The 57,671-nt window shown below is 60.7% G+C and carries 52 protein-coding genes (1 of these 52 running past the window's edge); 31 read left to right on the forward strand and 21 right to left on the reverse strand.

Annotated features, from left to right (window positions below; all coding sequences use genetic code 11):
- The coding region (locus tag EOS_RS30360; RefSeq protein WP_047895904.1) for an aspartate-alanine antiporter-like transporter at positions 1-1,021 on the forward strand (1,021 nt) is incomplete at its 5' end.
- 120 nt (positions 1,022-1,141) lie between these two features.
- Complete coding sequence (locus EOS_RS30365; RefSeq protein WP_047895905.1) at positions 1,142-1,987, forward strand: aldo/keto reductase; 846 nt, start codon at positions 1,142-1,144, stop codon at positions 1,985-1,987.
- A 13-nt stretch (positions 1,988-2,000) separates the two neighbouring features.
- On the opposite strand, the gene EOS_RS30370 is transcribed toward EOS_RS30365, so the two are convergent.
- From EOS_RS30370 to EOS_RS30415, 10 genes are all read right to left on the reverse strand, one after another.
- Entirely contained in the window at positions 2,001-2,420 is a 420-nt protein-coding gene (locus EOS_RS30370) for a hypothetical protein (protein ID WP_047895906.1), read from the reverse strand.
- 81 nt (positions 2,421-2,501) lie between these two features.
- Positions 2,502-4,574, reverse strand: coding sequence for an ABC transporter ATP-binding protein (locus EOS_RS30375; protein ID WP_047895907.1), 2,073 nt, complete (start codon positions 4,572-4,574; stop codon positions 2,502-2,504).
- The gene (locus EOS_RS30380) at positions 4,571-5,434 is read right to left on the reverse strand and encodes an ABC transporter permease (protein WP_047895908.1); all 864 of its coding nucleotides are present in this window, start codon (positions 5,432-5,434) and stop codon (positions 4,571-4,573) included. The genes EOS_RS30375 and EOS_RS30380 overlap by 4 nt, the downstream gene beginning before the upstream one ends.
- Positions 5,431-6,471, reverse strand: coding sequence for an ABC transporter permease (locus EOS_RS30385; protein ID WP_047895909.1), 1,041 nt, complete (start codon positions 6,469-6,471; stop codon positions 5,431-5,433). Before EOS_RS30385 ends, EOS_RS30380 begins: the two co-directional genes overlap by 4 nt.
- 55 nt (positions 6,472-6,526) lie before the next feature.
- Positions 6,527-8,203, reverse strand: a complete 1,677-nt coding sequence (locus EOS_RS30390; protein WP_047895910.1) for an ABC transporter substrate-binding protein — start codon at positions 8,201-8,203, stop codon at positions 6,527-6,529.
- Positions 8,204-8,448: 245 nt separating this feature from the next.
- Positions 8,449-8,937 carry a cupin domain-containing protein gene (locus tag EOS_RS30395; RefSeq protein ID WP_047895950.1) on the reverse strand — a complete coding sequence of 163 codons (489 nt, stop codon included), beginning with the start codon at positions 8,935-8,937 and terminating at the stop codon, positions 8,449-8,451.
- 146 nt (positions 8,938-9,083) lie between these two features.
- A complete protein-coding gene (gene fusA, locus EOS_RS30400) occupies positions 9,084-11,189 on the reverse strand; it encodes an elongation factor G (protein ID WP_047895911.1) in 2,106 nt (701 codons plus the stop codon).
- A gap of 328 nt (positions 11,190-11,517) precedes the next feature.
- Entirely contained in the window at positions 11,518-11,994 is a 477-nt protein-coding gene (locus EOS_RS30405) for a DUF192 domain-containing protein (RefSeq protein WP_047895951.1), read from the reverse strand.
- Positions 11,995-12,288: 294 nt separating this feature from the next.
- Positions 12,289-12,483, reverse strand: coding sequence for a hypothetical protein (locus tag EOS_RS30410; protein WP_047895912.1), 195 nt, complete (start codon positions 12,481-12,483; stop codon positions 12,289-12,291).
- A gap of 330 nt (positions 12,484-12,813) precedes the next feature.
- A complete protein-coding gene (locus EOS_RS30415; protein WP_047895913.1) occupies positions 12,814-13,383 on the reverse strand; it encodes a pseudouridine synthase in 570 nt (189 codons plus the stop codon).
- A 412-nt stretch (positions 13,384-13,795) separates the two neighbouring features.
- Between EOS_RS30415 and icd the strand changes: the two genes are divergently transcribed.
- Together icd and EOS_RS30430 are read left to right on the forward strand one after the other, a co-directional pair.
- A complete protein-coding gene (gene icd, locus EOS_RS30420; RefSeq protein ID WP_047895914.1) occupies positions 13,796-15,049 on the forward strand; it encodes an NADP-dependent isocitrate dehydrogenase in 1,254 nt (417 codons plus the stop codon).
- Between the two features lie 315 nt (positions 15,050-15,364).
- On the forward strand, positions 15,365-15,607 hold the full coding sequence (locus EOS_RS30430) for an ImmA/IrrE family metallo-endopeptidase (protein ID WP_053064082.1): 243 nt from the start codon (positions 15,365-15,367) through the stop codon (positions 15,605-15,607).
- A gap of 113 nt (positions 15,608-15,720) precedes the next feature.
- On the opposite strand, the gene EOS_RS30435 is transcribed toward EOS_RS30430, so the two are convergent.
- Entirely contained in the window at positions 15,721-15,927 is a 207-nt protein-coding gene (locus EOS_RS30435; protein ID WP_035497884.1) for a cold-shock protein, read from the reverse strand.
- Positions 15,928-16,533: 606 nt separating this feature from the next.
- Between EOS_RS30435 and clpS the strand changes: the two genes are divergently transcribed.
- The 8 genes from clpS to EOS_RS30475 all read left to right on the forward strand — a co-directional run bounded on the left by clpS (position 16,534) and on the right by EOS_RS30475 (position 25,883).
- The gene (gene clpS / locus EOS_RS30440; protein ID WP_031359828.1) at positions 16,534-16,848 is read left to right on the forward strand and encodes an ATP-dependent Clp protease adapter ClpS; all 315 of its coding nucleotides are present in this window, start codon (positions 16,534-16,536) and stop codon (positions 16,846-16,848) included.
- Positions 16,845-19,145 carry an ATP-dependent Clp protease ATP-binding subunit ClpA gene (gene clpA, locus EOS_RS30445; protein ID WP_047895916.1) on the forward strand — a complete coding sequence of 767 codons (2,301 nt, stop codon included), beginning with the start codon at positions 16,845-16,847 and terminating at the stop codon, positions 19,143-19,145. The genes clpS and clpA overlap by 4 nt, the downstream gene beginning before the upstream one ends.
- 234 nt (positions 19,146-19,379) lie before the next feature.
- A complete protein-coding gene (locus tag EOS_RS30450) occupies positions 19,380-20,186 on the forward strand; it encodes a DeoR/GlpR family DNA-binding transcription regulator (RefSeq protein ID WP_053064085.1) in 807 nt (268 codons plus the stop codon).
- 27 nt (positions 20,187-20,213) lie between these two features.
- Positions 20,214-21,110 (forward strand): substrate-binding domain-containing protein, encoded by an 897-nt coding sequence (locus tag EOS_RS30455; RefSeq protein ID WP_047895917.1) that lies wholly within the window; start codon positions 20,214-20,216, stop codon positions 21,108-21,110.
- Positions 21,107-22,642, forward strand: a complete 1,536-nt coding sequence (locus EOS_RS30460; protein ID WP_047895918.1) for a sugar ABC transporter ATP-binding protein — start codon at positions 21,107-21,109, stop codon at positions 22,640-22,642. Before EOS_RS30455 ends, EOS_RS30460 begins: the two co-directional genes overlap by 4 nt.
- The gene (locus EOS_RS30465) at positions 22,639-23,631 is read left to right on the forward strand and encodes an ABC transporter permease (RefSeq protein WP_047895919.1); all 993 of its coding nucleotides are present in this window, start codon (positions 22,639-22,641) and stop codon (positions 23,629-23,631) included. The genes EOS_RS30460 and EOS_RS30465 overlap by 4 nt, the downstream gene beginning before the upstream one ends.
- Complete coding sequence (locus tag EOS_RS30470; RefSeq protein WP_047895920.1) at positions 23,624-24,595, forward strand: tagatose kinase; 972 nt, start codon at positions 23,624-23,626, stop codon at positions 24,593-24,595. Before EOS_RS30465 ends, EOS_RS30470 begins: the two co-directional genes overlap by 8 nt.
- A 4-nt stretch (positions 24,596-24,599) precedes the next feature.
- Positions 24,600-25,883 (forward strand): D-tagatose-bisphosphate aldolase, class II, non-catalytic subunit, encoded by a 1,284-nt coding sequence (locus EOS_RS30475; RefSeq protein ID WP_047895921.1) that lies wholly within the window; start codon positions 24,600-24,602, stop codon positions 25,881-25,883.
- A gap of 16 nt (positions 25,884-25,899) precedes the next feature.
- Here EOS_RS30475 and dut read toward each other — a convergent pair whose 3' ends face one another.
- The 6 genes from dut to EOS_RS30505 form a co-directional block, all read right to left on the reverse strand.
- Complete coding sequence (gene dut / locus EOS_RS30480; protein ID WP_047895922.1) at positions 25,900-26,346, reverse strand: dUTP diphosphatase; 447 nt, start codon at positions 26,344-26,346, stop codon at positions 25,900-25,902.
- Entirely contained in the window at positions 26,343-27,356 is a 1,014-nt protein-coding gene (locus EOS_RS30485) for an LLM class flavin-dependent oxidoreductase (protein WP_047895923.1), read from the reverse strand. Before EOS_RS30485 ends, dut begins: the two co-directional genes overlap by 4 nt.
- 28 nt (positions 27,357-27,384) lie before the next feature.
- Complete coding sequence (gene coaBC / locus EOS_RS30490) at positions 27,385-28,602, reverse strand: bifunctional phosphopantothenoylcysteine decarboxylase/phosphopantothenate--cysteine ligase CoaBC (RefSeq protein ID WP_087882018.1); 1,218 nt, start codon at positions 28,600-28,602, stop codon at positions 27,385-27,387.
- A gap of 45 nt (positions 28,603-28,647) precedes the next feature.
- Positions 28,648-29,148: a signal peptidase II gene (lspA, locus tag EOS_RS30495; protein ID WP_047895925.1), complete on the reverse strand. Its 501-nt coding sequence runs from the start codon at positions 29,146-29,148 to the stop codon at positions 28,648-28,650.
- Positions 29,148-31,982 carry an isoleucine--tRNA ligase gene (gene ileS, locus EOS_RS30500; protein ID WP_047895926.1) on the reverse strand — a complete coding sequence of 945 codons (2,835 nt, stop codon included), beginning with the start codon at positions 31,980-31,982 and terminating at the stop codon, positions 29,148-29,150. Before ileS ends, lspA begins: the two co-directional genes overlap by 1 nt.
- A gap of 152 nt (positions 31,983-32,134) precedes the next feature.
- The gene (locus EOS_RS30505; protein ID WP_047895927.1) at positions 32,135-33,124 is read right to left on the reverse strand and encodes a bifunctional riboflavin kinase/FAD synthetase; all 990 of its coding nucleotides are present in this window, start codon (positions 33,122-33,124) and stop codon (positions 32,135-32,137) included.
- Between the two features lie 182 nt (positions 33,125-33,306).
- On the opposite strand from EOS_RS30505, the gene purN reads away from it, so the two are divergent.
- The 15 genes from purN (at position 33,307) to hutG (ending at position 50,152) form a co-directional block, all read left to right on the forward strand.
- Positions 33,307-33,957, forward strand: a complete 651-nt coding sequence (gene purN / locus EOS_RS30510; protein WP_047895928.1) for a phosphoribosylglycinamide formyltransferase — start codon at positions 33,307-33,309, stop codon at positions 33,955-33,957.
- On the forward strand, positions 33,954-35,255 hold the full coding sequence (locus EOS_RS30515) for an RsmB/NOP family class I SAM-dependent RNA methyltransferase (protein ID WP_047895929.1): 1,302 nt from the start codon (positions 33,954-33,956) through the stop codon (positions 35,253-35,255). Before purN ends, EOS_RS30515 begins: the two co-directional genes overlap by 4 nt.
- Before the next feature lie 280 nt (positions 35,256-35,535).
- A complete protein-coding gene (locus EOS_RS30520; RefSeq protein WP_047895930.1) occupies positions 35,536-36,732 on the forward strand; it encodes a DesA family fatty acid desaturase in 1,197 nt (398 codons plus the stop codon).
- A 117-nt stretch (positions 36,733-36,849) separates the two neighbouring features.
- Positions 36,850-37,980, forward strand: a complete 1,131-nt coding sequence (gene nadA, locus EOS_RS30525; RefSeq protein ID WP_047895931.1) for a quinolinate synthase NadA — start codon at positions 36,850-36,852, stop codon at positions 37,978-37,980.
- Positions 37,980-38,864, forward strand: a complete 885-nt coding sequence (gene nadC, locus EOS_RS30530; protein ID WP_047895932.1) for a carboxylating nicotinate-nucleotide diphosphorylase — start codon at positions 37,980-37,982, stop codon at positions 38,862-38,864. The genes nadA and nadC overlap by 1 nt, the downstream gene beginning before the upstream one ends.
- A 430-nt stretch (positions 38,865-39,294) precedes the next feature.
- Entirely contained in the window at positions 39,295-40,161 is an 867-nt protein-coding gene (locus EOS_RS30535) for a transporter substrate-binding domain-containing protein (RefSeq protein WP_047895933.1), read from the forward strand.
- Positions 40,162-40,244: 83 nt separating this feature from the next.
- Positions 40,245-40,967 (forward strand): ABC transporter permease, encoded by a 723-nt coding sequence (locus EOS_RS30540; protein ID WP_047895934.1) that lies wholly within the window; start codon positions 40,245-40,247, stop codon positions 40,965-40,967.
- 22 nt (positions 40,968-40,989) lie between these two features.
- Complete coding sequence (locus EOS_RS30545) at positions 40,990-41,760, forward strand: ABC transporter permease (protein WP_047895935.1); 771 nt, start codon at positions 40,990-40,992, stop codon at positions 41,758-41,760.
- 19 nt (positions 41,761-41,779) lie between these two features.
- Positions 41,780-42,571, forward strand: a complete 792-nt coding sequence (locus EOS_RS30550) for an ABC transporter ATP-binding protein (protein WP_047895936.1) — start codon at positions 41,780-41,782, stop codon at positions 42,569-42,571.
- Positions 42,572-42,642: 71 nt separating this feature from the next.
- Positions 42,643-44,163 (forward strand): aromatic amino acid ammonia-lyase, encoded by a 1,521-nt coding sequence (locus EOS_RS30555; protein WP_082163568.1) that lies wholly within the window; start codon positions 42,643-42,645, stop codon positions 44,161-44,163.
- A 279-nt stretch (positions 44,164-44,442) separates the two neighbouring features.
- Positions 44,443-46,125: a urocanate hydratase gene (gene hutU / locus EOS_RS30560; RefSeq protein WP_047895937.1), complete on the forward strand. Its 1,683-nt coding sequence runs from the start codon at positions 44,443-44,445 to the stop codon at positions 46,123-46,125.
- 2 nt (positions 46,126-46,127) lie between these two features.
- On the forward strand, positions 46,128-46,718 hold the full coding sequence (locus EOS_RS30565; protein ID WP_053064083.1) for a HutD/Ves family protein: 591 nt from the start codon (positions 46,128-46,130) through the stop codon (positions 46,716-46,718).
- Complete coding sequence (gene hutI / locus EOS_RS30570; protein WP_047895938.1) at positions 46,715-47,941, forward strand: imidazolonepropionase; 1,227 nt, start codon at positions 46,715-46,717, stop codon at positions 47,939-47,941. Before EOS_RS30565 ends, hutI begins: the two co-directional genes overlap by 4 nt.
- A gap of 12 nt (positions 47,942-47,953) precedes the next feature.
- On the forward strand, positions 47,954-49,339 hold the full coding sequence (locus EOS_RS30575) for a formimidoylglutamate deiminase (protein ID WP_047895939.1): 1,386 nt from the start codon (positions 47,954-47,956) through the stop codon (positions 49,337-49,339).
- Positions 49,340-49,351: 12 nt separating this feature from the next.
- Positions 49,352-50,152 carry an N-formylglutamate deformylase gene (hutG, locus tag EOS_RS30580; RefSeq protein WP_047895940.1) on the forward strand — a complete coding sequence of 267 codons (801 nt, stop codon included), beginning with the start codon at positions 49,352-49,354 and terminating at the stop codon, positions 50,150-50,152.
- Between the two features lie 132 nt (positions 50,153-50,284).
- Here the strand turns inward: hutG and nadB are convergent, their stop codons facing one another.
- The 4 genes from nadB to radC all read right to left on the reverse strand — a co-directional run bounded on the left by nadB (position 50,285) and on the right by radC (position 53,621).
- Entirely contained in the window at positions 50,285-51,883 is a 1,599-nt protein-coding gene (gene nadB / locus EOS_RS30585; protein WP_047895941.1) for an L-aspartate oxidase, read from the reverse strand.
- Between the two features lie 232 nt (positions 51,884-52,115).
- Positions 52,116-52,283: a 50S ribosomal protein L33 gene (gene rpmG, locus EOS_RS30590; RefSeq protein WP_006478046.1), complete on the reverse strand. Its 168-nt coding sequence runs from the start codon at positions 52,281-52,283 to the stop codon at positions 52,116-52,118.
- Positions 52,284-52,294: 11 nt separating this feature from the next.
- Entirely contained in the window at positions 52,295-52,528 is a 234-nt protein-coding gene (gene rpmB, locus EOS_RS30595) for a 50S ribosomal protein L28 (RefSeq protein ID WP_031359861.1), read from the reverse strand.
- Between the two features lie 316 nt (positions 52,529-52,844).
- Entirely contained in the window at positions 52,845-53,621 is a 777-nt protein-coding gene (radC, locus tag EOS_RS30600) for a RadC family protein (protein WP_053064084.1), read from the reverse strand.
- Positions 53,622-53,936: 315 nt separating this feature from the next.
- Between radC and EOS_RS30610 the strand changes: the two genes are divergently transcribed.
- From EOS_RS30610 to EOS_RS30625, 4 genes are all read left to right on the forward strand, one after another.
- Positions 53,937-54,392: an FKBP-type peptidyl-prolyl cis-trans isomerase gene (locus tag EOS_RS30610; protein ID WP_047895943.1), complete on the forward strand. Its 456-nt coding sequence runs from the start codon at positions 53,937-53,939 to the stop codon at positions 54,390-54,392.
- 2 nt (positions 54,393-54,394) lie between these two features.
- Complete coding sequence (gene ispH / locus EOS_RS30615; protein ID WP_047895944.1) at positions 54,395-55,354, forward strand: 4-hydroxy-3-methylbut-2-enyl diphosphate reductase; 960 nt, start codon at positions 54,395-54,397, stop codon at positions 55,352-55,354.
- A 466-nt stretch (positions 55,355-55,820) separates the two neighbouring features.
- Complete coding sequence (locus EOS_RS30620; protein WP_047895945.1) at positions 55,821-57,092, forward strand: branched-chain amino acid ABC transporter substrate-binding protein; 1,272 nt, start codon at positions 55,821-55,823, stop codon at positions 57,090-57,092.
- Positions 57,093-57,278: 186 nt separating this feature from the next.
- Positions 57,279-57,671: the beginning of a branched-chain amino acid ABC transporter permease gene (locus EOS_RS30625; protein ID WP_047895946.1), read on the forward strand. Its footprint extends 558 nt past the window's final position; 393 of the gene's 951 nt are visible here — the first part of the coding sequence; it begins with the start codon at positions 57,279-57,281; the stop codon falls past the right edge of the window.

The following is a 57,671-nucleotide window of genomic DNA, read 5'->3' on the forward strand; positions in this document are numbered from 1 at the left end:
CGTCGGGGTGAGCGGTGCGGCGGGTAGGACCGTTGCCGAGATCGAGCTGGCTGAGACCGACATGATCACAATCGAGCGCATCCGGCGCGCGGGCAAAGCGGTGGAACCGCGGCCGGACGTGATGCTGCAAGCCGACGATATCGTGCTGGTCGTCGGCCGGCGCGAGATGATGGTGGCGGCCGCTCCGAATATTGGCGAAGAGGTGGCCGACACCGACGGCATCAGCGTCGTGATGCAGAACCGGCAGGGCGTGTTCACGCGCAAGGGCATGAATCACATGACAATCGCCGCGGTGCGCTCGACCGTGGATCGCGACTTGCGGCATGGCGTATTCGTGCGGGAGATTCGCCGGGCGGACCAGCCGTTGCCGATTCTTCCCGAGACCCAGCTCGAGCATGGCGATGTGATTACGTTCTACGGTTCGCCGCAGGATACGAAGCGCGCCGTGGACGCAGCGGGTTATGAGTTGCCCGTCACCAACAAGACCGATTTCATCTACATGGGTGTGGGAATCGTGATTGGTTTGTTGATTGGGTTGATCGTGGTGAATGTGGCCGGCGTGCCGCTGACCCTCGGATCGGGCGGAGGCTGTTTGCTGGCCGGGCTGGTATTTGGCTGGATGCGAGGCAAACATCCGATGTATGGGGTGATGCCACCGGCGGCGTCGCAATTGATGAAGGATTTCGGGCTCGCGGCCTTCGTGGCGGCTGTCGGTTTGAACTCCGGATTACAGGCCGTGGTGACGGTGAAGCAAAGCGGCCTCACGATCTTCTTGCTGGGTGCGATCGTCACGATATTGCCGCTCGTTCTCACGATGCTGTTCGGCCGATACGTGTTGCGATATACAAACGCAGCGCTCCTGGCGGGTGCGCTGACTGGATCGCGCAGTGCGAATCCAGCGTTTGGCGGCGTGCTGGATAAGGCGGAGAGCGCGGTGCCGACGGTTCCGTTCGCGATCACGTATGCGTTGGCAAATGTGCTGTTGACGCTCTTGGGACCGTTGGTGGTGGGATTGGTGTGACGAAGCAGTTAGTGCACGTCGCGTGCGTGCACTAACTCGCGGCGTTGAGGCGCAACAAAATATTTGAACTGAGGCCGACGTGCGGAGCCCAACGAAATTCAGAACGAAAGAGGATCGCCAATGACTGCGCAGCAAACAACCGTTCGTCTCCCGACGGGAGAGCAAGCCCCGGCCCTGGGCCAGGGAACGTGGGAAATGGGTGAGCGTGCCAAAACCCGCAACGCAGAAATAGCAGCCTTGAAAACTGGCGTAGACCTGGGCATGACCGTGATCGATACGGCGGAAATGTACGGTGAAGGCGAGAGTGAAAAGCTGATAGCCGAGGCGTTGAAGGATCGTCGCGAAGAAATTTTCATCGTCAGCAAGGTCTATCCGCACAACGGCAGCGAAGCCGGCGTGAAAGCCGCGTGCGAACGAAGCCTTAAGCGTCTACAGACTGATCGCATCGATTTATACCTGTTGCACTGGCGCGGCGGCGAGGATCTGGAAGGGGTCATCGGCGGCTTCGAGACGCTGAAAGCGCAAGGCAAGATCCGCCACTGGGGCGTGAGCAATTTCGACACGGAAGACATGGTCGAACTTTTTTCACTGGAAAATGGCAACCGGTGTGCGACCAACCAGATCTTGTACAACGTCGCGCGCCGCGGTCCTGAATTCGATCTCCTGCCGTGGCTGCGCGAGCGCAATATGCCGGCGATGGCATACAGCCCCGTCGATCACGCGCGTTTGCCGAAGCAAAGCGTACTCAACGACATCGCCCAGGCCCGCGGCCTTTCTGCGATGCAAATCGCGCTCGCATGGGTCTTGCAACAACCGCAGGTCATGGCTATCCCCAAAGCCTCGACGCTGGCTCATGTGATCGAAAACGCTGCGGCAAGAGACGTGAAGCTGTCGACGGAAGAACTGAATCTCATCGACACCCAGTTCAAGCCGCCGAAATCAAAGCGCCCGCTAGAAATGCTTTAAGCCTTGATGCGTTCTACATGCAAGCGTGATGCGAATGCACGGACCCGAGCACGGCGACCTCGGCCGGTGTGCGCTTGAGCGACGCTTCATCGACTTGTTTGGCGTCGGCGAGGAATTCATCGACCAAGGTCGAGACGGGCGTGTTGCTCAGGCACAGCGAAACGCGCTGTGTTTCATTGGCCTTCAGTTGCGAACGCTGGCCCAGGAACAGCACGCCATATTGGTATCCGCGCACAATGCCGCGCACGGCTCCCACGCATTGTCCTTGCGCAGTGTTATCGGATTTCTTCGAACATTCCTGCGCGAGCGTGTAGGCGGAAAAACTCGGATCGACGGTAGGTTGCTGAGTGTTTTGCTGTGCGTTCGCTACCGAGGCGCAGCCCAGCGCAGTGACAGCTGCAAACGCGAATGCTGCGGAGAAGTTTCGCTTCATGTTGTGGTCCCTCATGTCGAACGTTGAACTCGATATGAGGGAACGAGCGCCGATTGGTTCCTTCTACTTTGGCGCTGCGTGTCATTCAAGCTTTTGCAAGCGCCTCAATTCTTCTACCGGGATGTGGCATCGAATCCGGTGGCCATCGGCTGCGTGCGCGTACGGCGGTTCCTGCTGCTCGCAGATCGCCCCGATCTTGCGCGGACAGCGCGTATGAAACACGCAACCCGACGGCGGGTTGGCCGCGCTCGGCAACTCGCCCGAGAGACGGATGCGCTCGCGCGCGTGCGGTTTGTCATCGATTGCAGGAACCGACGACAACAGCGCTTCGGTATAAGGATGATGCGGGCCGTCGAAGACATCGGTCGCCCGGCCGATCTCCATCAGCCGCCCGAGATACAGCACCGCGATACGATCTGACAAATAGCGCACCACATGCAGATCGTGCGAGATGAACACGTAACTCACGCCACGTTCGCGCTGCAGGTCGGCGAGCAGATTCAGGATCGCGGCCTGCACGGAGACATCGAGGGCGGATGTCGGCTCATCGCAGACTACTACGCGCGGATCGCCGGCAAAGGCTCGCGCAATCGCCACGCGCTGTTTCAACCCGCCCGACAGCTGGCGCGTGCGCGAACTCAGATAACGTTCGGGCAAACGCACGGCGGCGGTCAGCGATTGCAGCCGCGCTTCCTTCGCCGCCCCGCGCAACGCACCGAGTTTCGACAAGGACCGCGCGATCAGCCGGCGCACCGAATGCGCCCGGTTCAACGCTGAATCCGGATTTTGGAACACAATCTGCAGCGACTTCACCTGTTCGTCGTTACGGCTTGTCACGCGGGCGGGCAGGGTGGCGCCATCGAGTTCAATGGAGCCGCCCGCATCGGGCGACAACAAGCCCAGCAACAGCTTCGCGAGTGTCGTTTTACCGCTGCCTGACTCGCCGACGAGTCCAAGCGTTTCGCCCAGCGCCAGTTCAAGCGATACATCGTGCACCGCCCGCAGCGATTCCCCGCCGACATGAAACGTCTTCGATAAATTCTCCGCGCGCAATGCAACGGGCGCGTCGGTCCGGTCGATCGCCGCGCTCAAAACTTCCGGCGTTGCGCGCGGTAATTCGGTCGCACGCTCATGGTAATGACAGCGCGACATCTGGTCGCCATGCGCGGCGGATACGCGATACGGCGGTGGCGCGTCACGATGACAACGCTCATCGGCGAGCTTGCAGCGCGGCGCATAGATACACCCTTGCGTCACCGTGCCCGGCAGCGGCAGCGAACCGGGAATGGTGTCGAGCCGGCCCGTGTCCTTGCTGCGTCCGGTGGTTGGCAGGCAGCGCAGCAAACCCACCGTGTACGGATGCCGAGGCTTCGCGAACACATCGCGTGTCGTGCCTTCTTCGACGAGTTTCCCTGCATACAACACGCCGACGCGATCGCACATTCGCCCGATCACCGCGAGGTTATGGCTGATGAAAAGCACCGCCGTGCCGAGTTCCTCGCGTAGCTGAGCGATCAGGTCGAGCACCTCGGCTTCGACTGTTGCATCGAGGCCGGTCGTGGGTTCGTCGAGGATCAGCAACTCGGGATTACACGCAAGCGCCATTGCGATCACCACGCGCTGCTGCATGCCGCCCGACAATTGATGTGGATAACTATCCATCACGCGTTCGGGCGACGAGATACGCACGCGCCGCAAGATGTCGATGGTGTGTTCCAGCGCCTCGTTCACCGAGGCGCCTGCGAGTTCGAACGCTTCGGACACTTGCCGCGCGATCGTCAGCGACGGATTCAGCGCGCGGCCCGGGTCCTGATAAACCATGGACACCGCGTTGGCACGCATGTGCCGCAACGCGTCGGCGTTCATCGAAGCGATGTCGCGGCCGGCGATTGATATCTTGCCCGCCTTCACCCGGCCGTTGCGCGGCAGATAACGCAGTATCGCGAGTGCCGCAGTGGACTTGCCGCAACCGGATTCGCCAACGAGCCCATACGCTTCGCCGCGTTTCACCCGCAGCGAGATGTCCTGCAATACCTCGCGATCGCGGCCGCGCATGCGGTATGCAACCGTCAGGCCGACGATGGTCAGCGCATCGGTTTCAGCGCTCTTCGATCCATCGAAGACCGGGAAGGCCGATGGCGGCGGTCCGTTCATCGTTCGAGTACTCCTTGAATGCCATCGGCGACGAGGTTCACGCCCACTACCAGCGTGGCGATCGCGGCGGCGTCGAATACGACGGTCCACCATGCGCCACCCGCCATCAGGGTGTAGGACTCGGAGAGTGCGAGACCCCAATCCGCTGATGGCGGCTGGATGCCGAAGCCGAGAAACGACAGCGTGGCGACCGCAAAGATGGCATAACCGAGCCGCACGGTAGCTTCCACGATGATCGGCTGCAGCACGTTCGGCAGGATCTCCGCGAACATGATGTAGAACGCATTTTCACCGCGCAATTGCGCGGCCAGCACGTAGTCGAGATTGCGTTCGGCGAAGACGGCGGCACGCACGGTGCGCGCCGTGATCGGCGTGAAGGTAATGCCGATCACGAGGATCACTGTCATGTTGCTCGCGCCCACGGCTGCCAGCGCGAGCAGCGCGACGATTACCAGCGGCAACGCCAGCACTGCATCGATCAGCCGGCCGATCACGTTGTCCACCCAGCCATCGAAGTAGCCGACGATCAGGCCCACCGCAGTCCCCGCCACCGTGCCGAGCAACGTCGCCAGTGGCGCGATGGTGAGAATGTCGCGAGCACCCACGATCACGCGCGCGAACACATCGCGGCCTAGTTGATCCGTGCCGAACCAGTGCGTGCCATCGGGCGGCGTGAGGGAATTCAATGGGTCAGAGGCATACGGGTCTTGCGGCACGACCCAATGACCGATCAGCGCGCACGCGACCCAGAACAGCAGGATCAGCGCACCGACCACAAACGTAGGCGAGCTTAGCAGGGCCTTGGTGCGCTCGAAACGCGGCCCCTTATGCGGCACGGGAGTAGCGGTCGCTGTACTCATTGTGCGTTCCTCACCCGCAAGCGCGGATTTAGCACGACATACAACGCATCCGCGATCAGGTTCGCCGCCGTATAAATCACGCCGACGCTCAGCACGCCCGCTTCGAGCATCGGAAAGTCCTTGCCCTTGGCGGCGTTATAAATCAGCGACCCGATGCCCTGATAGTGGAACAGCGTCTCCACGACCACCAGCCCGCCGATCATATAACCGAGTTGCGTCGCGGCGACGGTGACGGTCGGCAGCAGCGCGTTGCGCAGCACGTGCCGCATGATCACCACGCGGCGCGGCAGCCCTTTGAGGATCGCGGTGCGTGTGTAGTCGGCATCGAGTGCTTCAACCGTACCGGCCCGGGCCATTCGCGCGATGTATCCGAAGAACACCAGCACCAGCGGCAACACGGGCAGGATCAGATGCTTCAGCTGGACGAACACATTCGATCCGGGAGGAAACGTGGCTTCGATAGGCAGCCATTGCAGCCAGATGCCGAACACGAGGATCAGCACGATCGACGAGACAAACTCCGGCACGACCGTCGCCGATAACCCCGCAATACTGATGGTCCTGTCTATCCATCGCCCTTCGTGCAGCGCGGCATAAACACCGCCGGCAATGCCGAGCGGCACGACGACGATAAACGCGAGCGCACCGAGCTTGGCCGAATTCAACAGCGCGTCGCCTATAAACGGCGCCACCGGCGCGCGATACGAATACGACTCGCCCATGTCGCCGCGCAGGAAGTGCCCGATCCAGCCGGCATATTGCGTGAGCAAGGGCCGGTCGACGCCGAGTTGATGATTGAGCGCGGCGACCGCGCGGGCGTCGGCGAGCGGGCCGAGGATCGCTCGGCCGACATCGCCGGGAAGCAACTGTCCGCCCACGAACACGATCACCGACAACAGCCACAACGTGATGATCGCCAGCAGCAGCCGCACGCCGATAAACCGCACGATGCGCGCAGCACTCCCGCCGTCGCTGCGCGAGTTCACTTTCGTCACTTTCGGCGCACCTGGCGCTGCGGGAGGAGAGACCGTGTTCATGATCGGAGCGTCCTCGGGTCAGGCTTCATCGAGCGCGAGACTCAAAAAGAACCGGCTACGCGCCGATAGTCGCGCGTTCGAAATACAACTGCGAGATAGCGTTGAAGCGCACGCCTTTCACGTTCGCTCGCGTGACGATCAGCTGATCGTAGAAATACGGGATCACGACGGGGGTTTCGTCGAGCAACAGGTTCTGGATTTGTCCCGAGAGTTTTTTCTGCGATGCCACGTCGAGCGCCGCCACAAAATCCGCCACGAGCTTGTCGTACTGCGCATTCTTGAAATGCGCGGCGTTCCAGGTGCCTTCACTGGTAAGCGGTGCGTTAAGAAATACGTTCGGCACGCCGCGATGCCCATAGTCCGTGATGCCCAGGGGCGAATCGAGCCAGTCCGACTTGCCGTACGTGCCTGCGCCGTAATACAGCTCCTGGCTTTCCACCTTCAAGGTGATCCTGATGCCGACCGCCTTCGCCGCGTTCTGGATCACGACGGCGAGATCGGGAATCTCCATGTACTTCTCGGTCGTGAGCGTGACGTCGAAACCGTTCGGCACGCCCGCTGCCGCGAGCAGTTGCTTCGCCTTCGCGACATCGAGCTTGCGCTGCGGCACGGACAAATCGCTGGACGGAAACACCGGCGAGAACGGACTGTCGTTACCCAGTGCAGCGTGGCCCTTGAACAGCCCCTTCACCATCACGTCGCGATTCAACGCCAGCGCCAGTGCCTGGCGCACGCGCTTGTCCTTGAACGGACCGGTGTCGGTGCGCATATGCATTTGCCGATGCGCACTCGACTTCACGCCCAGCACCTTGAACTCGGGATTGGTCATCATGCTGACGCCGCCCTGCACGGTGAAGTCGCTCATCACGTCGGCTTGCCGGCCTTGCAGCGCGAGTAGTTGCGACTGCAGGTCGGCGTAGAACGCGAACGTCACGCGCTCAGGCAGAGCCTTTTCGCCCCAGTAATCGGGATTGCGTACGAACGCCGCGCCCACTTTCGGCGTGTACGACTCGAACCTGAACGGTCCCGTGCCCGGAAACGACTTCTCATACGTGCCGCTGAAATTCGCCGGCAGGATCACGGCGTTGTACGTATCCGATGAAACGTAATACGGGAAGTTGCCATTGGGAGCGTCGAGATGAAACTCGACTGTCATGTCGTCAATAACCTTCACCGATCCCTTTGACAACACCCCCTTCAGCACCGAAAGCGCCGCCGAACCGCTGGCGGGATCGGCGAGCCGGTTGAACGTGGCGGCGACGTCCTTGGCGGTCATCGACTGGCCGTCGTGGAACTTGACGTTCGGGCGCAGCTTGAACGTCCACACATCGCCCTTCGCGTTGGGTGCCCATGAAAGTGCGAGGGAAGGGCGGAGCTTGAGCTCCTGACCGTCATCGTCGATGAGAAATTCGCCTGTCTGATTGATCAGCGCGAGGCCGGCGGCGTCGGTGACGGTGAGCGGATCGACCGCGCCCGCAGGTGTCAGATGCGCGACGCGGATCGTGCCCCCGGGTTTGCCCGCAGGCGCTTGCGCGCGTGCGCGTGGCATGCCGATCAAGCCACCGGCGGCCATCGACAAGCCCAGCAAGCTCGCATGCCGCAACAGCTCGCGTCGCGACAGCCGGCCGGCCTTGAATTCGTCGATGGCATGATTGCCCAGTTCTCCCGCCGCACTCCTGGATTGCTCGAGCGCTGCATCGAAGGGGAAAAGCGAGGTGGCGGTTTTCTTCATCGGGCTGTCCGGTTCGGGGTTCGGTTGTTGTTTTGACTCGACGACCCTGCGCCCGCTGGGTGAGGGCGGCGCAAGGACGGAATCGGATGCGCTTTCAGTTTAGCGGAGCAAATCGTGTTCCGATTCGCTGTGCGTGATCACGGTCCAATTTATTGCGCATGCTGTGGGACCGGCGCGACGGTGCGGAAAGGCTTGCGCACCCCAAGCGTCAGGAAGGCGGTAAAAATTCCGCTCCATGATTTCCTTCAATGCTGATGCGGATGTTTATGAATTGGATCGACCCAGAACACTTCCTCGGGCTCCTCCACCGCGTCGATATTCAGATTCACCACCACCGCTTCGTTGTCACTGCGCACGAGTACGCATTCGAGCGGTTCATCGGTGCGCGCATTGATCTCCTGATGCGGCACATACGGCGGCACGAAGATGAAATCGCCCGGTCCGGCCTCCGCGGTAAATTCCAGATGATTGCCCCACTTCATGCGAGCCTGTCCGCGCACGACGTAGATCACGCTTTCCAGCGCGCCGTGATGATGCGCGCCGGTTTTTGCATTCGGGTGAATCGTGACCGTGCCCGCCCAGATTTTCTGCGCGCCCACGCGCGCCGCGTTGATCGCCGCCGCGCGATTCATGCCGGGCGTCTGCGCGGTGTTGGTGTCGAGTTGATCGCCTTTGATCACCTTGACGCCGTTCTCGCGCCAGTCGGTGTGCTCGTGCTGATGTTCGTCGCTCATTTTCTTCATCTCCGCCGATCTGTAGATAAGCGCTGCCGATCCGCCAATTTGCCGATAAACGCCGGTAAACAAAAGTCCGTTGCCGCCGGAAGGCAACAACGGACTTCGCTCAATCGTCGAACCCGACGTTCGAACGTACAATGCGCCTACTTGCCCTTCGAATTCACGATGGCTTCCGCGACGTTGTTCGGCGTCTCGGCGTAGTGCTTGAACTCCATCGTATACGTGGCGCGGCCTTGGGTGAGCGAGCGCAACGTGGTCGAGTAGCCGAACATCTCGGCCAGCGGCACCTCGGCGCGCACGATCTTGCCGCCACCGCCCGCGATGTCTTCCATGCCCTGCACGATCCCGCGGCGTGACGACAAATCGCCCATCACGTTGCCCATGAAGTCCTCGGGCGTTTCCACTTCCACGGCCATCATCGGTTCGAGCAGCACCGGCTTGGCTTTTCGCATGCCGTCCTTGAACGCCATCGATCCAGCCATGCGGAACGCGTTTTCGTTCGAGTCCACGTCGTGGTACGAGCCGAAGGTCAGCGTCACCTTCACGTCGACGACCGGATACCCCGCCAGCACGCCGGCTTTCAGCGTTTCCTGAATACCCTTGTCGACCGCTGGAATGTACTCGCGCGGCACGACGCCGCCCTTGATGGCATCGACGAATTCATAACCACCGCCCGGCTTCTGCGGTTCCAGCTTCAGGACCACGTGACCGTACTGACCGCGTCCGCCCGACTGCTTGACGAACTTGCCTTCAATATCTTCGACCGGGATACGAATCGTCTCGCGGTACGCCACCTGTGGTTTGCCGACCGTCGCTTCGACGCCGAACTCACGCCGCATCCGGTCGACGAGAATTTCCAGGTGCAATTCGCCCATGCCCGAGATGATGGTCTGGCCGGATTCCTCGTCGGTCTGCACACGGAAGGACGGATCTTCCTGAGCCAGCCGGTTCAACGCGATCCCCATCTTTTCCTGGTCGGGTTTCGTCTTCGGCTCGACCGCCTGCGAGATCACCGGTTCCGGGAAAATCATGCGTTCCAGAATGATCGGATGCGCGGGATCGCAGAGCGTGTCGCCCGTGGTCGCTTCCTTCAGGCCCACGGCAGCGGCAATATCGCCGGCGCGCACTTCCTTGATTTCCTGACGCTCGTTCGCGTGCATCTGGAGAATCCGGCCGAGCCGCTCCTTCTTCTCCTTGATGGCGTTGTAGACCGTATCGCCGGAATTCACCACGCCGGAATACACGCGGAAGAAGATCAACTGGCCGACAAACGGGTCCGTCATGATCTTGAAGGCGAGCGCGGAGAACGGATCTTCATCGGTCGGATGACGCTCCGCATGTTTGTCGTACTCGTCGACGCCCATGATCGCGGGCACGTCCGCCGGCGACGGCAGATAGTCGATCACCGCATCCAGCATGGCCTGCACGCCCTTGTTCTTGAACGCGCTGCCGCAGAACATGGGGACGATCTCGCTCCTGAGCGTGCGCGCGCGGATGGCTGCCTTGATTTCGTCTTCGCTGATCGGTTCGCCGCCAATGTATTTGTCCATCAGCGCTTCATTCGCGTCCGCTGCCGCCTCGATCATCTTCTCGCGCCATTCTTCTGCCGTTGCGAGCAGATTCCCGGGGATTTCCTGATATTCGAACAGCACGCCCTGGCTGGCTTCGTCCCAGATGATCGCTTTCATCTTGACCAGGTCGACCACGCCCTGGAAGTGTTCTTCCGCGCCCACGGGGATCTGCATAGGCACCGCGACGCCCTTCAGGCGCTCGCCAATCTGCCGTTGCACGCGGAAAAAGTCTGCACCCACGCGGTCCATCTTGTTGACGAACGCAATGCGCGGCACCTTGTATTTGTTGGCCTGGCGCCAGACCGTTTCGGATTGCGGCTGCACCCCGCCGACCGAGTCATACACCATGCAGGCGCCGTCGAGCACGCGCATGGAACGTTCGACTTCAATGGTGAAGTCGACGTGTCCCGGGGTGTCGATGATGTTGATCCGATGTTCCGGATAATTCCCTGCCATGCCTTTCCAGAAGGCTGTGGTGGCAGCGGAGGTAATCGTGATGCCGCGCTCCTGTTCCTGCTCCATCCAGTCCATCGTGGCCGCGCCGTTGTGAACCTCACCGATTTTGTGATTCACGCCGGTATAGAAAAGAATGCGTTCGGTGGTGGTGGTCTTGCCGGCATCGATATGAGCGCTGATACCAATATTCCGATAGCGGTCGATGGGAGTCTTGCGGGGCACTTGAACCTCCTGTTGATTGGTTGGAGCTTTGAAACCCGAACCGGGCTCGATGGCCCGGACGGTGGCTCCGGAGCGAAGCTTTGTCGTGCTTCGTGGTCGCTTCGCTGGTTTATTAGGATAGCGCGTCGACAGGGTCTTTGCAGGATTCTTGCCAGGTCGGCGAAAAAGATGAATCTTTGATGACCTAAGGCGGCGTCCTGTGCTGCGCACAAGCAAAAAGCCGGCGCGCGCTAAAAAGCGGGCGGCCGGCTTCAGGCGCGACTGGGCGCGGGTGTCTCGCAGACGACTACAGCGCGCGAGACCTGTTCAGGCGTAATCCTGGCGATGCTTATTGCAAGGCAGGCAGACCCTGGATCTTCATGCCCGGCTGAATCCCTTTCGATGCGAACCAGCCTTTGCTCATTTCCAGTGCAAACACGCCGTTGTTGCGCGGGCAGTGATTGTTCTCCGTCTCGGCCTGCATTTCGTCGATATCGGTCACCGTGCCGTCTGCACGCATGAACGCGATCGACAGCGGGATCAAGGTGTTTTTCATCCAGAAGCAGTGCACGGCGGTTTCATTGAAGACGAACAGCATGCCTTCGTTGGGCGCGAGCTTCGTGCGATACATCAGGCCTTGTTCGCGATCGGGATCGTTCGCGGCGACGGCGGCGTCGATCACGAACATGCCCGCGGTGAGTTTGGTGTGCGGGAAGTCGGCGGGCTGCTTGGCGCCAGGCGGCATTTGTTGAGCGTGCGCGGCGAGCGGGGCCACTGCAATGAACGAGACGAGCGGAACGGCGAGCGCAACGAGTGCGCGGCGCATCAGACGGCCAGGTTCAAACGATGAAACCGAATGGGGCGAGAGCCATGAAAGACGCACGGCGAAACTCCTGATGGGATGAAGCCAGTTGGCTGAAGAATCGGGAAAGACTGGCGCATGTTACTTGAGCGCGTGAGCGCCGACAAAAAGCGCGTGCGCATATAGCCCAACCCGTCACCCAACCCGCCCAAAGAAAAAGGCAGAAACCTTTGCGGGTGTCTGCCTTTCAATGCCGCTTGCGCGGCAGCACTACTTGGTTTTAGCGTCGCGTTGCCGCGATCTATTACCAGTTGCAACTTACTCCGACGCGGCCGAAGCAGCAGCAGCCGTAGCTGCCTTCTTGTGCGTGGCCTTCTTGTGGGTCGACTTCTTGTGTGCCGACTTGTGAGCGGTCGAAGCAGCTGCAGGAGCCGATGCTTCCGGGGCCGAAGCTTGTGCGAATGCAGCCGTTGCGAACAGGCCAGCGACGAGAGCAGCGATCAGTTTGTTCATGTTGTGAATCCTCAGCTTTAGTTTGATTTAACCTTGTGACCCGGTCGTTGGAGTCATGTCGGTAAACGAGCCATCCACCTTTTGGTTGACAGGAGATTCGAACAAAAACTTCGATCTCGCTGCGAGCGCTTGAACCTTACGTATTGCCTTCAGCTGCGGGCTATCCGTTTCGGTCCTTCGCTAATGCCGGATGGCGGTTTAAGGCATCTGCTGCGAATAACGTTGCATGCCGGAAGTCCGTTGACGTGTTTTTTCAGGATTGTGCTGCAATAATTGTTGGGAAGACGAAATGAATTTGTAATGTTTGAGATTAAGCGGAACGTGGCTCGTCTAGACGATGCCGTTCCATGGCGCGCGCGGCGGCAGCGTCATCGACGCGCCCGGTGCTAGTTCGAGACTGAATATATCGAGTGCGCCGATACCCACGCGTACCAGCCGAAGTGTGGGATATCCGACCGCCGCCGTCATTCGACGCACTTGGCGATTGCGTCCCTCGGTGATCGACAGTTCGATCCATGTGGTCGGGATCGCGGCGCGGTATCGGATAGGCGGGTGACGCGGCCAAAGCAGTTCCACCGATTCCACCCGTTTCACGCCGCACGGCCGCGTAATGAAATCGCCGAGATCGACGCCCGCAGCAAGACGCTCGAGAGCGGCCGTGTCTGGCGCGCCTTCCACTTGCGCCCAATATCGTTTGACCAGTTTGTGACGCGGCTCGGCGATGCGCGCCTGAAGTGCACCGTCGTCGGTGAGGAGTAGCAGGCCTTCACTGTCTGTATCGAGGCGGCCGGCCGGATACACCCCGGGCGTCGTTACCCATTCGCCGAGCGAAGGGTGTTTCTCGTGCGGCGAGAATTGACAGATCGTGCCGAACGGTTTGTTGAGAGCAAGCAGCGGCATGGCGGAAAATCAATTAGCAAACAAGGGCGTAAGCGGGGCGCGGGACCTTGCTGTGCGGCTTTGTTGCGGGAATATGGCTATGGCGAATGGCGGGATATTAATGCATAATCCGAAACGCTGACTCTCAAGTCTTATATAAGACATAAGAGATGAATAGAGCGATAAGCGGTCGTAGCCACCGCGCCGGAGGATCGTTTTGGCACGCACCGTTTTGTTGCAATGCAGCGAAACCGGGCCCAGGCAGCCGCTCCGCACCGTGGGCTAGAATACTGTTCTGGTCGCCTCGGGCGCGCGCCGGCATTGCCGCCAGCGGCCCCAGCCGCCGTCCGCTCATGCGCTTTTTTCGCCGAATTTCCGAACGCATTCTGTGCATTTCTGTAGTTAGCTAGCCCAGCCATCTTTGGAGTCGACCATGCCGTATCAGCACATCAAGGTTCCGACGGGCGGTGACAAGATCACCGTTAACGCGGATTACTCGCTCAACGTTTCCGACCAGCCGATCATCCCTTTTATCGAAGGCGACGGTACGGGTGTGGATATCACGCCGGTGATGATCAAGGTCGTCGACGCAGCGGTGGAAAAAGCCTATGCAGGCAAGAAGAAGATCCACTGGATGGAAATCTTCGCGGGCGAGAAGGCCACGAAGGTGTACGGCCCGGACGTGTGGCTGCCGGATGAAACGCTGGACGTGCTGAAGGAATATGTCGTCTCTATTAAAGGACCGCTCACCACGCCGGTCGGCGGCGGCATCCGCTCGCTGAACGTCGCGCTGCGCCAGCAACTCGACTTGTATGTCTGCCTGCGCCCCGTGCAGTATTTCAAGGGCGTGCCCTCGCCGGTGCGCGAGCCGGAAAAGGTCAACATGGTCATCTTCCGCGAGAACTCGGAAGACATCTACGCCGGCATCGAATGGGCGGCCGAGTCGGAGGAGGCGAAGAAGGTCATCAAGTTCCTGCGCGAAGAAATGGGCGTGACGAAGATCCGCTTCCCGGAAACGTCGGGTATCGGTGTCAAGCCGGTGTCGCGTGAAGGCACGGAGCGCCTGGTTCGCAAGGCGATCCAGTACGCCATCGACCACAATCGCAACACCGTCACGCTCGTGCACAAGGGCAACATCATGAAGTTCACGGAAGGCGCGTTCCGTGATTTCGGCTATGCGCTGGCGCAGAAGGAGTTCGGCGCTGAACTCATCGACGGCGGCCCGTGGATGAAGATCAAGAGCCCGAAGGGCGGTGACATCGTGTTGAAGGATGTGATCGCCGACGCATTCCTGCAGCAGATCCTGCTGCGTCCGGCCGAATATGACGTGATCGCCACGCTGAACCTGAACGGCGATTACGTATCCGACGCCTTGGCGGCTCAGGTTGGCGGTATCGGCATCGCGCCGGGCGCGAACATGTCGGATTCGGTGGCCATGTTCGAAGCCACGCACGGCACGGCGCCGAAATACGCGGGCAAGGATTATGTGAATCCGGGTTCGGAGATCCTGTCGGCGGAAATGATGCTGCGCCACCTCGGCTGGACGGAAGCGGCGGATGTCATCATCAAGTCGATGGAAAAGTCGATCCTGCAAAAGCGCGTCACGTATGACTTCGCGCGTTTGATGGAAGGCGCAACGCAGGTTTCCTGCTCGGGCTTCGGCCAGGTGCTGATCGAAAACATGTAAGTTCGGCCAAGCTTCCAGAAAAGCCCCGATGCGACCGGTTCGCATCGGGGCTTTTTCATGGGTGGTGCGAACCGATTGGGCCGCAGCGCACGCTCGTGGCAAAACTTGTCGCAAGCGACTGTTTCGCTGCGGCGGAGCACGATCGGCAAGATAACGCTTAGTCACGAAGGCCCGGCAGAAGTCTGGTTCACGCGGCGGAAAATGCCTATGGTCCAAGGCGCCGATTCACCCTGGCTCACGAAATAGCGCACTTCTGCATGCACAGGTCCACCGACCGCCACGAATTTATCGACACCTGTCGACACCAAGAGCACGATGAATCGCAGCGAATCCTACTGGAACAGATACGAATCCGAAGCCAACCGGTTTGCTGCCGAACTATTGATGCCACAGCAGCGCATCGAATCGTTGGGAAGGCGAGTAATCGACGGATGCAAGGCGGAGCACAACGCCGAAAAAATGCCGCTGACCCGCTTTATCGATGTGATGGCAGCTAAATTCCGCGTTTCCAATCCCGCCATGGAGTTCCGATTGAGGAGCGTCGGAATCGGCATATAAAAATAGGCAAAAACCGCCAGGGTCCGCCTCGGGATTTTTTTTCGCCGGTTGCGCGTGAAAATAAAAAAACCCGGCGTTATGCCGGGTTTCAAGGACAGTGCGCTATCGAACGGTCAGGCAGACTCCTGGATGTTCGATGCCTGTTTGCCCTTGGGTCCCTGGACGATCTCGAAGCTGACCTTCTGGCCTTCCTTGAGCGTCTTGAAACCATTCATCTGTATCGCCGAGAAATGTGCAAACAGATCCTCGCCGCCTTCATCGGGCGTGATGAATCCATAGCCTTTCGCGTCGTTGAACCATTTGACCGTACCAGTTGACATCACTTCCCCTCTTACTCTCGTCGCTACCACGAGCACGCTCGAAAAGCTCGACGACCCACAATGTGAACCGCCCCCTCCTCACAAGCTCACCGCGGCCTTTCTTCACCTGAAACGCTTTCGGAAAAAAGTGCCAATTTGATTGTTTAATCTCTTAAATCAAGTGTCAAGAAAATTTTGAGATGGTCGTAAAGGCGTTGTAAAGACCTCATTTCAAGGGTTTTTCCCGCTTTGCGCGTATCCCGCCGCACAAGCACGCCATCTTGAAAAGTCGCATAATCGACGCACATGAGCAGTACAGCCAGCACGTGGCTACAACCAGCAGTCGCTGCAGGTTGCACGAGCAGGTTGCAGGAACGAGTCACATAGTCAGTCGCAACGGGGAAAGTGCCCAGGGCAGGCCGCATCCAAGTGGACAATTCGTTTTTTTGAGAGCTGTGCGATACTGGATTCAACGATGTTTCAAGAGGGCTGGTCTGTGTAACGAGGGCCGGCGGAATTCAGCAAGCGACAGGTTACGCGAAGTGTGCGGCGACACCGATTCGGCTCTCATAGCGAACGGAGTTTTGGCGAGATGGCGAGCCTGTCCGAGTTGTTTAGAATGGGCGTATGGCGATCAATCCCAACAAGCAGGATGGCACCGTACTAGAGCGGCAGGAACAAAAGCTGAAACAGCCGTCCATGTACAAAGTGGTGCTGCTGAATGACGACTTCACGCCGATGGAATTCGTCGTGTTCGTCGTGCAAGAACATTTCAATAAAGATCGTGAGACTGCGACGCAAATCATGCTGAAGGTTCATCGCGAAGGCAGGGGAGTTTGTGGGGTCTATACGCGGGACATCGCGTCGACCAAAGTTGAGCAAGTTGTTAGCCACGCGAGGCAGGCGGGTCATCCGCTGCAGTGTGTGATGGAGGAAGCATGATTGCCCAGGAACTGGAAGTCAGTCTGCACATGGCGTTTATGGAAGCACGTCAGGCGCGGCACGAGTTCATTACGGTCGAGCATCTTTTACTGGCCTTGTTGGACAACCCGACCGCGGCTGAAGTGTTGCGCGCATGCGCAGCAAACATTGAAGATTTGCGTCAAAACCTGCGCAATTTCATTCATGACAATACGCCGACCGTGCCAGGCACGGACGACGTCGATACCCAGCCGACGCTTGGTTTTCAGCGTGTGATTCAGCGCGCGATCATGCACGTGCAATCGACATCGAACGGTAAGAAGGAAGTGACCGGCGCGAACGTGCTTGTCGCTATCTTCGGTGAAAAGGATTCACATGCCGTCTATTACCTGCAACAACAGGGTGTGACGCGCCTCGACGTCGTCAATTTCATCTCGCATGGCATTGCGAAGACGAATTCGGGCGACGCCGCGAAGGCCAGCAGCGACGCGAATCCCGAAGCGGAAGACGCGGCTGCGCAAAAGGAAACCCCGCTCGCGCAATTCACGCAGAACCTGAACCAGCTCGCGAAGGACGGCAAGATCGATCCGCTGATCGGCCGCGAACTGGAAGTCGAGCGTGTGGTGCAGGTGCTGTGCCGTCGGAGAAAGAACAATCCGCTGCTGGTCGGTGAGGCCGGCGTGGGTAAAACCGCCATTGCCGAAGGGCTCGCCTGGCGCATCACGCGCGGCGAAGTGCCGGATATCCTCGCCGACGCACAGGTCTACTCGCTGGACATGGGCGCGTTGCTGGCCGGTACAAAATACCGCGGCGACTTCGAGCAGCGCCTGAAGACGGTGCTGAAAGAATTGAAGGAACGCCCGCATGCGGTGCTGTTCATCGACGAAATTCATACGCTGATTGGCGCGGGTGCGGCTTCGGGCGGCACGCTGGATGCATCGAATCTGCTGAAGCCGGCGTTGTCGTCGGGTCAGTTGAAGTGCATCGGTGCGACCACGTTCACGGAATATCGCGGGATCTTCGAGAAGGACGCGGCGTTGTCGCGCCGTTTCCAGAAGGTCGATGTGGCCGAGCCGACCATCGAGCAGACCATTGCGATCCTGCGCGGCCTGAAGTCCCGTTTCGAGGAGCATCACGGCGTGAAGTACTCGTCGGGCGCGCTGTCCGCGGCGGCTGAATTGTCGGCACGCTTTATCACGGACCGTCATCTGCCGGACAAGGCCATCGACGTCATTGACGAAGCGGGCGCGGCGCAACGCATCCTGCCGAAGTCGAAGCAAAAGAAGACCATCGGCAAGAACGAGATCGAAGAAATTATTTCGAAGATCGCGCGTGTGCCGGCGCAAAGCGTGTCGCAAGACGATCGCAGCAAGTTGCAGACGCTGGATCGCGACCTGAAGAGCGTGGTGTTCGGTCAGGATCAGTCTATCGATGCACTCGCCGCCGCCATCAAGATGGCGCGGGCGGGTCTCGGCAAGACGGACAAGCCGATCGGCGCCTTCCTGTTCTCAGGGCCGACAGGCGTCGGCAAGACGGAAGTGGCGAAGCAACTGGCGTTCACGCTGGGTATCGAATTGCTGCGCTTCGACATGTCCGAGTACATGGAACGTCATGCGGTGAGCCGGCTGATCGGCGCGCCGCCCGGCTATGTCGGTTTCGATCAAGGCGGTTTGCTGACCGAAGCCGTCACGAAGAAGCCGCATTGCGTGCTGTTGCTCGACGAAATCGAAAAAGCGCATCCGGATATCTACAACGTGCTGCTGCAGGTCATGGACCACGGCACGCTGACCGACAACAACGGTCGCAAGGCGGATTTCCGCAACGTCATCATCATCATGACGACGAACGCGGGCGCTGAAGCAATGCAGAAGTCGGTGATCGGTTTCACGAATCGTCGGGAAACCGGTGACGAAATGGCCGATATCAAGCGGATGTTCACGCCTGAGTTCCGGAACCGTCTGGACCAGATCATCAGCTTCCGCTCGCTCGATGAGGAAATCATCATGCGTGTGGTCGACAAGTTCCTGATGCAACTGGAAGATCAGTTGCATGAGAAGAAGGTCGACGCGGTCTTTACCGACGGCTTGCGCGCGCATCTGGCGAAGCACGGTTTCGACCCGCTGATGGGTGCGCGTCCAATGCAGCGCCTGATTCAGGACACGATCCGTCGTGCGTTGGCGGACGAGTTGCTGTTCGGCAAGCTGATGTCGGGTGGGCGCGTGACGGTGGACGTGGATGAGAACGACAAGGTCGCGCTCACGTTCGACGAAAGTCCGGTGCCGCGCAATCCGAATCCGGAAGCGGTCGAGGTCGAATGACGGCGCAGTAAGCGATGACTGAAGTCAGATGACACACGCTTGAGGTGTGTCATCATCGGCGAGGCGGCGCGGGGAAGTTTCCCGCGCCGCCTCGCTTTTTTGTGTCCGCGTTCGTTGCGGCTTACCTGGTTTGGTATCGAAAACGCGGGTAAACACCGAACATAAAGTCCTTTGCGTGTCTTTCGTTTCGAAACTAAAATCTTTCGAAACGAAAGTACAAAGGCGGTGCTGCCCGTGTTGGCTAACAAGAATTCGCTTCATCGGCGTCTGCGTATCGTCGAACTTGTCCGCAAGCGCGGTGAAGTATCGGTCGATGAACTCGCCTCGGCGTTCGACGTCTCCAGCGTCACGATCCGCTCGGATCTGAACTACCTGGAGCAGCAGCGCTACCTCATTCGTGCGTTTGGGAAAGCGCGATATGTGGCGCAGCGGCCGGGCGAAAACTTGCTCACTGCAGTTTCGCCGAGTGCGACGCGGCAGGCTGCGGACATGGCGATCGCGCGCATGGCGGCGGATTTCATCGATGACCACGCGTCTGTGTTTATCGGCGCGGGTTTGATCACGCACAAGCTGCTGCCGTTGCTCGCCGATCGCGCGAACCTCGCACTGACGCTCAACGACATCGCGATGGTGCCGACCGTGCAGCGTTTCATGCGCTGCGAATTGCGTCTCACCGGCGGCTCGCTCGACGACAATTCCACCGTGCTGCTCGGGCCCGATGCCGAGCGATCGCTTTCTGCGTTGTCACTGGATCTGGTGGTGCTGGAAGCAAACGGGATTGATCGCGACGGCAATTTGCTGTGCGCCGATGCGCGTCTGGCTGAAGTGTTCAAAGCCGCGCTGAAGAACGCCAAACGTAGCGTCGTGGTGGCTTACCAGCCGGCGCTGCAAGGCGAGGGTGAGGTTTTCTGCCACGTTAGCCGCCTTGGTGGACTCGTGCTCGATGACGCCATCGATCCACCCACACTCGAGCTGATTCTCAAAGCCGGACTGGATGTGCATCGGCGGGAAGAGGGGATTCTCGAATTTTGTAATAAGTAACCCTAAACAATAACTGGAGACACGCTTATGTTTCGCCGTCGTTCACTTCTTGCTGCTCTGGTCGCAGCGTTCGCCACAACCGCACCCGTCGCTCACGCTGCCGATGTCAAGATTGGCGCATCGCTGCTCACGCAACAACATCCGTTCTACGTCGAACTCGCCAACGCGATGAAAGCGCAAGCCGCAAAGGATCACGCGCAGATAGACATCGCGATTGCGAACCAGGACTTGAGCAAGCAGATCGCGGACGTGCAGGATTTCGTCACGAAGAAAGTCGATGTGATCGTGCTCTCGCCCGTCGATTCCAAGGGCGTGAAAGCGGCCGTGCTGACGGCGCAGAAGGCGGGCATTCCAGTAATCACCGTCGATATCAGCGCGCAAGGCGTTGAAGTCGCATCGCATATCGCCACCGATAACTACGCCGGTGGCCTGCAAGCCGGCGCGTTGATGTGCAAGGTGCTGAGCGGCAAGGGTAAGGTCGGCGTGATCGATTATCCGACGGTTCAATCAGTGATCGACCGCGTGACGGGTTTCAAGAAAGCGCTCGCTGCGTGTCCCGATGTGAAGATTGTCGCGGTGCAGCCGGGCATCACGCGCGCCGATGCATTGAGCGCGGCGCAGAACATGCTGCAGGCGAATCCTGATCTCGCGGGCATCTTCGGTTTCGGCGATGACGCTGCAATGGCCGCGGCCGTCGCAGGCAAATCGGCCGGTAATCACGTGAAGGTCATCGGCTTCGACGGCATGCCCGAAGCGCGCGCGGCGGTCGACAAGAACCCGAACTTCGTCGGCGTGATTCGCCAGTACCCGGACAAGATGGGCGCGCTCGCCGTGGACACCGCTGTCAAGGTTGCGGAAAAGCAATCCGTGCCGAAGCTGCAGCCGGTGACGCCGGGTCAGTATCTGAACGCGTCGGTGAAATGAATACGGGTTTGAAACCTCGCCCGGACATTGCGCTTCTCGAACTACGCGGGATTGCGAAGTCGTTCGGGCCAGTCGAGGCGATCAAGGACGTCTCGCTCGCCATTCTGCCGGGCCGCGTGCACACGCTGCTCGGCGAGAACGGTGCGGGCAAATCCACGCTGATGAAGATTCTCGCCGGCGTTCATGCGCCTACGCGCGGCGAAATTCTTTTGAACGGATCGCCCGCTACATTCGCGAATCCCGGCGAGTCGCAGAAGGCGGGCATTGCGATCATCTATCAGGAGTTGAGTCTCGCCAAGAATTTGAGTGTCGCTGAAAACATGTTCGCGGGGCACGAGCCGCGGCGTTTTGGTGTCGTGGATTTCAAGCGCTTGTATGCGCAAGCGCAGGCTTTGCTGGATCACCTGGATATCGACATTGACGCTACCGCACCTGTTTCGCGTCTCTCCATGGCGCAGCGTCAACTCGTGGAACTCGCCAAGGCGCTGAGCCGCGATGCATCGCTCGTGATCATGGACGAACCCACGTCCTCGTTAAGCGATCGCGAAGCGGAGATCCTGTTTCATATCGTCACCAAGCTGACGGCGAAGGGTGTGGCCGTCGTTTATATCTCGCATCGGATGGACGAGATCATGCGCATTTCCGATGACATCTCGGTCATGCGCGATGGTCGCTACATCGCGACATTGCAGAAGGATCAGACCACCATCGGCGCATTGATCGCGATGATGGTCGGGCGTGAAATGAACGATGTCTATCCGCGTCGCGAGACGCCTTACATGCGTCCATCGCAGCCGCTGCTGAAGGTCAGCAATCTCACGCTCCCCGGTCAGTTTGAAAACATCAGCTTCGAGATTCGCGCCGGCGAGATTCTCGGCTTCTTCGGGTTGATCGGTGCGGGACGCTCGGACGTGATGAAGGCGTTGTTCGGCATCGGCCGGCCGAGCGGCGAGATCACGATGAGCGACAAGCGCCTCAAGTTGCGCAGTCCTGCACATGCCATCCGGGAGGGCATCGCGCTCGTCACCGAGGACCGAAAGCACGAGGGCCTCGTGCTGATGCATTCCATCGCCAGCAACGTGACGATGGCGAGCTTTGAAGAACACGGTTCACGCTTCGGCATCCTGAACCGCCGCTTCGAACGCGATGAAACGGCGAACGCGATCACGCGTATGAACATCCGCGCATCGGGGCCGTTTCAGGCGGTTGGAAACCTGAGTGGCGGCAATCAGCAGAAGGTCGTGTTCTCCAAATGGCTGGCGTTGAAACCGAAGGTGCTGATCCTCGATGAACCCACGCGCGGCGTCGATGTGGGCGCGAAGTTCGAGATTTATCGGGTGATCCGTGAGCTCGCCTCGACCGGGACGGCGATCATTCTCGTCTCGTCGGAATTGCCGGAGGCGCTTGCCATGAGCGATCGCCTTGTCGTGATGCGCGAGAAGCGCGTCGTCCATGAATTCAATGCGCAGGGTGTCGAACCCATCACGCAAGAAGAAGTGATGTCGTACGCAACCGGAGCCACAACAGCATGAACCCGACTCAACTCAGCGGCGCCGCGTCCACGCGCCGCTCGCACGCAAGCGGTGCGCTACATCGCGCCGTCAGGCACTACGGCGGTATCGTCGTCGGGCTGATCGTCTTGTGCGGCTTTTTCTGGGTGCTGTCGCCGAACTTCATGTCGGTGAACAACCTCGTGAACGTGGTGATGCAGGTCTCCATCATCGCGATACTCGGCTTCGGCATGACCTACGTGCTGCTGCTCGGCGATATCGACCTGTCGGTCGGCGCGACCATGGCGCTGGTCGGCACCGTCTGCGCGTTTGCATTGCAGCATGGCGCATCGCCGCTTGTCGCCGTGCTCGCTGCCATGGCCACAGGGATCGTTCTTGGGGCCGCGAACGGCTCGCTGTCCGCGTTGTTGACGATCCCCTCATTCATCGTCACCGTCGCCACCATGGGCGTTTTTCGCGGTCTCGCGTACCTCACGTCGAACGGCGTACCAATCTCCATTGACGACGACCGCTTCGCTTTCCTCGGCAACGGTCTCGTGCTCGGCATCCCCCTACCGATCTGGATTCTCGCGGTTCTGCTGCTGTTGAACCACTTCGTGCTCTCGCGTACCGTATTTGGACGAAAGGCGTATCTCGCGGGCGGCAATCGCGAGGCGGCGCTGTATTCGGGTATCGATGTAAGCCGGCTGCGAATCATCATCTTCATGATCTCGGGCTTGCTGGCGAGCATCGGCGGCGTGTTGATGACGTCGCGGCTTTATTCCGCTCAGCCGAATGCGGGAATAGGCTATGAACTCGATGCCATCGCCGCTGCCGTGCTCGGCGGAACAAGTCTCTCGGGCGGTTACGGAACGATCACCGGGACGCTGATCGGCGCGCTGATTATCGGCGTCATCAACAACGGGATGAACCTGCTCAGCGTTCCGTATTTCTATCAACTCATCGTGAAAGGCATCGTGATTCTGGTCGCGGTCTGTATCGATGTTCAAACGAAGAAACGTCATGCCTAATCCAAATGCTGTTACGTCCAGGCCCGGCACCATTGTCGCGATGGGCGAGATCCTGGTCGAAATCATGGCGACGCGCGTGGGCCAGAGCTTTCGCGAGCCCGGGACGCTCATTGGCCCTTTCGCGAGCGGCGCGCCGGCAATTTTCATCGATCAGGTCGCGAAGCTCGGCAGCCCGTGCGCGATGATCGGTTGTGTCGGCGATGACGATTTCGGCGTACTCAACGTCGAACGGTTGCGCGGCGACGGCGTGGATGTGTCCGGCATCGCGGTGCTGAAAGATGCGACGACGGGCAGCGCATTCGTGACATATCGCGAGGACGGCGATCGCGATTTCATCTACAACATTACGAACAGCGCATCGGCGCAATTGTCGGTGGCGAATCTACGGGACGACTTGCTCTCGAAGTGCGGCACTTTCCACGTGATGGGGTCGTCGCTGTTCTCGTTTCGTATTATTGAAGCGATGAAGCAGGCTATCGAAATGGTGAAAACGAATGGCGGCACGGTAAGTTTCGATCCGAATATTCGCAAGGAAATGCTGCGGATTCCGGAGATGCGCGACGCGCTCGATTTTATCCTCGACTACACCGATATCTTCCTGCCAAGCGGCCATGAAGTGACCTTGCTCGCCAGCGCGACGTCGGAGCGCGGGGCGATCGATGAACTGCTCAAACGCGGCGTCAAGGAAGTGGTCGTGAAGCGCGGCGCGCAAGGCTGCAGTTTCTTCGATGCCAACGGCGAGACCCATCGGCCCGCGCTCAAGGTGCAGGAACTCGATCCGACCGGCGCGGGCGATTGCTTCGGCGCGACGTACATCAGTTGCCGCGCGCAGGGCATGGACGTGGATGACGCGCTTAAGTACGCATGCGCCAGCGGCGCGCGCGCAGTGGGCGTAAAAGGCCCGATGGAAGGCACGGCGACGTTCGCCGAACTCGATGCGTTCCTGCAATCAGCCACGGAGTGAAGTGATGAACTCGATCGTCTCGCGTTTGAGCAATGCGCATCCGGCGTCGGCATGGCTCGCCGGCATCTATTCGATTTGTTCCGCGCATCCGTGGGTGCTCGAAGCGGCCATGCGACAGGCGCTGGAAGATGAGACGCCGTTGCTGATCGAATCGACATCGAATCAGGTCGATCAGTACGGCGGTTATACGGGCATGAAGCCCGCGGACTTTGTGGACTTCGTTCGTTCGATTGCCGAGCGAGTCGGATTCCCGCATGAGCATCTGATTCTTGGCGGCGATCATCTTGGTCCGAATGCATGGCGTCACCTTCGCGCTGACGAAGCCATGCAACGCGCCGATGCGTTGATCGACGCTTATGCATCGGCGGGATTCACGAAGATTCACCTCGATACCAGCATGTCGTGCGCCGATGATCCCGAGAGGTTATCGGATGCGGTTGTTGCTTCAAGGGCCGCACGCTTGTGCGCAGTCGCCGAAGCTGCCGTAAAGCGGGCAGGTCTTGGCGTGAGCCCGGTATATGTGATCGGCACCGAAGTACCCGTGCCGGGTGGTGCTGCGGAAGAGCTGGACATCGTCGAACCGACCTCGCGTGAAGCGGCGATTGAAACCGCTTTGGTCCACAAAAAGGCGTGGCAAGAACACGGGGTTCAAGTCGCATGGCCGCGAGTGATCGCGCTTGTCGTGCAGCCTGGCGTGGAGTTCGATCACACGAAGGTGATCGACTATGTGCCGGCGCGCGCCGAGTCGCTGAAGAGCGCGTTGGACGATCTGCACGGCATGGTCTTCGAGGCGCATTCCACCGATTATCAGACACCCGAAGCGCTGAGCGCATTGGTCCGCGATGGCTTTCGCATTCTCAAAGTGGGTCCGGGCGTGACGTTCGCGTTGCGCGAGGCGTTGTACGCGTTGGCGGATATCGAAACGCAATTGATCGACGAGAAGAAGCGATCGAATTTACGCGCTGTGGTCGAGCGCGTGATGCTGAGCAAACCCGGTTACTGGGAAAAGTATTATCACGGCGATGCCGAACAGCAACGCGTGTTACGCACCTACAGCTATAGCGACCGCGTACGTTATTACTGGGCCGATGCGGAGATCGGCGCCACAGCGCAAAAACTGCTCGATAACCTAGCCGCGCTTAAAATTCCCGAGAACCTGCTGAGCCAGTTCTTGCCCGATCAATATTGGGCAGTGCGGCGCGCTCAGTTAGCTAACGAGCCGCTCGCGCTGGTGCAGGATCGCGTGCGGCAGGTCATTCGAACGTACGCAGCGGCGTGCCGCGCATAACGCCTGAGGCTGAAGCTCAGTGCTTGCCCGTGCTGCCGAATCCACCGGCGCCGCGCTCGCTCTGAGCGAAGTCATCGACGATATTAAACGTCGCCTGCACCACCGGCACGATCACCAGTTGCGCGAGGCGCTCAAGCGGATTCAGCGTGAACGCAGTCGCGCCGCGATTCCACGTCGAGATCATCAACTGGCCCTGGTAGTCCGAGTCGATCAATCCAACCAGATTCCCCAGCACCACGCCGTGCTTATGACCGAGCCCCGAGCGCGGCAGAATCAGCGCCGCATAACCCGGGTCTTCGATATGAATCGCCAGGCCCGTGGGTACCAGCGTCGTCTGGCCGGGTTCAAGCGTGATGGCTTCGTCCAGGCACGCGCGTAAATCGAGTCCGGCGCTGCCAGGCGTGGCGTAGGCGGGCAGGTAGTCGCGCATGCGCGCATCGAGGATCTTGATGTCGAGTTTCATGGGTTCTGTTTATTGAGTTCGAAGGCTTGAGCCAGCAGTTCGTACGAGCGCATGCGCGCCGGGTAACTTCCTGCAACGCTCAGCACGATCAGTTCGTCGGCATCGAAGCGTTGTTGGAGTTCATGCAATTGTTCAGTCACGCGCTCCGGCGTGCCAATAATGCTGCGGCTTTTTTCCCGCGCAATCACAGTCAGTTCGCGTTCGCCGAATGCCTGGTTTGCCCCCTGGGCAATCGATGGAATCGGCATATTGAGCCCGTACGCCATCTGCACGCGACGCAAATCGACCGCACGTTCAAGTGCGGCGGCTTCCGTTTCGGTATCGGCGCAAATGACGAACACGGCCGCTGCAAGATAGGGCTTCGAGCCATTGCGCGACACAAACCGCTCGCGATAAGCCTCCGCCACCCTGTGCCCATACTGCGCGTTAATAAAATGCGCGAACGCGAAACGAATGCCAAGTTGCGCCGCGAGCAAACCGCCGAAATCGCTGGAACCGAGCATCCACAATTCGGGGCGAGTAGCAATTTCGGGCTGCAGCAACACGCCGTGCGCGAGGTGGTCTTCGGGCAACGTACCGTCGAACAGACCGACCAGTTCACCGACCTGCTGCGGGAAAATATCGCCGCGATTGTAGTCGCCTGCGGCCACCGCTTGCGCGGTACGCATATCGCCGCCGGGCGCACGCCCAACGCCCAGATCCACGCGATTCGGGAACAGCGCTTCGAGCATCAGGAATTGCTCTGCAACCTTGAACGAGCTGTAGTAGGGCAGCATGACGCCGCCCGAACCGATCCGAATGCGCTCGGTCAAGCTGCCGATTCGCGCGAGCAAAACTTCCGGGCAAGGATTCGATACCCCGCGCAAACCATGATGCTCGGCGCACCAGTACCGCGTGTAGCCAAGGTCATCCGCGAGGCGCGCCAGATCGAGTGTGGCCGCGATGGCATCGGCGGTGCTATGGCCGTGAATGACCGGCGTCTGATCGAGTACGGAGAGTTTCGTCGTCATGGTCTTGGCAATGAGCTAAGCCAGCAGGCTAAGACAGCAGCGAACCGCCGCGCGGCGCCCGCTTTGCAATCTCGCCGATCAGCAACTTCGCCAGCAGCTTTTTATCGGCGCGAGGCAGGCGCGTGATACCCGAGGCCTCGAACAGCACGACCTCGTTGTCGTCGAGGCCGAACGTCAGCGGCCCGAGATTGCCAATCAGCAGCGGCACGTTCTTGCGTGCGCGTTTGTCCTCGCCATGCACTTCGAGATCGCCGCTTTCCGCCGCGAAACCGACGCAATACGGAGGGTTCGGCAAACGTGCGACGGTCGCGAGAATGTCGGGGTTTTCGACGAACGTGAAGGTCGGCATCGGCTGGTTGGCGGTCTTCTTGATCTTGTGCTCGCTCAAGTGATCGACGCGCCAGTCCGCGACCGCGGCCACCGCAATGAAGATGTCCGCATCGGGCGTGGCTTGCAGTACGGCGTCGTGCATCTGCTGCGCGGTCTGCACATCTTCGCGGTACACGCCCCAAGGCGTCTCCAGCGCGACCGGGCCGGCCACAAGATGCACGTCCGCGCCCGCCTGAGCCGCCGCACGCGCCAGCGCAAACCCCATCTTGCCGGACGAACGGTTGGTGATGCCGCGCACGGGATCGAGCGGTTCGAAGGTCGGGCCTGCCGTAATCAATACGCGATGCCCTTGCAGGATCTTCGGCTGGAAGAAGGCGCAGATCGCTTCGAATGTTGCCGAGGGCTCGAGCATCCTGCCGTCCCCGACTTCACCGCACGCCTGTGCGCCCGAATCGGGTCCCAGCACTTGCACGCCATCGCCACGCAGTTGCGCGACGTTGCGTTGTGTCGCCGGGTTCTGCCACATCTGGCGGTTCATCGCGGGCACGACGAGCAGCGGACAATCGCGCGCTACGCATAGCGTGGAGAGCAGGTCGTCGCAATTGCCATGCGCGAGCTTGGCGATGAAGTCGGTGGAGGCGGGCGCAATCACGATCGCATCGGCTTCACGCGACAGATCAATGTGCGCCATGTTGTTGGCGATCCGCGCGTCCCATTGCGATGTGTACACGGGACGCCCGGACAGCGCCTGCATGGTGACGGGCGTGATGAATTGCGTGGCGGCATCGGTCATGACGATCTGCACGGTCGCGCCGGCTTTCACCAGCAAACGCGTGAGTTCGGCGATCTTGTAGCACGCGATACCCCCCGACAGGCCCAGTACGAGGTGTTTTCCTGCGAGTTCTGCGTTGTCCAAACCTGCCTCCGTACTCATCGCGGCTTACATGCCGAATAACGCTGGCTACTTTGCCCCGCGCACGCGGCGCAACTCATCGAACACGAGCAGCACGGCGCCGATGGTGATCGCGCTATCGGCGAGGTTAAACGCCGGCCAATGCCACGTGTTGACGTGAAAGTCCAGGAAGTCGATCACGTGGCCATAAGCAATCCGGTCGATCACGTTGCCGATCGCGCCGCCCATGATCAGCGCCAATGCCGTGCAGAACATTCGCTGCGTGCCGTGGCGTTTCAGCAAATAGCAGATCACGATGGCCGCGACCACGCCGAGTGCCGTGAATCCCCAACGCTGCCAGCCGCCGGCGGTAGCGAGAAAGCTGAACGCCGCACCGCGGTTGTAGATCAGGAACAGGTTGAAGAACGGCGTAAGCGCGTGCGGTTCGCCATAGGTGAACACACGCGCGACAGCGATCTTCGACAACTGATCGAAGAGAATCACGATCAACGCCACGCCTAGCCACGGCGCGAGTGAACCACTGCTTTGTTTCGACATCGTTCTTGCCATTATGCTGCGCTCCGCGTTTCGCCGTTGCCGAAGAGGTTGGTGATGCAACGGCCGCACAATCCAGGATGTTCCGCCGATGCGCCCACGTCGTCACAGTAATGCCAGCAACGCTCGCATTTCAGATACGTCGATGCAATCACGTCGACGCCTTCATCCGCTTCGTTCGCCACCTTCACGACCCGCGCCGCCGATGTGATCAGCACGAAGCTGAGGTCATCGCCGAGACTGGTCAGCGCGTTATACCGCGCGCCGCTCGCCCGCACGTCCACTTCAGCCTGCAGCGACGAACCGATCATGTTCGCTGTCCGCGCTTCTTCCAGCGCCTTGGTCACGTCGCTGCGCGCGGAGCGGATCAGCGTCCACTTGTCGAGCAATTCGCCGGCATCAGGCACCTGCGGATAGGCGTGATACACCTCGGTGAAGATGGTATCGCGTCCGGGTTGCAGCACCTTGTACGCCTCTTCCGCCGTGAACGACAGATAGGGCGCGACCAGCCGCAGCAAACCGTGCGCGATGTGATGCAGCACCGTCTGCGCCGCGCGGCGTTCGCGCGAATCGGGCTTCATGGTGTACAGCCGATCCTTCAGCACGTCGAGATAAAACCCGCCGAGATCCTCCGAGCAGAACGTCGCAAGCTTCGATACAACCGGATGGAACTCGAACTTCTCGTAGTGCGCGAGCACGTCGTCTTGCAGGTTCTGCGCGAGGGCGACGGCGTATTTATCGATTTCGAGCCAGTCTTCCACCGGACGTGCGTTTTTCTCGAAGTCGAAATCGGAGAGATTGGACAAGAGGAAGCGCAACGTATTGCGAATCCGCCGATACGTCTCCGTCACGCGCTTCAGGATTTCTTCGGAGATGGCGAGCTCACCCGAATAATCCGTCGATGCAATCCACAAGCGGATGATTTCCGCGCCCAGCCGGTTCGACACTTCGTGCGGATCGACGCCGTTGCCCAGCGACTTCGACATCTTGCGGCCTTCGCCATCGACGGTGAAGCCGTGCGTCAGCAGCGCGTTGTACGGCGGGCGGCCATCGAGCATGGAGGCGGTCAGCAACGACGAATGGAACCATCCGCGATGCTGGTCCGAACCTTCCAGATACAAGTCAGCCGGGAACTGCAGCGAGTCCTTGTGCGAGCCGCGCAGCACGTGCCAGTGCGTCGTGCCGGAATCGAACCAGACGTCGAGCGTGTCGCGATTCTTCTCGTACATGTTGGCTTCGTCGCCGAGCATTTCTTGTGGATCGAGCGTTTGCCACGCTTCGATCCCGCTCACTTCCACGCGCTTTGCCACTTCCTCGAGCAATTGCAGCGTACGCGGATGCAGTTCGCCGGTTTCCTTATGGACGAAAAACGCCATCGGCACGCCCCACTGGCGCTGTCGCGAGAGCGTCCAGTCCGGCCGGTTCGCGATCATGCTGTAGAGCCGCTGCTTGCCCCATGCCGGGAAGAACGCCGTGTTTTCGATACCTTCCAGCGCGGTTTCGCGCAGCGTGCGGGACGTGTCGTTGGGCTTCACGTCCATGCCGGCGAACCACTGCGACGTCGCGCGATAGATGATCGGCGTCTTGTGGCGCCAGCAGTGCATGTAGCTGTGCGTGTATTTCTCGGTCTTCAGCAGCGAATGCGCGCTGCGCAACGCTTCCACGATCTGGTCGTTGGCTTCCCAGATCGAGAGTCCGCCGAACAGCGGCAGCGACTCGATATAACGACCGTCGCCCATGACGGGGTTGATGATGTCGGAGTCCGTCATGCCGTGCGCCTTGCAGGACACGAAGTCTTCCACGCCATACGCCGGCGATGAATGCACGATCCCCGTGCCGCTTTCAGTCGTCACGTACTCGCCGAGATACACAGGCGCGGTGCGTTTATAGCCGGGGTGGGCCGCGCTCAGCGGATGATGAAAGCGCAAGCCGCTCAGCTTGGCACCGGGCGCGGTAGCGATGGTTGAACCGGTCACGCCGTATTGCTTGAGACATTCTTCCACGCGATCTTCGGCGAGGATCAGCAGGCCCTTTCCGGTATCGACGAGGCTATAGACGATCTCCGGATGCACGTTCAGCGCCTGGTTGGCGGGAATGGTCCACGGCGTAGTCGTCCAGATCACCACGCCACCTTCCTGCTTCGGCAAGGCGTTCAGGCCGAACGCCTGCGCGGTTTTCTCCGGCTCGGCGAAAGCGAACAGCACGTCGATGGTCGGATCGACCTTGTCCTGGTACTCGACTTCGGCTTCAGCCAGCGCCGAACCGCAGTCGAAACACCAATTCACCGGCTTCAGCCCGCGATACACGTAACCCTTCTCGAGGATCTTTCCCAACGCGCGGATTTCGCCGGCTTCGTTGGCGAAGTTCATCGTCTTGTATGGGTTGTCCCAGTCACCGAGCACACCGAGGCGCCGGAAGCCCAGTTTCTGCTTTTCGATCTGCGCGCTCGCGTAGGTGCGCGCTTTTTCCATCACTTCGCGCGCCGGCAGCGACTTGCCGAACTGCTTTTCGATCTGGATCTCGATCGGCATGCCATGGCAATCCCAGCCGGGGACATAGACTGCGTCGAAGCCCGCCAGATTGCGCGCCTTCACGATCATGTCCTTCAGGATCTTGTTCACCGCGTGGCCGAGGTGGATGTCGCCGTTCGCATACGGCGGGCCGTCGTGCAGGATGAACTTCTTGCGGCCGTGGCTGGCGGCGCGGATCTTCTCGTAGATCTTGTTGTCCTGCCATTCCTTCACCCATTGAGGCTCGCGCTTGGGCAAGTCGCCGCGCATGGGGAACGGCGTATCCAACAGATTGACCGGATACTTCGACTGGGGCTTGGCTTCTTTCTTGTTGCTCATGGATGACTCGATATCTGTTCGGTGAAGCGGCGGTGAGGCGGCGGTTCCAAGCGGGCAAGCTCGGGAACGGGCTCGAAGGTGCGTGTTTAGCGAGGCAGCGGGCAGCGCGTCGGGGGCTTTATCGGAAACTTCAAGCGCCCGGCGCCACGCGCTCACCTAATTCGATCGGTGGCCGAGGTGGCGAAACCGCTGTCGCGGCCACTTGAGTTCACGTCTGATGCGAAATAGGCGCGGGCGTTGGTCACGTCGCGCGCGATTGCTGCCGTCAGTGTTTCGAGGTCCACGTACTTTTCCTCGTCACGCAGCTTTTGCAGGAACTCGATACGCACGAGCTTGCCGTAGGCGTCGCCATGCCAGTCGAGCACGAAGGTTTCGAGCAGCACGCGGCCGGAGTCGTCGACGGTCGGACGCAATCCGAGACTCGCCACACCCGGCAGCGGCACGGGTCCGAGCCCATGCACACGCACGACAAAAATGCCTGCGAGCGCCGGCCGCTTATGGGCGATCGGCATGTTGAGCGTGGGGAAGCCGAGATCGCGGCCGAGCTTTTGCCCGTGCACCACGTGGCCGCTAATGACATAGGGACGGCCTAGCGCGAGGCGGGCGGCATCGAGATCGCCTGCTACCAGCGACGCCCGCACGCCCGAGCTCGAGATGCGCGCGCCGTTCGGGGCGGCGACGGTCGCCATTTGTTCGACTTCGAAGCCGTGCTTGTGCCCGGCTGCCTTGAGCGACTCGAAATCGCCGGCGCGTTTTGCGCCGTAGCGGAAGTCGTCGCCGATCATCACCCAGCGCGCGTGCAGCCCGTTCACGATCACATTCTCCACGAACGTATCGGGCGGCTGGCTGGCGAAGGTGTGATTGAAATGCTCGACCACGACGCGATCCACGCCGTTCGTGCGCAGCGCTTCGAGCTTGTCGCGCAGCATCGCGATACGCGGCGGCGCGCCGGCGGGATTGAAGAATTCGCGGGGATGCGGCTCGAAGGTCATCACGCAGACCGGCAGGCCGCGGGCGTCCGCGGCGGCACGCACGTGGGCGAGCAGCGCCTGATGGCCACGGTGGACACCGTCGAAATTGCCGATGGTCAGCGCACAGGGCGCGCGGCTTTCGGCATTGGGTAGGCCGCGAAAGACTCTCACGATATCGGTTGGGTCGGCGGTTGGCGGTTAAATGGGCGAATACTTGGGCAAATGCAGCGCGAGGCTGGCAAAGCCGCAAAGCGTTCGATTATAAACGCTCACAGCACTGGACGGAGGCCGGGCCCACTGCGGGTCGGGCGGATTCGCCGGGTTTTGACGGCATCGAATGATAAAATCCGCGGATGAAAAAAATCGTCATCCTGATTTCCGGGCGGGGAACCAATATGGAAGCCGTCGTGCGGGCTTGCGCGCGCGAAGGCTGGCCGGCTCGGGTGGCGGCCGTCATCTCGAATCGCCCAGATGCCGCCGGGCTTGCGTTCGCGGCGGCAAACGGCATTCCGGCCAGTGTCATCGATCACCGTGAATTCACTACGCGCGAAGCCTTCGATCAGGCGCTTGCACGCACTATCGACGGCTTCGAACCGGATCTCGTGATGCTCGCGGGCTTCATGCGCGTGCTCACGGACGCCTTCGTCGAACGCTACGCCGGCCGCATGATCAACATTCATCCGTCGCTGCTGCCGTGCTTTCCGGGGCTTAAAACGCACAGCCAAGCCCTCGATGCCGGCGTGCGCGTGCACGGCGCAAGCGTCCATTTTGTCACGCCGACGCTGGATCATGGACCCATCGTCGCGCAGGCAGCGGTGCCGGTTCTGGCCGGCGACGACGCGGCAGCACTCGCTACCCGGGTGCTCGCCGTCGAACACATTATTTACCCACGCGCGGTGCGCTGGTTCGTCGAAGGGCGTCTTGCCATCGACGGCGAGCGTGTCGTGCTCACGCCACCAGAGCCGCAATGGCTCTTTGCCGACATTGCCGGGGAGGGCGTATGAGGCTTCATGGATTTTTGATAGGACAAACCGAGACGTTGCTGGCGGACGTACTGCGCTTTAGCGGTCCCGCTGATGCCGCCACCAGCCGTTTTTTCCGTGCGCATCCGAAGCTCGGCCACAACGAACGCGGCGTGATCGCCGAAGCGGTGTTCGCGGTCCTGCGCCGCAAGATGGAATTTTCGCATCTCGCCGAAAGCGGCAGCGGCAACCTCGCGCGGCGTCTTGCGCTGCTGGGCTTGATGCAGACGGCGGGGTTATCGGCGGTCAAGCCGTTTATTTCCGCCGATGAATACCAATGGCTCAACCAGGTGTCGAAGATCGATCCGGGCAGTTTGCCGGTGCGGGTGCGGACCAATTTGCCGCAATGGATCTACGACGCCATGACAAAGCGCTTCGATACCGAAGAGCTCGCTCTGCTTGCCGCCGCGCTGAACTATCCGGCGCCGCTCGATCTGCGCGCCAACCCGATCAAGGCCACGCGTGAACTGGTCATCAAGACGCTAACCGAAGCCGGTATCGATGCAGGCGAAATGCCGTTTGCGCCTTATGGCGTACGGGTGGACGGCAAGCCGGCGCTCACACGCCTGCAGCCGTTCCAGGACGGCTGGATCGAGGTGCAGGACGAAGGCAGCCAACTGCTGTGCTCGCTGGTTGCGCCCCGGCGCGGCGAAATGATCGTGGATTTCTGCGCGGGCGCGGGCGGCAAGACGCTGGCGCTGGGCGCGATGATGCGCTCCTCGGGCCGTCTCTACGCCTTCGACGTGTCCGACCGCCGGCTCGCCAAACTCAAGCCGCGTCTGGCTCGCAGCGGCTTGTCGAATGTGAATCCGGTGCTGATCGACAGCGAACACGACGCCAAGATCAAGCGCCTGGCGGGCAAGATCGACCGTGTTCTCGTCGATGCCCCCTGTTCCGGCCTCGGCACGCTGCGTCGCAATCCGGACCTGAAATGGCGTCAGTCGCCGGAATCGGTGGCGGAACTCACGCCAAAGCAGTTGTCCATTCTGACCAGCGCGGCGCGGCTGGTGAAAGTGGGAGGCCGTCTCGTCTACGCAACATGCAGCATGCTGGAAGCGGAAAACGAGGGCGTAGTGAACCAGTTCCTGGCGACTCATCCGGGCTTCAAGCTGGTTCCGGCGCGAGAAGTGCTGGCCGAACAGCGCATTGATCTGGACACGGGCGACTATCTGCAACTGTGGCCGCACAAGCACGGCACGGACGGTTTCTTCGCCGCCGTACTCGAACGGTTGCCGGTTGCAGCTAAAGAAGCCGTGGTTGAGGAAGCAGTCGAGGAATAAGTAATATTTGCTCGCTTTGGCTGGCGGATTCGGAAGCGAACCCCGGCCAAAGCTTTCAAAAGCGGGAAATTCGTGTTTACCTCACTAAACAGCAACGCAAATTAGCGGTCAAATTTCCAGCTGACCCTGCGCGAAATCAAAATTTTCCCTAATCGACACAAAGACTTGGAACGCATGAAGTAAAATGCCGTCTCATCACGTGCATATTCCTTTCATGCACCCAACAGCCGTCGATCCTGTTTTCGTTCGGCTATTTTTTCCGCCTTTCAGGTAAATTGCCTTGCTGAATTCATCGCTTGAATTTCTCGCCAACGGATTGCTGGACCTTTCGTGGTGGCAGATCTTGCTGTTCACTCTCGTGATGACGCACATCACGATCATCGGCGTGACCGTCTATTTGCATCGCTGCCAGGCGCACCGCGCGCTGGAACTGCATCCGGCCGTCAGCCACTTTTTCCGTTTCTGGCTCTGGATGACCACCGGCATGCTGACGGGTCAATGGGCCGCGATTCACCGTAAGCATCACGCCAAGTGCGAGACCGAAGAAGATCCGCACAGCCCGCAAACGCGCGGCATCTGGAAAGTCTTGCTCGAAGGCGCTGAACTGTACCGCTCGGAAGCCAAGAACGAAGAAACCATGCGCAAGTTCAGTCACGGCACGCCGAACGACTGGATGGAACGCAACGTCTACACGCGTTACCCCATTCTCGGCATCAGCATCATGATGGTCATCGACGTTGCGCTGTTCGGCTTTGTCGGGCTGTCGGTTTGGGCCGTGCAGATGATCTGGATTCCGTTCTGGGCGGCGGGCGTGGTCAACGGGCTCGCACACTGGTGGGGTTACCGCAACTTCAATTCGTCGGACGCCAGCACGAACATCTTCCCGCTTGGCATCCTGATCGGCGGCGAAGAGCTGCATAACAATCACCACACGTATGCAACGTCGGCGAAGCTGTCGAACAAGTGGTACGAGTTCGATATCGGCTGGATGTATATCCGCATCATGTCGGCGTTCAAGCTGGCCAAGGTCAAGAAGATTGCGCCCACGCCGCGTTTGTTGACTGCCAAGCGGGTGCTCGATCACGACACGCTGCAAGCCGTGCTGTCGAACCGCTATGAAGTGATGGCGCGTTACGGCAAGGCGCTCAAGCGTGCGTATCGGCAGGAATTGTCGAAGCTGAAAGAAGGCGGTTCTGCCGACAAGTATCAGCTGATGCGTGGTGCCCGCAAGTGGGCGCACAAGGAAGAGGCGGGCCTCGACGAGCCGCAACGCCAGCAGTTGCCAGCGCTTTTCTCCGACAACCACAAGCTGCGCACCTATATTGAATTGCGTCAGGATCTGGCCGCCATGTGGGACCGCTCCAACGCATCGCGCGAACAACTGCTCGCGCAATTGCAGGACTGGTGTCATCGTGCGGAGCAAAGCGGTATCAAGGCGCTGCAGGACTTCGCCTCACGCCTGCGACGCTACGCCTGACAGCGTCCCGACCTTCGTCATCGATATCCGTTAAAATTTAATGACGTCACAAGACCCCGCTCTGGCGGGGTTTTTCGTTTTGGGACGACGTAATCACGGATCGGAGACGAGGAAGCGATGGAGCAGCTCATTAAAAGCGTCGAGTACGACCGGCCGCAAGGACTGACGTGCGGCATCGGCCAGGCGTGGGCGAAAGTGCCGCACGCCCCGTCGCGCGAGGAAAAGCGCGAGTTGAAGGAGCGCATTCGAGCGTTGCTCGTGCGCGAGAAAGCGGTGCTGGTCGCGCACTATTATGTCGATGCCGAGTTGCAGGAACTCGCCGATGAAACCGGTGGTTGCGTAGCGGATTCGCTAGAGATGGCGCGCTTCGGGCGCGACCATGCGGCGCAGACGCTGATTGTGGCCGGCGTACGTTTCATGGGCGAGACGGCGAAGATTCTCAGCCCCGAGAAGCGTGTGCTGATGCCCGATCTCGACGCCACGTGTTCCCTCGATCTCGGTTGTCCCGCCGACGAGTTCTCCGCTTTCTGCGACGCCCATCCCGATCGAACCGTCGTTGTGTACGCGAATACCAGCGCGGCCGTAAAGGCGCGGGCGGACTGGATGGTGACATCCTCGATTGGGCTTGAGATCGTGGCGGATCTGCACGCGCGCGGCGAAAAAATCCTGTGGGCGCCTGACCGGCATCTGGGCGGTTATATCCAGAAGAAAACGGGCGCCGACATGCTGTCGTGGCAAGGCTCGTGTCTCGTTCACGACGAGTTCAAGGGCATTGAGCTCGATCTGCTGCGCACGCAATATCCCGACGCAAAAATTCTCGTTCATCCGGAGTCGCCGGAAGCGGTTGTCGCGCTGGCCGACGTGGTGGGATCAACGACGCAACTGATCGACGCGGCCGTGCGGCTTGAAGCCAAGCGGTTTATCGTCGCGACGGATCTCGGGATCCTGCACAAGATGCGGCTCGCCGCGCCGGACAAGGAATTCATCGAAGCGCCGACGGCTGGGAACAGTGCCACCTGCAAGAGCTGCGCGCATTGCCCATGGATGGCGATGAATGGCTTGGCGAATCTGGCCGCTGTACTGGAGCGCGGCCACAACGAAATTTTCGTCGACCCGGCTATCGCGGCGCGTGCGCGCCTGCCGATCGACCGCATGCTCGACTTCGCCGCGCGTCACAAGAAGCGCGTGCAGGCGAGCGGCGATCTGGCGAAGGATGTGTCGTTGTTTTCAAATGTAGGAGCGGCGTGATGGCGGCAAGTCAGGTGGTTTCCCCCCTGCTCGAGGAAATCCGCGCGTTGTACGGCGAGGCGTTCGATCAGGCGCTTCAGCGCAACGTGACCGATGCGCTGGCGGAAGACATCGGCGATGGCGACCGGACCGGGCTTCTGGTCCCTGCCGGTGCGAGGCGCACGGCGCGCGTCACGGTCCGTGAGGAAGCGGTGTTATGCGGTGTGCCGTGGTTCGAGGCGGTGATGCGCCGGGTGGATGAATCGATTCGCGTGGAATGGCTGTATCGCGAAGGTGCGCGGATGATCGCCAATACGCCGGTGGTCTTGGTGCACGGTCCGGCGCGTGCGTTGCTGACTGCCGAGCGCAATGCGCTGAATTTTCTGCAGATGCTGTCGGGCGTGGCGAGCGCGACGCGGCGTTACGTTGACGCGATTGAAGGGACGCGGGCCCGGATTCTCGACACGCGCAAGACCTTGCCGGGTTTGCGTCTGGCCCAGAAGTACGCGGTGCGCGTGGGTGGCGGCGCGAACCAGCGGCTCGCGCTTTACGACGGCATTCTGATCAAGGAAAACCACATTGCCGCGGCGGGTGGCGTGGGTGCGGCGATGGATGCGGCACTTGCGTTGGACGTTGGTGTGCCGATCCAGATTGAAGTGGAGACGCTCGAGCAACTCGAAACGGCGTTGGCGCATCGGGCGGAATCGATCCTGCTCGATAATTTCACCTTCGATGCCATGCACGATGCCGTGCGGCTGACCGGCGGACGCGCGGTGCTCGAAGTGTCGGGCGGGGTGAATTTCGATTCCGTGCGGACGATTGCCGAGACCGGCGTGGATCGGATTTCTATCGGCGCGCTGACGAAGGATGTGCGGGCGACCGATTATTCGATGCGGCTTGAGTAGGGGCCGGGGGCGGGTTGCTGCTTTCAAACCGGGTGGTCTGGCCGAGCCGGTTTTTTCCTTCTAGTGAAAACGGGCGGGCCACAGACACCGGAAGCACCAACCCGACCCGGCTACCAAGCGCAAAATCACCGGCAACCTGGTTTGACCCTGACCACTACCGACCGAGCAGCAACCATCCATCCCCGCCGTCGTGTCTAGACAACTTAAATAAGCGTTATACAAAAACGAACGACCGCTCGTCAAATCTCCCTCGTGCACCACAGTAAAGCCCCCCGTAAGCCTTATCCACCAAGCCAGTCAGTATTTTCCCTAACTTCCCCCGCTTAGGCGAAAAAAACGTTGCCAGTCCTTTTTGTTCACTCCATGCTTGTATATACAAGTTGGCGTTCGCCACTTGGTCCAACAACCTTCGTGGAAGAGTGGCTCAACAATGACAGGCAAAATGAAATTGCTCGCCCGGCTGGCTGCATCGGTGGCCGTTGGTGTTATCGCTTTCGGCGCGGCCAGCGCCCAGGCTAAAGATTGGAAAACCGTGACGATCGCCACCGAAGGCGCGTACGAACCGTGGAACCTGACGCTCCCCGGCGGCAAGCTCGGCGGCTTCGAGCCGGAGCTGATCGAGAACGTCTGCGCCCGCATCAAGATCCAGTGCAATCTGGTCACGCAAGACTGGGACGGCATGATCGCAGGCCTCCAGGCAGGTAAGTTCGACGTGCTCATGGACGCCATCTCGGTCACGCCGGAACGCGAAAAAATCATCGCTTTCTCGACGCCGTATGCATCGACGCCGGCCGCCTTCGTCTCGGCCGGTCAGAGCTCCGCCGCGCTCGCGAAGCAGCCCGGCGCCGGCCAGACCGTCAAGCTGACGGGCGACGCAGCCCATGACAAAACCACGGTCGACGCGCTGCGCGTCGCGCTGAAAGGCAAGACCATCGGCATCCAGTCGGGTACGGTCTACACGAAGTTCATCGATACGAACTTCAAGGACGTCGCAACTATCCGCGAATACAAGACTGCGCCGGAGCATGACCTCGATCTGGTAGCAGGCCGTATTGACGTGGCATTCGACGACAGCACCTACTGGGCCTCGGCATTCACCAAGCCGGAAAACAAGGGCCTCGCGTTCACCGGCCCGAAGATTGCCGGACCGGTCTGGGGCCCGGGCGAAGCATTGGCGTTCCGTCTGTCCGACAAGGACCTGAAGGCCAAATTCGACCAGGGTATTGCAGCGGCGCTCGCCGATGGCACGGTCAAGCGCCTCTCGCTGAAATGGCTGAAGGTCGACGCCACGCCTTAAGGCGTAGCTGTTTTACGAAGGTCTGGCGAGCGTGCCGATAGAAAACGGCGCGCTCGACGATGCATCACCGTTGGAGATAAAAGATGAGTCTGGTTCAACTACTCGGCTTCGGCGAGCAAGGATGGGGCACCACGTTGCTGCTCGCGCTGCTCATGACCGTGGTGCTGACGATCGCAGCGCTCGCTGTAGGCGCGGTTTTCGGTGCGATGGTCGCCGCCGCGAAACTGTCGCGCAGCCGCACGCTAAGAATTATCGGCGATGCCTACACCACGCTTTTTCGCGGTATCCCCGAACTGCTGATCATCTATCTCTTCTACTTCGGTGGCTCGTCGGTAGTGACCGCCATCGGCCAGTTTTTCGGTGCCGATGGTTTCATCGGTGTGCCGCCTTTCGTGGTCGGCGCACTCGCCATCGGCCTGATTTCCGGGTCGTATCAAGCCGAGGTGTATCGCTCTGCGGTGCTGGCGGTGTCGCGCGGAGAGATCGAGGCGGCACGGGCCATCGGCATGTCGACGCCAACGTTATGGCGGCGCGTGCTGATTCCACAAGTCGTGCGTTTCGCGCTGCCGGGTATCGGCAATGTGTGGCAGTTGAGCCTCAAGGATTCGGCGCTGATCGCGGTGACCGGGCTCGCCGAACTGATGCGCACAAGCCAGGTTGCCGCCGGATCGACTCATCAATACTTCACGTTTTATATGGTCGGCGGGGCGCTTTATCTGATCCTCACGAGCCTGTCGAACCGCGTCTTCGACCGTGCCGAAGCGCGCATCGGCCGCTCGTTCCGCGGCACGCTTGCGCGCCACTAAGACGTTTCAAACGAATCCGACCATGAACATCGATTTCGAATTTCTCGGCGATACGTTGTCGAAACTATTAGCCGCCGTTCCCACCACGCTCGGGTTGTTCTTCGCCTCGCTGATCGTGGGCGGCATGCTTTCGCTGGTCATCGTTGCGATGCGGGTGAGTCCTAATTGGGCGCTGAACCGCTTTGCGCGCGGCTACATCCTGGTGTTCCGCGGCTCGCCGCTGCTGATCCAGATGTTTCTCGTGTACTACGGCTTGGGCCAGTTCCCAGCGGTGCGCGAGAGCTTCCTGTGGCCGCTGCTGCGTGTGCCGTATGTTTGCGCGATCGTCTCCCTTGCGCTGTGCACGGCCGGATATACCGCCGAAATCATTCGCGGCGGCTTGCAATCGGTGCCGCATGGACAGATTGAAGCGGCGCTCGCGGTCGGCATGTCGCGCTGGACCGTATTGCGCCGGATCATCGCGCCAATCACGCTGCGTTACGCGCTGCCCGCGTACTCGACCGAGGCCGTGCTGCTCGTCAAATCGACGGCGCTGGCAAGTCTTGTCACGGTCTGGGACGTGACGGGCGTGGCGCAACAGATCATCCAGCGGACCTACCGGACGATGGAAGTTTTCATCTGCGCCGCCGCCATCTACCTCGTATTGAATTTCATCATCGTGCGTGCGCTTGGCATGCTCGAAAAGAAGCTTTCACCGCACTTGCGCGATCGTAACGGTGCCGCGCCGAAAAAGCCTGCACGTGCCTCGCTCAAAGCCGCGACCGTCCCCGACAGCCAGCACATCGATTCCTGATTCAAAGGGAGAAAACCTCATGAACGTAAGCAGCTCCATTGCGCTGTCCGCGACCAACATCCACAAGTCTTTCGGCGATGCACACGTGCTCAAGGGCATCTCCCTCGATGCGCACGAAGGCGATGTGATCTCGATTCTCGGCGCGAGCGGCTCCGGCAAAAGCACTTTCCTGCGCTGTATCAACATGCTGGAAACGCCCGATGACGGCGAAGTGAAACTTGCAGGCGAAGCCATCGAAATGAAGCGTGGCCGCGATGGACGCTTGCAGCCGGGCAACCGCAAACAGGTCGACCGGATTCGCTCGCAGCTCGGCATGGTGTTCCAGAGTTTCAACCTCTGGTCGCACATGACGGTGATGCAAAACGTGATTGAAGGACCATTGCGCGTGCAGAAACGCACGCGTGCGGAGTGCGTCGAAGAGGCCGAGCAGTTGCTGACGAAGGTCGGTCTTTACGAAAAGCGCGACGCGTATCCCGCGCATCTGTCGGGTGGCCAGCAACAGCGTGTAGCCATCGCGCGTGCGTTGGCCATGCACCCCAAAGTCATGCTCTTCGATGAACCCACCTCCGCGCTCGACCCGGAACTCGTCGGTGAAGTGCTCCGTGTAATGCGCGCGCTCGCCGAGGAAGGCCGGACCATGCTGGTCGTCACGCACGAGATGGGTTTCGCGCGGCATGTGTCGAATCGCGTGATGTTCCTGCATCAGGGACAAGTCGATGCCGAAGGCCCGCCCGACGACCTGTTCAACGGCCGCTGCTCGGAGCGTTTCCAGCAGTTCGTGTCGAGTCATCATTCCCGTACCGCTAACTAAACGAGGTCGACGTGCTGGCCAGCCCCCTTTTACCGACGCCATCGATTGATCCTATTGTCATCGGCGCAGGCGTGAGTGACGATTCCGCGGACGCGCGCTCGCCGGCTGCGGTGTGTATCGACAAGCCGCTCGACTGGCGAGGCGTCGCGCAGATTGCGAATGGCGCGAAGCTGGTTTTGTCGCCCGGAGTGCGCTCGCGGATCGACCATGCACGCGCGCTCGTCGAGCAGATCGTCGAGCGCCGGATTCGCGCTTATGGCGTGAATACCGGTGTGGGCGCGCTGTGCGACGTGGTCGTGTCGCCGTCGGAGCAGCGTGCGTTGTCGCGCAACATCCTGATGAGTCACGCAGTCGGCGTGGGTGAACCGCTGCGGCGCGAGGAGACGCGGGCGATCATCGCGGCTGCCGTGAATAACTTCGCGCACGGGCATTCCGGCGTGCGGCTCGAACTGGTGGAGCTGCTGGTCACGTTGCTCGACAGCGGCGCGACACCCGAGGTTCCGGCCTTTGGATCGGTCGGTTATCTGAGCCATATGGCGCATATCGCGCTGGTGCTGATCGGCGAGGGTTTTGTTCGCGACGACACCGGCCGCGTGAGCGCCACCAGCGCGCTGCAGCGGCTCGCGCGTGAACCGCTCGTGCTCGAGGCGAAGGAGGGCCTGAGTGTGGTCAACGGCACGCCTTGCGTCACCGGGCTCGCTTCGTTGGCGCTCGCTCGCACCGAGCGGCTGCTGGAATGGGCCGACACGATCTCGGCGATGTCCTTCGAGAACCTGCGCGGGCAAGCCGCCGCCTTTGATGCCGACTCGCTTGCGCTGCGGATATCGCCGGGATTGTCGGTGGTGGGCGCGCATCTGCGGTCCCTGCTCGCCGATAGCGGCATCATCGCAGCGTCGTTCGGGCGCAAGACGCAGGACCCCTTGAGCTTGCGGACGATTCCCCACGTACATGGCGCGGCGCGCGACGTGTTCGCGACGACCGCCGAAGTGGTGAACCGCGAGCTGGCTTCGGTCACCGATAACCCCGTCGTCGCCGGCACGCTCGCCTCGCCGCGAGTGTTTTCCCAGGCGCACGCGGTGGGGGCGTCTATCGGCCTGGCGATGGATAGCCTGAGTACTGCGGTGGCCGAAGTTGCCGCGATGGCGGAACGGCGCATCGACCGGTTGGTGAACCCGCTGGTCAGCGGCTTGCCCGCTTTTCTCGCCGATGGCGGCGGCACGTGTTCCGGTTTCATGATCGCGCAGTACACGGCGGCTTCATTAGTCGCTCACAACCGACGGCTCGCCATGCCGGCGAGCCTGGACGGGGGAATTACCTCCGGCTTGCAGGAAGACCATTTGTGTCACGCGACGCCGGCTGCGTTGAAGGCGCTGGAAATCATCGCCAATGCCGAGCGCATATTTGCCATCGAGTTGCTGGCCGCGACTCAGGCGTATGACTTGCAACCTGCTGATGTGTCGCGCGCGCCAAAGACCGACGCGGTCTACCGCAGCGTCCGGGCCGTTATCTCTCGATATAGAGACGACCGGCCGTTGGCCGGCGATATTGCCGCCGCCTGGGCGTTCGTCCAAGAGGCAAGCCCCGAGTTTTGATCGCGTGAGTCTTGTATAGACAGATTCTCCGCTTCTCATGGCCGCCGATTCCGCCGCTTTATGCGGAATTGCCGGCTGTCGCCCCGTGTCTGGCGGGCTCTCCATCCCGTTCAAGTAAACCCCTACTTCGAATCGATCTGCCACTGCTTGCGCTTCGATTTGTTTTAATTCAGACTTGTATATACAACTCGCCGACCAAGCGCCATCGCCGTCTAAAACGCCCATGGAATTGGCTGCAAGATACCGAATGTTCACCATCCCCGTCCGAGGAGTGTTTCGATGAAAAACCACAATCCGCGTCCCCTGCGCGCACCGCGCGGCACCGAGCTTACGTGCAAGAGCTGGCTCACCGAAGCGCCGTATCGGATGCTGCTGAACAATCTCGATCCCGAGGTCGCCGAGAACCCCGACCAGCTCGTGGTCTATGGCGGTATAGGCCGCGCGGCCCGGAACTGGGAATGCCTCGATAAAATCCTCGAGACGCTGCAACGCCTGGAAAGCGACGAATCGCTGCTGGTCCAGTCCGGCAAGCCGGTCGGCGTGTTCAAAACGCATGCTGACGCGCCGCGTGTGCTGATCGCGAACTCGAACCTCGTGCCGAAATGGGCGACGTGGGAGCATTTCAACGAACTCGACCGCAAGGGCCTCTTCATGTACGGCCAGATGACGGCCGGAAGCTGGATCTACATCGGCAGCCAGGGGATCGTGCAGGGGACGTACGAGACTTTTGTCGAAGCCGCGCGGCAGCACTTCAAGGGCAGCTGGAAAGGCCGCTGGATCCTGACCGCTGGCCTGGGCGGCATGGGCGGCGCGCAGCCGCTCGCGGCGACGCTGGCGGGTGCGGTTTCGCTGAATATCGAGTGCGATCAGACGCGCATCGACTTCCGCCTGCGTACGCGTTACGTCGATAAACAAGCGAAGGACATCGATCACGCGCTTGAACTGATCAAGCAGCACACCGCTGCTGGCGACGCTGTATCGATCGCACTCTTGGGCAACGCCGCAGAAGTGCTGCCGGAGCTCGTGCGCCGCGCCAAGGCGGGCGATATCAAGCCGGATCTCGTCACCGATCAAACCTCGTCACACGATCTGATCAACGGTTATCTGCCCGCCGGCTGGAGCCTGGAAAAGTGGCGCGCGGCGTCGCTCGACGCGTCGCAGCACGGCGAACTGAAAGCGGCTGCGCAACGCTCCTGCGCCCAGCACGTCCAGGCGATGCTCGATTTCCACGCCATGGGCATCCCGGCGGTGGACTACGGTAACAACCTGCGCCAGGTCGCTTTCGACGACGGCGTGAAGAACGCCTTCGATTTCCCCGGCTTCGTTCCTGCGTACATCCGCCCGCTCTTCTGCGAAGGCAAGGGTCCGTTCCGCTGGGTTGCGCTGTCCGGCGATCCGGAAGATATCTACAAGACCGACGCCAAGCTCAAGGAACTCTTCCCACACAACGCAGGCATGAACCGCTGGCTCGACATGGCGCGCGACCGCATCGCGTTCCAGGGGCTACCGGCGCGGATTTGCTGGCTGGGTCTGGGCGAGCGTCATGTCGCCGGTCTCGCGTTCAATGAGATGGTGAAGAGCGGCGAGTTGAAAGCGCCGATCGTGATCGGTCGCGATCACCTGGATACTGGCTCCGTCGCGAGCCCGAACCGTGAGACGGAAAGCATGAAGGATGGCACGGACGCCGTGTCGGACTGGCCGCTGCTCAACGCGCTGCTGAACACCGCAGGTGGCGCGACGTGGGTCAGCCTGCATCATGGCGGCGGCGTCGGCATGGGGTACTCGCAACACGCGGGCATGGTGATCGTTGCCGACGGCACCGACGCTGCCCAGAAGCGTCTCGCGCGCGTGCTCGTGAACGACTGCGCGTCGGGCGTGATGCGTCACGGCGACGCCGGCTACGAACAAGCCATCGAATGCGCGAAGAACTTCGGTCTCGATCTGCCGTTCATCACGACCTGACCATGTTTCCTGCCTTCAGCATTATTCGCGCGGCCGATTTGAAGGCCGTGCCGTGGAAGAACGGCGGCGGCGCGACGCGCGAGATCGCCGCGTCGCCGAAAGGTTCTGCATTCGATGCCTTCGACTGGCGCGTGAGCGTCGCGGATGTATCGGAGGCAGGGGCGTTTTCGGTGTTCGAGGGGATTGACCGCGTGCTGACGTTGATCGAGGGAGCAGAGATGGCGCTCATCGATTCGGCAGGCCCGCGACATGTCCTCGCACGCTGGGACTCACTCGTGTTCGCGGGTGAAGAAAAGATAACGGCAGAATTGCCGCACGGTCCGACGCGCGATTTCAACCTGATGTTGAGGCGGGATCGGGTGTCGGGGAGCGTCGTGGTGCGGCGTGAGGCTGAACAATTGAAAGTGGCGCGGGGCAGTGTTGTGCTGGTCTGCGCGCTTGGGGAGTTCGCGGTGAATGACGAGCGCTTGTTCCAGGGCGATGCGCTTGTTTTAGACGCCGGGCATGGGGGCCAGGTCTTGAACATCGAGCCGATTTCAAAAGGCGCGGTTCTCATCGACGCCCGTATCGTTTCAAAGGAAACGCGGACATGACCGATAACAGCCTGCACATCTGGGGCAACGCGCGTCTCGCGCCTCGCGCGGACCCAGCAAACCTACTGGAAAACGCGGCGATTGTCGTGCGCGATGGGCGTATTGAATGGTTCGGGGCGGAAGCTGACATGCCTGCGGAGTTTGCCGAGGCTGTAAGCCACGATCTGGAAGGACGGATCGTCACGCCAGGTCTCGTCGATTGCCATACGCACCTCGTCTACGCAGGAAACCGTGCGGAAGAATTCGCGATGCGGCTCGAAGGCGTGAGTTACGAAGACATCGCGAAACGCGGTGGCGGGATCGTCTCGACGGTGCGCAACACGCGTGCGGCCAGCGAAGACGAACTGTTCGCGCAATCGTTGCGCCGGCTGGATGCGTTGCTCGCTGAAGGCGTGACGGCGGTGGAAATCAAATCAGGTTACGGGCTCGATCTCCCAACCGAACGCAAGATGCTGCACGTGGCACGGCGGCTGGCGGCTGCCCGGCCGGTGACAATAGCCACGACGTTCCTCGGCGCACACGCGTTGCCACCGGAATACGCAGGTCGCGCGGATGATTACATCGCCCACGTCTGCAACGAGATGCTGCCGACGCTCGCAGGAGAAGGTCTGATCGATGCCGTCGATGTGTTCTGCGAGCGCATTGCGTTCACGCTGGAACAGGCGGAGCGCGTGTTCGACGCCGCATCGAAGCTGAATCTGCCCGTGAAAATGCATGCCGAGCAGCTGTCGCTGATGGGCGGCGCGGCGCTCGCAGCGAAGCATCACGCGCTATCGGCCGATCACCTCGAATTCCTCGACGAAGCCGGCATCATCGCGATGCGCGAAGCCGGCACCGTCGCCGTGTTGTTGCCCGGCGCGTTTTACTTCATCCGCGAAAAGCAGTTGCCGCCGATAGACCTGCTGCGTCGCCACGACGTACCGATCGCGCTCGCCACCGACAGCAATCCGGGCACATCACCCACCACGTCGCTGCTGCTGATGCTCAACATGGGTTGCACGCTGTTTCGCTTGTCCGTGGCCGAAGTGCTCGCGGGCGTCACGCGCCATGGCGCCAAAGCGCTCGGTCACGCCGATGTCAGCGGCGAGATCACCATCGGCGCGAAGGCGGATTTTGTCGCGTGGGATATCGAAACGCTTGCGGAACTGGCGTACTGGAGCGGCCTCGAGCGCTGCGCGCTGGTCGTGCGCCACGGCGCCGTGACCGTGGACAAACGAAAATAAGCGGAATACGCCATGACTCGAAACAGTTTGTTTGCCGAACACGCGCGTTTGTTGGACGGCTGGCGTCGTGACGTGCTGCTCGAATGGGACGACAAGGGCACCCTGCTCGCGGTGACGCCGGACAGCACGCAACCAGCTGGCGTGAATAAAGCCAAGGGCCCGGTACTGGCCGGCATGCCGAATCTTCACTCGCACGCGTTCCAGCGCGCGATGGCGGGCCTCACCGAATATCGTGCGAATCCGACCGATAGTTTCTGGAGTTGGCGCGATCTGATGTACCGGTTTGCCGCGCGCATTTCCCCGGACAGCATTGGCGATATCGCGCGCTGGCTTTATATCGAAATGCTGAAGGCCGGCTATACATCGGTCTGCGAATTCCACTACGTGCATCACGCGCCGAACGGCCAGCATTACGCGAACCCCGCAGAAATGGCCGCGCGCGTGGTTAATGCCGCTACGCAAACCGGCATCGGCATGACGATGCTGCCGGTGCTTTATCAATACAGCGGCTTCGGTGAGCGCGAGCCGACGCCGGGTCAGGCGCGTTTTATTCACACGCCTGAAAGCCTGCTCGATGCGCTCGTTTCGCTGCGTAAGGCTCAGCCGGAAAACGGCAACTTGCGATACGGCGTCGCGCCGCACTCATTGCGTGCTGTATCGAAGCAAACGTTGGGACGCATGCTCAGTGGACTCGACCGCGAGTTTCCGGGCGCGCCGGTGCATATCCATATCGCTGAGCAGACGGCTGAGGTTGATGCCTGCCTCGAGACCTTGAAAGCACGCCCGGTGCGCTGGCTGCTCGATAACTTCGATGTCAACGAACGCTGGTGCCTCGTACACGCCACGCACATCGATGAAAACGAAATGGGCGCAATGGCCGCAAGCCGCGCCATCGCGGGCCTGTGCCTGACGACTGAAGCCAATCTCGGCGATGGCATTTTCCCGACGCACGGGTATCTCGCTGATGGCGGCCGGTTCGGCCTTGGCTCGGACAGCCATATCGCGGTCGACTGGCGCTCCGAACTGCGCCTGCTCGAATACGGACAACGCCTGATGCGACGCGAGCGCAACGTGCTGGCATCGAACGAGCAGGTGCACGTCGCCGATCGTCTCTTCGATGCCGCAGTGCTTGGCGGTGCCAGCGCAAGCGGTCGCGCAGTCGGGGTACTGGAAGCGGGGCGCCGGGCGGATTTCATCGTGCTCGATGCGGATCATCCGGCTATTGCCGGGCATGCACCGGACGCGTGGTTATCGGGCGTGGTGTTTGGCGAACATGGCGAGACGCCGGTGCTCGATGTCAGCGTCGGCGGCAAAGTCGTGGTCGAGGCGCGGCGGCATCGCGATGAGGGAGAGGCATTCGGGCAGTATCGAAAGACGCTGGCCGGATTGCTCGAATAAAGGAAATTGTCTGTGACTGATCAAGTTTTCACGTTGAAGCGCGGCAGTGCGCCGCTGCTCATTTCCATCCCGCACGCCGGCACCCGGATTCCCGTCGACATAGCTTCTTCGATGACCCCGATCGCCCGCGAGGTCGACGACACCGACTGGCATCTGGAACGCCTGTACGAGTTCGCCGTGCAGATGGGCGCATCTATCCTCGTGCCTGCGAATTCGCGCTACGTGATCGATCTGAACCGCCCGCCCGACGGCGCGAATCTTTACCCCGGACGCGATACGACCGGCCTGTGTCCCGTCGATACCTTCAACAGCGAACCGTTGTACCCGCTAGGCGGTGTGCCCACCGACACGCAGATTGCCGAGCGTCGCGAGAAATACTGGCGGCCTTATCACGATGCGCTCGCGGGGGAGCTTGCCCGTTTGAAATCCGGGCACGGCAAAGCGTTGCTGTGGGAGGCGCACTCCATTCGTTCGCACGTGCCACGGTTTTTCGACGGCAAGCTTTTCGACTTCAGCTTCGGCACGGCCGGTGGTGAAAGCGCGCCAGCAGGGCTGGCGGAAAGGCTCGAAGCGATGGTGCTTGAGCACGGCGATTACACAGCTGTCGCCAACGGTCGCTTCAAGGGCGGGTACATCACGCGTCATTACGGCAAGCCGCAGGACGGCATTCACGCGGTGCAACTGGAACTGTCGCAGATCACTTACATGGAACAAACGCGGCCGTATCGATACGACGAAGCTCGTGCCGGCCGGGTCGCGCCGTTAATGCGGGATCTGGTGCAGTGCGCGTTGGATTCGCTGAGTTCAGCATGATTGCTTGAAAACACCTGATCCGGATGATGGACGCGCGCCTCTGGAGCGCTCCTACAAAGTTAAAAAGCCATTCCAACTCGCGTTGAAATGGCTTTTAACTTTAGCTGCAGGTGTTCCTATCGCGAGAAACGCTCAAATTTCTCGCCGTCTCACCGCCGACGGCGTCAACACGGTCGGCAGCGCCTTCGGCAACGTCTCCGGCCAGTCGCGGCTGAAATGCAAGCCACGACTTTCGCGCCGTGAACACGCACTCTCGACAATCAGCGAAGCCACGTCCACTAGATTGCGCAGTTCGAGCAGGTCGCGGCTCACCTTGAAGTTCGCGTAGTACTCGTGGATCTCGTCGCGCAGCATCGCAATCCGGTGCTGGGCGCGCGCAAGCCGTTTATCGGTGCGCACAATACCCACGTAATTCCACATCAGCCGCCGCAACTCGTCCCAGTTGTGCGCGACCACGACTTCCTCGTCCGGATCGGAGACGCGGCTTTCATCCCAGGCCGGCAACGGCGCGTGACCGCTCGCCGCGAAACCATCGGCTTCCATGGCTTGCGCTGCGGCACGCCCGACCACCAGGCACTCGAGCAGCGAATTGCTCGCCAACCGGTTTGCACCGTGCAGACCCGTGCACGACGTTTCACCGACGGCATAAAGGCCTGTACGATCCGTGCGGCCCGCCAGGTCGGTGACCACGCCGCCGCAGGTGTAGTGCGCGGCGGGCACGACGGGAATCGGCTGCTTCGTGATGTCGATGCCGAACTCACGGCAGCGCGCAAGGATGGTGGGGAAGTGCTCCTGAAGGAAGGCTTCCGGCTGATGGCTGATGTCGAGATACACGCAGTCAATGCCGCGCTTCTTGATCTCGAAGTCGATCGCACGCGCGACGATATCGCGCGGAGCGAGCTCAGCGCGTTCGTCGTGGGCGGGCATGAAACGCGTGCCATCGGGCAGGCGCAGGATGCCGCCTTCGCCGCGTACGGCTTCGGAAATCAGGAATGACTTCGCGTACGGATGGAACAGGCAAGTCGGGTGGAACTGGATGAACTCCATGTTCGACACGCGGCAGCCGGCGCGCCATGCCATCGCTATGCCATCACCGGTCGCTGTATCCGGGTTTGTGGTGTACAGATACACCTTACCTGCGCCGCCGGTCGCGAGCACGGTATGCGGCGCCTCGATAGTGACGGTGCGCCCGCTCGCGAGATCGAGCGCATAAAGCCCATGACAGCGATGCCCGGGCAAGCCGAGCCGCTCCGACGTGATCAGGTCGATGGCGTAGTGATCTTCGAGGACCGTGATGTTCGGATGATTGCGCACGCGCTCGTTGAGCGTGGTGACTACGGCATGCCCGGTGGCATCGGCGGCGTGAATAATTCGCCGATGACTATGGCCGCCTTCACGCGTCAGATGAAAGCCGAGTTCGGCGGAGAGATCCTTGGTGAAGGGTACGCCTTCGCCGATCAGCCATTCGATCGCGGCACGCCCGTTTTCCACGATGAATCGCGTAGCCGTCTCGTCGCACAAGCCGCCGCCGGCAATCAACGTATCGCGGACGTGGTTGTCGATGCTGTCCGCGGAGTCGAGCACGGCCGCGATGCCGCCTTGGGCCCAGTCGCTGGCGCCTTCGCTCACGCTGCGCTTGGCGAGGATCGCGACGCGCCGTGTGTCCGCCAGATTCAGCGCCACGCTCAGGCCCGCCAGTCCGCTGCCGATGATTGCTACATCGAAATTCATCCTGCCACGTCTCCGTCGATAGTTGTCCGCCGCGGCTTTCGGGACTCACGCCGGTGGCATGTGGAAAGCCTGGTCGACAAGGATAACGCGTGGCACGCAACACGGCCACTTGGCTGTGCGGCCAGTAGGGCGAACGAATCGTGCGGAATGAGCCCGAAAACGGTAGCACAAAAGCAAAAAGCCTCGCGTGAGCGAGGCTTTTTGTGAAGCAATACAGAAGGAAACGAAGACCTTATTTGATCTTGGTTTCTTTGTATTCAACGTGCTTGCGGACAACGGGATCGAACTTCTTGATCGCCATCTTTTCCGGCATGTTGCGCTTGTTCTTCGTGGTCGTGTAGAAGTGACCCGTGCCTGCGGTCGATTCCAGCTTGATCTTGTCGCGTGCGCCCTTGGCCATGTTCGTGCTCCTTAGACTTCGCCGCGTGCGCGCAGATCTGCGAGCACGGAGTCGATGCCGTTCTTGTCAATCAGGCGCAGGCCGGCGTTCGAGAGACGCAGACGGACCCAACGGTTTTCGCTTTCAACGAAGAAGCGGCGATTTTGCAGATTGGGCAGGAAACGACGCTTGGTGCGGTTGTTCGCATGGGAAACGTTGTTGCCGCTCATCGGCCCCTTCCCGGTTACTTGGCATACACGTGCCATGAGAGCACTCCTAATACGCTTTAATTCTGAGTTCGAACGCCAGGGACATCTTGGACCGCTTCGGGCTACCGGAGAGGCTTGCCCGAAATGACTGCGTACGCTCGGAACAGGTTGGTTGAAAGAAGCAAACCGAGATTCTACCCGCAAAAAACCTGCAAAATCAACTCTTTTTGGTACTGGACGAGGTATCCGGCTATCCCGCAGGGGGCGGGTTTCACGAGGTTTTCTGCCTACGCAACGCCATTAGGCGCGGTTTTGCGGTCAATTGGCTATTAAACCCGCGAAACCCGCGTTAATTTGGAAACCAGGCAGAAAGTTAAGACAGCATCCATCTGTGTCGCGAAAAAGAAAATATCTCGTTCGATGCCACTACCAGATGATCGAGCAACCGCACATCGATCAGTGCGAGCGAGTCTTGCAACACGCGCGTCAGGCGGCGGTCGCTTGCGCTCGGCTCGACGCCGCCAGAGGGGTGATTATGCGCGACGATTGGGCTCGCCGCGTTCAATGTCAGCGCCCGTCGCACGATTTTCCTCGGATACACCGCAACGCGCGAAAGCGATCCTTTGGCCGATTCGTCGACGGTAATCAGGCAATGCTTGATATCCCGGTGCGGGGTGACGAACACTTTGTTAGGCCGCGTGCCAATCAGCCACTTCAGATAGTCTTCCACTGCTTGCGGGGCGTCGAGCAGCGGCCGCTCGCAGGTTTTCTCCGCCAGCGAACGCTGGCACAGTTCCGAGACAGCCAGCAGCCGCGCCGCCTTGGCCGGGCCGATACCGCCGAACCTGCGTAATTCCGTCGCAGTCGTGCTGAGCACGCCGCGGATTGATTCGAAGCGCACGAGCAGATCGCGCGCCACGTCGACGGATGTCATGCCTGGGCGGCCCGTATTCAGGCAAAGCGCCAGAAGCTCGGCATCCGATAGTGTCTGCGCGCCTCGTTGTAACAGGCGCTCGCGCGCACGGTCGCGCTCCGGCCAGTCGAGAATGCGCGTGACGGCGGGTCCGATGCGTGCAGGAGGGTTCGCGGCGAGCAGGGCGTCGGCGGCATAGGGCGCATTGTTCTGCACCGGTTCGAGACGGGCGTTCATGTCACGCTCGCGCCTATGTGGAACTGCGGGAACCGCGCCCGGCGCGGCAGCTGGCCGGCCTGTGCGCCGCTATCCCCGAGGATTGCCGGAACGGAGGCGGGGCCATCGCACTGTGGCTTACAATAGAGGTTTCGCGCCTCCCCGAGCGAGCGCCTGACGGTCTGCCTCGCGAGGCCGTTGGCCCCAGCGGTGCGGTGCCGGAGTGCCCAGCAAGCTTTCGCCATGACCGCGTCCTGTCGGGACGCCCGGCCTTTTATCGGACGGCAGGACCGGCTGAGAAGGTAATTAAGGCTTTTACGGCTATCACGATCAAACATGAGCATCATTGATATCTCCGAGGTGAAACCCGGTTCGCATGTCACGCTTCATTACCGGCTTGCGCTCGAGGACGGGGCGGACATAGTCAGCACGTTCACTGACAAACCCGCCACGCTGTTATTAGGCGCTGGTCATCTTGCGCCGCCGCTCGAAGACATTCTGCTGGGTCTGAAGGTGGGCCACCACTCGACCTTTCGGCTAACGCCCGGTCAGGCGTTTGGTCCACGCAACCCGGAAATGCTGCAATGGGTGTCGCTGGCCACGTTGCGCGAGAACGCGATGATCGGCGAGAATTTTGCTCCCGGCGACCTCGTCGAATTCAACGCACCGGGCGGTGGCCGTTACGCAGGCGTGCTCAAGGAGGTCGGCGAGACCTCCGCGCTGTTCGATTTCAACCATCCGCTTGCCGGTCAGGCGCTGGCGTTCGAAGTGAAAATCATCGGAATTCTGTAGCCATGAGCTCCACTGACACCCTTCTTGATGTCGAAATTCTTCTCGCCCAGCCGCGTGGTTTTTGCGCGGGCGTCGATCGTGCGATCGAAATAGTGGAGCGGGCAATCGCGCTGTTCGGCGCGCCCATCTACGTACGCCACGAGATCGTGCACAACGCTTACGTGGTCGAGGACTTACGCAAGAAAGGCGCCGTGTTCATCGAAGACCTGGCGGACGCGCCGGAAGGCAGTACGCTGATTTTCAGCGCGCACGGCGTGTCGAAGGCAGTGCGCTCGGAGGCGGAAACCCGTGGCTTGCGTGTGTTCGACGCCACCTGTCCGCTGGTGACCAAAGTGCACATGGAAGTGGCGAAGATGCGCCAGGACGGCTTCGATATCGTGATGATCGGGCACAAGGGCCATCCTGAAGTGGAAGGCACCATGGGGCAGAGCGGCGAAGGCATGCACCTGGTGGAGGATATCGAGGACGTGGAAGCGCTCGCGCTCACCGATCCCGATCGCATTGCGTACGTCACGCAAACCACGCTTTCAGTCGACGATGCGTCCGAGATCATCAGCGCTCTGAAGTCCAAATACCCATCAGTGAAAGAACCGAAGAAGCAGGATATCTGCTACGCCACGCAGAATCGCCAGGATGCGGTGAAGTTTCTCGCGCCCCAATGCGACGTCGTGATCGTGGTGGGCAGCCCGAATAGCTCGAATTCAAGCCGGCTGCGCGAGGTGGCCGAGAAGCGCGGCATTCCCGCCTATATGGTGGACTCGCCTACGCAGATCGATCCGAAATGGGTGGAGGGGAAAAAGCGCATCGGCGTGACGGCGGGTGCGTCGGCGCCGGAAGTGCTGGCGCAGGCCGTGATCGCGCGGCTGCGGGAGCTGGGCGTGCGCAACGTGCGGCCGCTGGAAGGAATCGAGGAGAAAGTGTCGTTTCCGCTGCCGCGTGGTCTGACACTGCCGGCGGAGTGATGCAATGCGCGAGAAGCGTCCTTCGCCGCTGAAATAGAACCCGACGCAATAGAGATAAAGGCCGTTCCAACTCACGTTGGCGCGGCCCTTTATTTTGTCGAGTGCGAAAAAAAACGTCGTGGCCGCGACCAGGCGAACAGGGCTCTACGCGAAGGTCCGGATTGACCCGTCGATTCTGCAATTGCACCATGAAGGTGCTTTCCTCGAAGGAAGCGCTGACGCTGGAGGCGCTGCAACGCATCGGTGTTTACCCACGATGTCAGCCGATGGTGCAACTTGCGCACCGACGCGGGGCGCAACCGGGTTGCTCCAAGGCCTCCGCAGGAGGCCAAAGAGAGGGTTGCAATGGAGGAAAACCCCTGTCGCTGAACAATATTGCACGCCTCAAAAACCGAGTTACAATGCGCGCGTTCCAAGCCGGATGGGCTGGAAACATCAGCTTTTCGAGGCGCCGGAGACCTACTGAATGCGAATGAAGTTTGGCTTTGCCGTGACCATCGCGGCGGCGGTTGCGATGGCAACGGCGTGCAGCAAAAAGAGTGAGAACGAGCCGGCCGCGGGGGCATCGGCGGTGCCGGAAGCATTGGCGAGCGGTGTGGGGAGTGCGGCGGCTGCGCCGGCATCGGCGGCTTCAGTGGCCGCGGCATCTGCGCCGGCACCGGCCAGCAACGCGACGGTCGTCAAGATCGGCCACGTCGCGCCGCTCAGCGGACCGCTGGCTCATCTCGGGCAGGACAACGAAAACGGCGCGCGGCTGGCCATCGAGGAGATCAGCGCGCAGGGGCTGACCATCGACGGTCACGCGATCCATCTGGAACTGGATGCACAGGACGATGCCGCCGATCCCAAGAAGGGTATTGCAGCGGCGCAGCAACTGGTGGCGGATCACGTGGTGGCCGTCGTCGGACATTTGAATTCGGACGTGTCGATACCGGCATCGAAGATCTATAGCGACGCGAACGTGGCGCAGATCTCGGGGGCGACGACCAGCCCGGCGTTCACCCAGCAAGGTTACAAAACGACGTTCCGCGTGGTGCCGACGGACGCGCGCCAGGGGCCGGTGCTCGCGACCTATGCGCTCAAGACGCTGCACGCGAAAAAGATCGTGGTCGTCGACGACGCCAGCCTCTACGGCCGGGGTCTCGCGAACGAGTTTGCCAAGGCGGTGGTAGCGGGCGGCGGCCGGATCGCCGGTCACGAAGTGACGAGCGAAAAGGCCAAGGACTTCAAGGCGATACTGAACAAGATCAAGCGCGTCCAGCCAGACGTGGTGATGTTCGGCGGCATGGACGTGACTGGCGGACCGTTTGCGAAGCAGGCAGCAGCGCTTGGCCTGAGGGCAAAGATTCTTGGCGGCGACGGCATATGTACCGCTGACATGGCCACGCTCGCGGCCAACGCAGCGCCGAACGTGATGTGCTCGGAACTGGGTGTGGACGCGTCGAAGCTGGACAAGGGCGGGGATTTCGCGCAGCGCTACGCAGCCCGTTTCCATTTACCGGTCCAGAGCTATGCGCCGTTCACCTATGACGCCGTGTACGTGATCGTCGACGCCATGAAGCGGGCGAATTCGATAGAAGCGCCCAAGGTCCTTGCCGCGATTTCGTCGACGGATTTCAATGGCCTGACGGGTCACATTGCATTCGATGACAAAGGCGATTTGAAAGGCGGCGGCGCGATCACGCTAATCGATTTTAAGGATAACAAGAAGAACGTCATTGACGTCATTACGCCGTAAACCCTGAGCTGCAGCGCCGCGCGGCGAATGCACACTTGGTTGGGCAAGCCCTCGATACGTAGTCACTTTCGGACGTTTTAGAGTTTTTTTTCAAGTACGCGCGGTGCGGTTGCGTTTTTTTCTTCCCTTCGGTTTATCGGCCAGCGATAAAGCGTAAATCTAGTCGCACGGGCTAAGGAGCCTTCAATGGATATCTTCATCCAGCAGATTCTCAACGGGCTGGTGCTAGGCAGCGTCTACGCCATCATCGCGTTGGGTTACACGATGGTGTACGGGATTCTCGGCATCATCAACTTCGCTCACGGTGACGTGCTGATGGTCGGCGCAATGGTCGCGCTGTCCGCCATCGGCGTCATGAGTAATCACTTTCCGGGCATGCCCCACGCGCTGATGCTGGTCATCGCGCTGTTGGTCGCCGCAGTCGTCTGCTCGGTGGTCGGCTACACCATCGAACGCGTGGCTTACCGGCCTTTGCGTAAAGCGCCGCGCCTTGCTCCGCTGATCACGGCTATCGGCGTATCGATTCTTCTCCAGACGCTCGCCATGATGATCTGGGGCCGCAATCCGCTGGCCTTCCCG

Origin of the sequence: Caballeronia mineralivorans PML1(12), from assembly GCF_001028175.1 — a bacterium.
Taxonomy (GTDB): Bacteria; Pseudomonadota; Gammaproteobacteria; order Burkholderiales; family Burkholderiaceae; genus Caballeronia; species Caballeronia mineralivorans.

Coding starts and splice junctions, on each gene's coding strand:
- EOS_RS30370 (WP_047895906.1), bottom strand. CDS start 2,420: ATGAAGCGAAACTTCTCCGCAGCATTCGCGTTTGCAGCTGTCACTGCG.
- ileS (WP_047895926.1), bottom strand. CDS start 31,982: ATGAGCAACAAGAAAGAAGCCAAGCCCCAGTCGAAGTATCCGGTCAAT.
- nadA (WP_047895931.1), top strand. CDS start 36,850: ATGGAGCAGCTCATTAAAAGCGTCGAGTACGACCGGCCGCAAGGACTG.
- rpmB (WP_031359861.1), bottom strand. CDS start 52,528: ATGGCACGTGTATGCCAAGTAACCGGGAAGGGGCCGATGAGCGGCAAC.
- EOS_RS30540 (WP_047895934.1), top strand. CDS start 40,245: ATGAGTCTGGTTCAACTACTCGGCTTCGGCGAGCAAGGATGGGGCACC.
- EOS_RS30535 (WP_047895933.1), top strand. CDS start 39,295: ATGACAGGCAAAATGAAATTGCTCGCCCGGCTGGCTGCATCGGTGGCC.
- dut (WP_047895922.1), bottom strand. CDS start 26,346: ATGAAACTCGACATCAAGATCCTCGATGCGCGCATGCGCGACTACCTG.
- EOS_RS30415 (WP_047895913.1), bottom strand. CDS start 13,383: ATGCCGCTGCTTGCTCTCAACAAACCGTTCGGCACGATCTGTCAATTC.
- EOS_RS30515 (WP_047895929.1), top strand. CDS start 33,954: ATGAGGCTTCATGGATTTTTGATAGGACAAACCGAGACGTTGCTGGCG.
- EOS_RS30385 (WP_047895909.1), bottom strand. CDS start 6,471: ATGAACACGGTCTCTCCTCCCGCAGCGCCAGGTGCGCCGAAAGTGACG.
- EOS_RS30405 (WP_047895951.1), bottom strand. CDS start 11,994: ATGCGCCGCGCACTCGTTGCGCTCGCCGTTCCGCTCGTCTCGTTCATT.
- EOS_RS30620 (WP_047895945.1), top strand. CDS start 55,821: ATGCGAATGAAGTTTGGCTTTGCCGTGACCATCGCGGCGGCGGTTGCG.
- EOS_RS30455 (WP_047895917.1), top strand. CDS start 20,214: ATGTTTCGCCGTCGTTCACTTCTTGCTGCTCTGGTCGCAGCGTTCGCC.
- ispH (WP_047895944.1), top strand. CDS start 54,395: ATGAGCTCCACTGACACCCTTCTTGATGTCGAAATTCTTCTCGCCCAG.
- EOS_RS30545 (WP_047895935.1), top strand. CDS start 40,990: ATGAACATCGATTTCGAATTTCTCGGCGATACGTTGTCGAAACTATTA.
- nadB (WP_047895941.1), bottom strand. CDS start 51,883: ATGAATTTCGATGTAGCAATCATCGGCAGCGGACTGGCGGGCCTGAGC.
- EOS_RS30465 (WP_047895919.1), top strand. CDS start 22,639: ATGAACCCGACTCAACTCAGCGGCGCCGCGTCCACGCGCCGCTCGCAC.
- EOS_RS30375 (WP_047895907.1), bottom strand. CDS start 4,574: ATGAACGGACCGCCGCCATCGGCCTTCCCGGTCTTCGATGGATCGAAG.
- rpmG (WP_006478046.1), bottom strand. CDS start 52,283: ATGGCCAAGGGCGCACGCGACAAGATCAAGCTGGAATCGACCGCAGGC.
- hutI (WP_047895938.1), top strand. CDS start 46,715: ATGACCGATAACAGCCTGCACATCTGGGGCAACGCGCGTCTCGCGCCT.
- purN (WP_047895928.1), top strand. CDS start 33,307: ATGAAAAAAATCGTCATCCTGATTTCCGGGCGGGGAACCAATATGGAA.
- EOS_RS30395 (WP_047895950.1), bottom strand. CDS start 8,937: ATGAGCGACGAACATCAGCACGAGCACACCGACTGGCGCGAGAACGGC.
- EOS_RS30430 (WP_053064082.1), top strand. CDS start 15,365: ATGAATCGCAGCGAATCCTACTGGAACAGATACGAATCCGAAGCCAAC.
- hutU (WP_047895937.1), top strand. CDS start 44,443: ATGAAAAACCACAATCCGCGTCCCCTGCGCGCACCGCGCGGCACCGAG.
- EOS_RS30485 (WP_047895923.1), bottom strand. CDS start 27,356: ATGACGACGAAACTCTCCGTACTCGATCAGACGCCGGTCATTCACGGC.
- EOS_RS30365 (WP_047895905.1), top strand. CDS start 1,142: ATGACTGCGCAGCAAACAACCGTTCGTCTCCCGACGGGAGAGCAAGCC.
- nadC (WP_047895932.1), top strand. CDS start 37,980: ATGGCGGCAAGTCAGGTGGTTTCCCCCCTGCTCGAGGAAATCCGCGCG.
- EOS_RS30460 (WP_047895918.1), top strand. CDS start 21,107: ATGAATACGGGTTTGAAACCTCGCCCGGACATTGCGCTTCTCGAACTA.
- EOS_RS30380 (WP_047895908.1), bottom strand. CDS start 5,434: ATGAGTACAGCGACCGCTACTCCCGTGCCGCATAAGGGGCCGCGTTTC.
- EOS_RS30565 (WP_053064083.1), top strand. CDS start 46,128: ATGTTTCCTGCCTTCAGCATTATTCGCGCGGCCGATTTGAAGGCCGTG.
- icd (WP_047895914.1), top strand. CDS start 13,796: ATGCCGTATCAGCACATCAAGGTTCCGACGGGCGGTGACAAGATCACC.
- EOS_RS30475 (WP_047895921.1), top strand. CDS start 24,600: ATGAACTCGATCGTCTCGCGTTTGAGCAATGCGCATCCGGCGTCGGCA.
- radC (WP_053064084.1), bottom strand. CDS start 53,621: ATGAACGCCCGTCTCGAACCGGTGCAGAACAATGCGCCCTATGCCGCC.
- clpA (WP_047895916.1), top strand. CDS start 16,845: ATGATTGCCCAGGAACTGGAAGTCAGTCTGCACATGGCGTTTATGGAA.
- clpS (WP_031359828.1), top strand. CDS start 16,534: ATGGCGATCAATCCCAACAAGCAGGATGGCACCGTACTAGAGCGGCAG.
- EOS_RS30575 (WP_047895939.1), top strand. CDS start 47,954: ATGACTCGAAACAGTTTGTTTGCCGAACACGCGCGTTTGTTGGACGGC.
- EOS_RS30550 (WP_047895936.1), top strand. CDS start 41,780: ATGAACGTAAGCAGCTCCATTGCGCTGTCCGCGACCAACATCCACAAG.
- EOS_RS30470 (WP_047895920.1), top strand. CDS start 23,624: ATGCCTAATCCAAATGCTGTTACGTCCAGGCCCGGCACCATTGTCGCG.
- EOS_RS30435 (WP_035497884.1), bottom strand. CDS start 15,927: ATGTCAACTGGTACGGTCAAATGGTTCAACGACGCGAAAGGCTATGGA.
- EOS_RS30610 (WP_047895943.1), top strand. CDS start 53,937: ATGAGCATCATTGATATCTCCGAGGTGAAACCCGGTTCGCATGTCACG.
- EOS_RS30410 (WP_047895912.1), bottom strand. CDS start 12,483: ATGAACAAACTGATCGCTGCTCTCGTCGCTGGCCTGTTCGCAACGGCT.
- EOS_RS30390 (WP_047895910.1), bottom strand. CDS start 8,203: ATGAAGAAAACCGCCACCTCGCTTTTCCCCTTCGATGCAGCGCTCGAG.
- lspA (WP_047895925.1), bottom strand. CDS start 29,148: ATGGCAAGAACGATGTCGAAACAAAGCAGTGGTTCACTCGCGCCGTGG.